Origin of the sequence: Mycolicibacterium parafortuitum (assembly GCF_002086815.1) — a bacterium.
GTDB lineage: Bacteria > Actinomycetota > Actinomycetes > Mycobacteriales > Mycobacteriaceae > Mycobacterium > Mycobacterium parafortuitum.
Genome location: NZ_MVID01000032.1, coordinates 1 through 56,577 on the forward strand (window position 1 = coordinate 1; position 56,577 = coordinate 56,577).

A 56,577-nucleotide genomic window follows, 5' to 3' on the forward strand; every position below is an offset into this window, starting at 1 on the left:
GGTGCGGGGGCCGGGGTGGGGCCGGGCGCCGGCTGCGCGGAAGCCACCGGTGCGAGCACACAGCAGCTCACCAGTGCCGTCGCGGCGAGCGCGGCCGGTTTCGTCAGCCTCATAGGAAGCGAGTCTAATTGCTTTCGAGAGTGGCGACCAAAAAACGGCGACGACGGGGATGACCCCGCCGCCGCCGTCCCGGTGAACAGATCAGCCTGCCATGAACGTGTTGTAGGCCGACTGCAGGTCGGCGGGCAGCACGGTCACATTGCAGTTGCGCTGCGCATCGCCGAGCGGTGCCAGGATGCCGCGCAGTTCGTAGTACTCGTTCGCATTGGCCGTGAAGTAGCCGCGCAGGTTCGCCTCGGCTTCCGGTCGCGGCTGGCTCATCGCGGCGGTCACCGCCTGGTTGGCGCCCGGGTGCGTATCCAGATACTGGCGCGCCGACGCGGTCACCGAACTCACGGTGCCGGTCAGTGCGCTGGCGGTGCAGTCCGCCGGCTGGGCATTGGCGACCGGCCCGGCCACGGTTGCTGCGGCAAGGCCGCCGAACAGACATGCCGCCCCGACACCAGCCAGCGAACGGCGCACGGTGTTACCACTGAAATTCATGTTGGATTGGTCCTTCTCATCGATGACGCGATGTGCGTCGGTTACTGCTTACCCCGCCCGAAATCCAAGGTAGCCGAGATCTGGAGTGCCCAAACGTCATGAGTCGGCGTCAATAAACCGGCCTGTCCAACGTTACAAATCCGGGCCGTGATGTTCGCCTCAATACGGTCGGTGACGTTCGCTGTCGACGAAATAACCCTCGCGGCCCTCTGAACATTCTCAAAATTTGCCGGGAATGCTTAATTGATCGTGATGTAGGTCGTTGCCCAATCGTTATCCGCACCGCCGGATCACGCCGCCAGATAGTTTGGTGGCTGTGAAACTGGACCTGCTGACACCCGGCATCGAGGTCGGGCTCGTCACCACCGACCTGGCCCCGATGGTCGACTTCTACGAAGGCTTCCTCGAACTCGAGCCCCAAGGCGAGATCGAGTTCGACGGCGGATCGCAACGGCGGTACTCGCTCGGCGGCAGCGTGCTCAAACTCGTCACCTACGCGACGCCACCGTCGGCCGCGGCCGCGCCCGGTGGCGGCCGGGCCCAGGCCGGGCTGCGCTACTTCACGATCGGCGTCAACGGGCTGCGCGCGGTCGCCGAACAATTCGAGGCATCGCCGTACGAGATCGTCGAACCGGTCACCGAGTTCGCGCCGGTGCCCGGGATGGGCTGGATGTTCGTCGCCGATCCCGACGGCAACCACATCGAACTGTTCGGGACGCTCTGACGTGAGCTATCCGCACCAGCCCCAGCCCTACCAGCAGGTGCCCACCTGCTACCGCCATCCCGACCGGCAGACCTATGTGCGCTGCACCCGGTGCAACCGGTTCATCTGCGGAGAATGCATGCGCGACGCGGCGGTCGGTCACCAGTGCGTGGACTGCGTCGGCGAGGCCGCGCGAACGGTGCGGTCCGCCACCAATGTGTTCGGCGCGCAGCGTCCGTCATCGATGACCCCGGTCGTCACCTACAGCCTGATCGCCGTCAACCTGCTGGTCTTCGCGCTGCAGATGGCCTCCCCGGACCTGCAGCGGGCCTTCGGGTTGTGGTCGCCCGCGGTGGCCGACGGGCAGCTCTACCGGCTGCTGACCTCGGCGTTCCTGCACTTCGGGCTGACCCACATCGCGTTCAACATGCTGGCGCTGTACTTCGTCGGCCCGCCGCTGGAGATCGCACTGGGCCGGCTGCGCTACATCACGCTGTATGTGGTCAGCGCGCTCGGCGGCTCGGTGCTGGTCTATCTGCTGACCCTCAACGCGCTGACCGCCGGCGCGTCGGGGGCGGTGTTCGGATTGTTCGGGGCGATGTTCGTGGTCGGTAAGCGGCTGAACATGGACGTGCGCTCCGTGATGGTGATCATCGTGTTGAACCTGGTGTTCACGTTCGTCATCCCGTTGGTCACCTCGCAGAACATCAGCTGGCAGGGTCACGTCGGTGGTCTGGTCACCGGCGCGTTGGTGGCCGCCGCGTTCGGGTACGCGCCCCGGCAGCAGCGCAACCTCGTGCAGGCGGGCGCGGTCGGCGCGCTGCTGGTGGTCTTCGCCGTTCTGGTGGTGTGGCGCACCACGGAACTGCGGGGATTGATGGGCCTGGCCTGAGGGGTATGGGGGGCAGATGCTCGGGCTCCCTGGACACATCCGCGCGTGCCTGTTCGACCTCGACGGCGTGCTGACCGATACGGCGAGCGTGCACCGGCGCGCGTGGAAGGCGATGTTCGACGAGTATCTGCGCGCCCGCGGGGGTGACTTCGTTCCGTTCGACGCCGGACCGGACTACGCGAGGTACGTCGACGGCAAGCCCCGCGCCGACGGGATCCGCTCCTTTCTGGGAAGCCGGGACATCGCCGCGGACGAGGACACCGTGACCCGGCTCGGGGAGCGCAAGAACCAGATGTTCCTGGACACGATGCGCACCGACGGTGTCGAGGTGTTCGACGGCTCCCGCCGGTATCTGCAGGCCGCCGCCGAGGCAGGCCTGCGGCGGGCGGTGGTCTCGTCGAGCGCCAACACCCGGGAGGTGCTGGAGCTGACGGGCTTGGACCGCTATATCGAGGTGCGCGTCGACGGCGTCACCCTGCGCGAGGAGAACCTGCCGGGTAAGCCCGCCCCGGACACGTTCCTGCGTGCCGCCGCGCTACTCGACGTCGCACCCGCCGATGCGGCGGTGTTCGAGGACGCGCTGTCCGGCGTGGCGGCGGGGCGGGCGGGCGAGTTCGGCCTCGTGGTCGGCGTGGACCGCACGGGACAGTCAGAAGCGCTACGCGAGAACGGCGCCGATATCGTCGTCACCGACCTGGGGGAGCTGCTCGACTCATGATGATCTCCGACGAGACTTTTCCCGTCGAACCGTGGTGCATCCGTGAGACCGAGCTGAGGCTCGAACAGCTGGCCGAGTCCGAGTCGGTGTTCGCACTGTCCAACGGCCACATCGGGCTGCGCGGCAACCTCGACGAAGGCGAGCCGCACGGCCTGCCAGGTACCTACTTGAACGGTTTCTACGAGATCCGCCCGTTGCCGTACGCGGAGGCGGGTTTCGGCTATCCGGAGGACGGTCAGTCGATCGTCGACGTCACCAACGGCAAACTGATCCGGTTGCTGGTCGACGACGAGCCGTTCGACGTCCGGTACGGCGACCTGCGTTCGCACGAACGGGTTCTCGACATGCGTGCCGGCGTCCTGACCCGGTCGGCGGACTGGACGGCACCGTCGGGTAAACGGGTGAAGGTGACCTCGACGCGGCTGGTGTCGCTGGCGCAGCGCGGGCTGGCCGCGATCGAGTACGTGGTGGAGGCCGTCGACGACGTGCTGCTGACCGTGCAGTCGGAACTGGTGGCCAACGAGGATCAGCCCGAACCCGAGGATGACCCGCGGGTGGCCGCCGCGCTGGACAAACCGCTGGAGGCGGTGCAGCACGAGGTCAGTGAGCGCGGTGCGCTGCTGATCCACCGCACCAGGGCCAGCAAGCTGACGATGGCGGCGGCGATGGATCACGTCATCGAGTCCGACGGACGGGTGGAGGTCAGCGGTGACGCCGGGGACCACTGGGCCCGGACCACTGTGGTGTCGGCGCTGAAACCCGGTGAGCGCCTTCGGCTGATCAAGTTCCTCGCCTACGGCTGGTCGAGCCTGCGCTCCCCGCCGGCGTTGCGCGACCAGGTCGCTGCCCATATCGCCGGAGCGCGGTACACCGGCTGGGACGGGCTGGTGCGCTCGCAGCGCGAGTACCTCGACGACTTCTGGGACTGCGCCGACGTCGAGGTCGACGGCGATGCGGACTGCCAGCAGGCGGTGCGGTTCGGGCTGTTCCACGTGTTGCAGGCCAGTGCCCGTGCCGAGCGGCGGGCCATCGCGGGCAAGGGGCTGACCGGAACCGGTTACGACGGCCACGCGTTCTGGGACACCGAGGGTTTCGTGCTGCCGGTGCTGACTTACACCGCGCCGTGGGCGGCTGCCGACGCGTTGCGCTGGCGCGCCACGATTCTGGACCTTGCCCGCGCGCGGGCCGCCGAGTTGGACCTCGAAGGAGCCAGCTATCCGTGGCGGACCATCCACGGCGAGGAGTGCTCGGCGTACTGGCCGGCCGGGACGGCGGCTTTCCACGTCAACGCCGACATCGCGATGGCGTTCGAGCGCTACCGGGTGGTCACCGGTGACGATTCGCTCGAAAAGGAGTGCGGCCTGGCGGTTCTCGTCGAGACTGCCCGGATGTGGATGTCGCTCGGGCATTTCGACCGGCACGGCCGGTGGCGCATCGACGGGGTCACCGGCCCCGACGAGTACACCGCGATCGTGCGGGACAACGTGTTCACCAACCTGATGGCCGCGGCCAACCTGAACTACGCCGCCGACGCGTGCACCCGAAGGCCGGATGCCGCACGCGATCTGGGTGTGGACTCCGAGGAGACCGCGGCATGGTGCGGTGCCGTCGACGCCGTGCACATCCCGTACGACGAGGAGTTGGGGGTGCACCCGCAGTGTGAGGGATTCACCACCCTGCGGGAGTGGGACTTCACGTCCAACACCGAATATCCGTTGCTGCTCCATGAACCGTATGTGCGGCTGTACCCGACCCAGGTGGTCAAACAGGCCGACCTGGTGCTGGCCATGCATTGGCAGAGCCACGCGTTCACCGCGGAGCAGAAGGCCCGCAACGTCGACTACTACGAACGCCGCACCACCAGGGACTCGTCGCTGTCGGCGTGCACGCAGGCGGTGATGTGCGCCGAGGTCGGGCATCTGGAACTGGCCCACGACTACGCGTACGAAGCGGCGCTGATCGACCTGCGCAACCTCCATCACAACACCGGCGACGGACTGCATCTGGCGTCGCTGGCCGGCGGCTGGATCGCGCTGGTCGCCGGATTCGGCGGACTTCGCGACGACGAGGGCATGCTCTCCCTCGATCCGCAGCTCCCCTCGGGCATCACCCGGCTGCGGTTCCGGTTGCGCTGGCGCGATTTCCGGGTCACGGTCGAGGCAGACCACGAGACCGTGACCTACACACTGCGGGACGGACCGCACGGCGAGTTGACCATCCGGCACGCGGGACAGTCGCTGACGATCACCACGACGGAGGAGACCCGGGTGCCGGTGCGCCCGAAGAAGGCGCTGCTGCCGCCTCCCGAGCAGCCGCCCGGTCGGGAACCGACACTGCGGCAACGACATCTGGACGACGCGCCCTGATTCAGATCTGAATCCGCGACCCGATGATCACGGTCCGGTCCAGCGGCAGCCCGAACGACGCCGCCGCGTCCGCGGTCAGATGTGAGGTCGCGATGAACAGCCGCTTGCGCCACGGCGCCATCGTCGGTGCATCCCCTTGGCGGAGTTCGAGTTTCGACAGGAAATAGGTGGCGTTGGCGAGATCCAGGGGGCCTTCGGTCTGGGCCGGGTCGAGCAGGCTCAGCGTGTGCGGCACGTCGATGCGGTCCATGTAGCCGAACCGCGCCAGCACGTGGATGATCCCGTCGTCGTCGGCGCCGAGGTCGTCGACGGTGATCCGGTCGTAGTCCGGGACACGGGGCACGGGTTCGGTGGTCAGCGAGATGATCACCACGTGTTCGGCGAGCACGTGGTTGTGCTCGACGTTGGTGCGCATCGACAGCGGCGCGGTGTCGTCGCCTCGGTTGAGGAACACCGCGGTGCCGGGCAGCCGCAGCAGCGGGGGCTCGCGGGTGGCCAGGCCGTCGATGAACTCGCGCATCGGGCCCTCGGCGCGGCGCCTGGCCTTGGTCACCAGCACCCGTCCCCGCTGCCAGGTCGTCATCACCGTGAACGCGCAGACGCCGATCAGCAACGGAAGCCACGCGCCGTGAACGAGTTTCGTCAGGTTCGCCGCGAAGAACGTCACGTCGACGATCAGCAGTGCGCCGCCGCCGAGCACGATCAGCCACAGCGGCGCGCGGGCGCGGGTCCGCGCGAGATACAGGAACAGCAGTGTGGTGATGGTCATCGTGCCGGTCACCGCCATGCCGAACGCGTACGCCAGCGCCGAGGAACTGCGGAACGCGAACACCAGGATCAGCACCGCGATCATCAGGAACCCGTTGATCCACGGGACGTAGACCTGCCCGATCGAGGACGCCGAGGTGTGCAGGATGCGCAGCCTGGGCAGATAGCCGAGCTGCGCGGCCTGCGAGGCGACCGAGAACGCCCCGGTGATCACCGCCTGCGACGCGATCACCGTCGCCGCGGTCGCCAGCAGCACCATCGGGATTCGCGACCATTCCGGCATCAGCAGGAAAAACGGTGCGGTGACCGTGCTTTGGTCATCGAGCACCAGGGCGCCCTGGCCGAAGTAGTTCAGGGTGCAGGCGGGCAGCACCAGGCCGAGCCAGCCGACCGTGATCGCCCTGCGGCCGAAGTGACCCATGTCGGCGTACAGCGCCTCCGCGCCGGTCACGGCCAGGACGACCGCCGCCAGCGCGAAGAACGCGATGTGGAAATGCTCGGTGAGGAACACGAACGCGTAGGCCGGCGACAGCGCGTGCAGGATGTCCGGATTGCGGGCGATGCCGCCGATGCCCAGCGCGCCGATCGCGGTGAACCACACGACCATCACCGGCCCGAAGAACCGGCCCACCACGGCGGTGCCGCGGCGCTGCACGGAGAACAACGCCACGATGATCACCGCGGTGATCGGGACGACCAGGTCCTTGAGGTCCGGGTCGACGACGGCCAGCCCCTCCACCGCGGACAGCACCGAGATCGCCGGCGTGATCATGCTGTCGCCGAAGAACAGTGCGGCGCCGAACACCCCGAGCGCGGCCAGGACCATCGTGGTGTGCCGGGTCTTCGGTGCCGAACCGCTGCTGGTCCAGCTTCGCCGGACCAGCGTGATCAGCGCCATGATGCCGCCCTCGCCGTGGTTGTCGGCCCGCATCACCAGCGTCACGTAGGTCAGCGTCACGATCGTCATCACCGACCAGAAGATCAGCGACACCACGCCGTAGACGCTGTGCGAGGACACCGGAACCGGATGCGGGTCGCCGGGGTCGAACACCGTCGCCAGCGTGTAGATCGGGCTGGTGCCGATGTCGCCGAAGACCACGCCGAGCGCACCGACCACGATCGCGGGCCGGATCAGTCGCGCATTGTGGGTATCCGAGGTGGCGTCGATGGGATGATTGTCGCCGATGGGGTTTGCCGTGGAGGAATAACGGTGGAGGACGTTCTCGACCAGCTCTACTCCGCCGCACCGGAGGAGTTCACCGCGCTGCGCGGCACACTCGCGGCCGCGGCCAAGAAGGACGGCGACACCGACGCGGCCCGCCGGATCAGCGGGTGCCGCAAGCCGACGACCGCGGCGTGGGTGGTGAACCGGCTCGCGATCATCGGCAGCGCGCGATCGGAGCTGGCCGAGCTCGGATCGAAGTTGCGCCAGGCGCACTCGTCGATGGACGGTGACGCGATCCGGGCGCTGACCGCCGAGCAGCGCGCCCTCGTCGACAGGCTGACCCGCTCCGCGTTCGCCGACGCCGACCTGCCCGCCCCGTCGGGGGCGCTGCGCGACGACGTGACCGCGACGCTGCAGGCCGCGATCGCCGATCCGGAGGTCGCCGAACGCCTGGGCCGGCTCACGAAGGCCGAACGGTGGTCGGGTTTCGGGGAGTTCGGGTTCAGCGCGGCCGTCGCGCCCGCGCCGCGCAAGGCGGCACCCAAGTCGTCGGCACCCAAAGCATCGGCACCGAAATCGTCGGCACCGAAACCCGACGGCCGCGCGGCGGCACGCGCCGAACTCGCCGCCGCCGAACGCGCCCGCGCGGACGCCGATGCCGCGCTGAGCGAGCTGCAGGCCGACCTCGCCGCCGCGCGGCTGAGGCACGACGACGCCAAGCGCAGGCTCGCCACCGCCGAGCAGGCGTTGAGCACCGCCGAGCAGGCGTTGAGCACAGCCGAGCAGGCCTACGCCGACGGTAAACAGATCAGCCGGGACGCCGCCGACGCGGTCAAGAAGGCCAAGCGCGCCGTAGGCCGCTGACGGCACGATATGTTTCCCCCGGCGTCGTCAGCGATGCCGGGATGTAAGCGAAATGCTCAGCGCCACGCTTATTTTCGGGACTGGAACCGGGAGTGGAACATGGTCGACGTGCGGCCCGACAACGACATCCGCCGGGTGGTGACCGGGGCGTCCATCGGCAACGCGGTGGAGTGGTTCGACTTCGCGATCTACGGGTTCCTCGCGACATTCATCGCCGCGCACTTCTTCCCGGCGGGCAACGACACCGCCGCACTGCTCAATACGTTCGCGATCTTCGCCGCGGCGTTTTTCATGCGCCCGCTCGGCGGCTTCTTCTTCGGTCCGCTCGGGGACCGGATCGGGCGGCAGAAGGTGCTGGCCGTGGTGATCCTGCTGATGTCGGCGGCGACGCTGTGCATCGGCCTGCTGCCCACCTACGAGACGATCGGTGTCGCGGCGCCGCTGCTGTTGCTGGTGCTGCGCTGTCTGCAGGGCTTCTCCGCCGGCGGTGAGTACGGCGGCGGCGCGGTGTACCTCGCCGAGTTCGCCAGCGACGCGCGCCGTGGTCTGACCATCACGTTCATGGCCTGGTCGGGGGTGGTGGGCTTCCTGGCCGGTTCGGTCACTGTCACGCTGCTGCAGGCGTTGCTGCCCGCCGCGGCGATGGACAGCTACGGCTGGCGCATCCCGTTCCTGATCGCCGGGCCGCTCGGGCTGGTCGGCCTGTACATCCGGCTGCGCCTCGGCGACACCCCGCAGTTCGCCGAACTCGCCAAGGCGGACAAGAAGGCCGAATCCCCGCTGCGGGAGGCCGTCACCACATCGTGGCGGCCGATCCTGCAGGTGATCGGCCTGTTCATCGTGTTCAACATCGGCTACTACGTGGTATTCACGTTCCTGCCAACGTATTTCATCAAGACCCTGGAGTTCTCCAAGTCGGAGTCGTTCCTGTCCATCACGCTGGCGTGCCTCGTCGCGCTGATCCTGATCCTGCCGCTGGCCGCGCTGTCGGACCGGGTCGGGCGCCGCCCGCTGCTGATCGGCGGCGCGGTCGCGTTCATCGTGGCCGGCTACCCGCTGTTCCTGCTGATGACCTCCGGATCGCTGGTCGCCGCGATCGCCGGGCACTGCATGCTGGCCGCGATCGAATCGGTGTACATCTCGTGTGCGGTCTCGGCCGGGGTCGAACTGTTCGCGACCCGGGTGCGCTTCAGCGGCTTCTCCGTCGGCTACAACGTGTGCGTCGCACTGTTCGGCGGCACCACCCCGTATGTGGTGACGTGGCTGACAGCCAGCACCGGCAACTCGCTCGCGCCCGCGTTCTACCTGATCACCGCCGCGGTGATCTCACTTGTGACGGTGCTGACGTTGCGCGAATCGGCTCGGCGCCCACTCGCTCAAGTCCAATAGACTCGCGCGGGTGATCGGCCATGGACTCACCGTGCTGCTGGCGATCCTGGCTGCGGTCTTTCTCGCAATCGGCATCGTGGTGCGGCAACGCGCGACCCTGGACGTCCCGGCCGAGGACGGCGTCAGCGCCGTCATGTTCCGGACCCTGATCCGGCGTCCGCTGTGGTGGGCGGGGACCGCGGCGGCGATCGCCGGGTTCGTGTTCCAGGCGCTGGCGCTGGCCAACGGCTCACTTCTGCTGGTGCAGCCCATCCTGGTCTCGGCGCTGCTGTTCGCGCTGCCGCTGAGTGCCCGGCTGGCGCACCGGCGGGTGACGCGAGGCGAATGGGCCTGGGCGGTGCTGCTGACCGTCGCGCTGGCGGTCTTCGTCATCCTCGCCAAGGCCAGCCCCGGGGACTACGAGGCGTCGCTGACCACGTCGGCGGTCGTCGCGGTGGTGTGCACGGCCGCGGTGATGGCGTGCGTGATCGTCGCGGCACGGTTCGCCGGCTGGATCCGGGCGGTGATGCTGGCCGTCGCGGTCGGCGTGCTGTTCGGCGTCGTCGCGGTGCTGACGAAACTGGTCATGCATCTGCTCACCCACGAGGGCGTCGTCGCGGTGCTGACCACGCCGGTGCTGTACCTGCTGGCGCTGCTCGGGGTGGTGGCCATGCTGCTGCAGCAGTCGTCGTTCCACGCCGGATCGCTGCAGACCTCGGTGCCCACCATGCTGGTGCTCGAGCCGGTGATCGCGGTGGTGCTGGGGGCGGTGGTGCTCGGGGAGCACCTCAACGTCGGGCGCTGGGACATGGTCGCGATCGGCGTCGCGACGGTCGCGATGGCGGCGGGCACCGTCGCGCTCGGCCGTGGGGAGGGCGCCTACGAGGAGCAGCTGGAGGCCGAGAACCGCAGGGCTCAAGCCGCGGCGGGCAGGCGGTAACCGCGGTCCCTGGCGATGTCGGCCAGCGCGTCGCGCAGCTGCTTGCGGCCGCGGTGCAGCCGCGACATCACGGTGCCGATCGGGACGTCGGTCAGCGCGGCGATCTCGCGGAACTTCCGCCCCTCGACGTCGGCGTAGTAGACCGCCGTGCGGTACTTCTCCGGCAGCGAGCGCATCGCCGCGGCGATCGCCGGATCGCTGGCGCCCGCCAGTACCACGTCCTCGGTGGAGCCGGTGGCGGTGCTGGTGCGGCTGTGTGCGAGCAGTTGTCCGTCGCTGAACTCGTCGGTGAACTGCAGCGTCGGCCGGTGCAGTTGCCTGCGGTAGGCGCTGATGTGGGTGTTGCGCATGATCCGGTACAGCCAGCCGGCCAGGTTCGTGCCGTCGTGGAAGGTGTCGAACGCGGCGTAGGCCTTCGCGGCGGTCTCCTGCAGGAGATCCTCGGCGTCGGCGTGGTCGCGGGTGAGGCGGTAGGCGTGCCGGTAAAGCTGCGAGATCATCGGGACGACATCGCGTTCGAAGCGGGCGGTGAGCTGCGCGTCATGGTGGCCGGTGGACATGGTTTCGACTCTGCGCTCCGGCCGGCGCCGAGTCAGCCCGGCTGACCCCCAAACCGGTTCCGGAGAACCGGAACCGGCCCTACCGGTTAACCCCCAGACCAGGACGCCCAGTGCCGGATCTCCACGGTCACCACCGGGCCGTCGAGCTCGACGCGCTGATACTGCGGGTACTTGTCGCGCAGCAGTGCGTACCCCGTCGCCATCTCCACCCCGCTGTGGTGGATCGCGGCCACACCGTCGGCCCGCACCCACCACAACCGCGACCAGTCGTCGTCGTAGTGGTCGACGAGCAGGCTCACCGCGGCGTTGGCCTCGATGTTGCGCAGCCGGCGCAGTCGCTGGGTGGACTTCGGCTTCGAGTCGACCGCGGTGTAGAGGATGTCGATGCGGCCCTCGGGCAGTGCGAACACCACCGGAACCACATGCGGCACCGCGTCCGCCCCCGCCGTGGCGAGCATCGCGACCGGGGCGGCCGCGAACACGCCGGTCGCGTTGAACGCCCCGGGATCTGACATGGCACCAGAGTAGGGTTCACCTCGGCTGGATGGATTCATTCACCGCACCGTCGCGGTAACTCGTGGGAAGGTTCGGCATGCCACAACCAATGCCAAAACGGATCTTGTCGAAGGTCTTCGCGGCCTCGTTCGCCGCGCTGCTGACCGCCGGTGCGGTCGCGTGCGCTCCGCCCGAGAAGGACGACTCCGGTGCGGCCGGGTCGGGGACCGACGCGGCACAGGCCACCTCGGCCGAGGACTTCGGCGGCATGGAGGCCCTGGTCGAGGCCGCCAAGGCCGAGGGTGAACTCAATGTCATTGCGCTGCCGCCGGATTGGGCGAACTACGGAGCCATCATCGCGGCGTTCTCCGAGAAGTACGGCATCAAGGTCAACTCGGCCCAGCCCGACGCGTCCAGCCAGGACGAGATCAACGCCGCCAACCAGCAGAAGGGCCGCAGCACCGCACCCGACGTGTTCGATCTCGGCCAGTCCGTCGCGCTGGCCAACACGTCGATGTTCGCGCCCTACAAGGTCGCGACGTTCGACGAGATTCCCGCGGCGTTCAAGGATCCCGACGGCACCTGGGTCAACGACTACGGCGGCTACATGTCGATCGGCTTCGACTCGGCGAAGGTGCCTCCGGTGACGACCGTCGACGACCTCCTCAAGCCCGAGTACCAGGGCAAGGTCGCGCTCAACGGCGACCCGACGCAGGCGGGTGCCGCGTTCTCCGGCGTGTTGATGGTCGCGCTGTCCCAGGGCGGTTCGGCCGACGACATCGCCCCCGGGGTGGAGTTCTTCCGCAAGCTCAAGGACGCGGGCAACTTCCTCCCGGTCGACCCGACCCCGGCGACCATCGAGTCCGGTCAGACCCCGGTGGTCATCGACTGGAACTACACCAATTCGTCGGAGACGAAGAAGCTGCCGTCCTGGACGGTCGTGGTGCCCCCGGACAACGCGGTGGCAGGCTACTACTACCAGGCAATCAACAAAGACGCCCCGCACCCCGCGGCCGCGCGGCTGTGGCAGGAGTTCCTGTACAGCGACGAGGGCCAGAACCTGTACGCCCAGGGCGGTGTCAGGCCGGTGCGGGCCGACACCATGCAGGCCGACGGCGTGCTCGACCCGGCGGTCGCGGCCGCGCTGCCCGTGGTGGAGGGCCCGGTGACGGTGCCGACACCGGAGCAGACCGAGAAGGCCTCGAAGTACCTCGCGGAGAACTGGGCCGCAGCGGTCGGCTGAGTAGTGGCGTCGGTGAATCTGGCACAGCGGCTGCGAGACTCGCTGCCGCTGGTGCCGTTCCTGGCCGTCGTGGCGATCTTCCTGATCGTCCCGACAGTCACCGTGGTGGTCGGCTCGGTGTACGACGACGGCGTCTTCTCGCTGGACCGCATCGCGGCGCTGTTCACAGGAACCGCGCTCAACGCGCTGGCCAACAGCGTGCTGCTGTCCGGGGCCACGGCGCTGCTCGGCGCGTTCTTCGGCGCGGTGATGGCGTGGCTGATCGTCAGCAGTCCGCCGACCTCGATGCTGCGCCGCGCGGTGCTGTCGCTGTGCAGCGTGCTCGCGCAGTTCGGCGGTGTCGCACTGGCATTCGCGTTCCTGGCCACCGTCGGGCTCAACGGCGTGCTGACGCTGTGGGTGCAGCAGGTGTTCGGGTTCAACCTGGCCGGGTCCGGGTGGCTGTACAGCCTGTCGGGCCTGATCCTGGTCTACACGTACTTCCAGATCCCGCTGATGGTGATCGTGTTCATCCCCGCGCTGGAGGGCCTCCGCGAGCAGTGGCGCGAAGCCGCCGTCAGCCTTGGCGCGTCGACGTGGGCGTACTGGCGTGAGGTCGCGATCCCGCTGCTGACGCCGGCGTTCCTCGGCTCGGCACTGTTGTTGTTCGCCAACGCTTTCGCCGCGTACGCGACGGCCGCCGCGCTGGTCAGCCAGGGCAGTCCGATCCTGCCGCTGCTGATCCGCGCGTCACTGGTCAGCGAGGTGGTGCTGGGGCAGGCCGGCTTCGCGTACGCGCTGGCGCTGGAGATGATCGTCGTCGTCGCGGTCGTGATGGTGGCCTACAACCTGCTGGTGCGGCGCAGTGCGCGGTGGCTCTCATGAGGACCGGCTCATGAAAGCCCCATCATGAAAGCGGCGGTGCGGGGCGGACTCTGGGTCATGTTCGGCCTGTTCTTCCTGTTCCCGCTGTATGCGATGGCCGATTTCTCCACCCGCAACCTGGTCGGCGGCGGACGCACATGGGAGGCGTGGGCCCACCTGGTGACCGACGAGGCGCTGTACCGGTCGATCGTGGTGTCGCTGCTGCTCGCGGTGTTCACCGTCGCGGCGATGCTGGTGCTGTTGGTGCCGACCATGATCTGGGTGCGGCTGCGCGCGCCGTGGGCGAAGGGCCTCGTGGAGTTCCTGTGCCTGCTGCCGCTGACGATCCCGGCGCTGGTGATCGTCGTCGGGCTGCGCAACGTCTATCTGTGGGTGGTGTACTTCTTCGGCGAGTCGGCACTGACGCTGACGTTCGTCTACATCGTCGTGGTGCTGCCGTTCGCGTACCGCGCGCTCGACGCGGCACTGTCGTCGATCGATCTCCAGACGCTCACCGAGGCCGCCCGCTCCCTCGGCGCGGGCTGGCTGACCACCATCACCCGGGTGGTGGTCCCCAACATCTGGTCGGGAATCCTGTCGGCCGCGTTCATCTCGATCGCGGTGGTGCTCGGTGAGTTCACCATCGCGTCGCTGTCCGGTTACGAGACGCTTCAGGTGCAGATCGTGCTGATCGGCAAGAGCGACGGCCCGACCTCGGTGGCGGCCTCGCTGGCCACGCTGCTGTTCGGGTTCGCGCTGCTGCTGATCCTGTCCCTGCTCACCCGGGGGCGCCACCGACGAGCGCTTGCGCGAGGAGCAGACGACCGGGCTCCGAAGACCCCAGGAGTGACCGTATGACGCAAGGCGTGGCCGTCGAACTGACCGAGCTGACCCGGGTGTACGGCACCACCAGGGCGCTGGACGGGCTGACGCTGCACATCGACCCGGGCGAGCTGGTCGCGCTGCTCGGGCCGTCCGGGTGCGGTAAGACCACCGCGCTGCGCATCCTGGCCGGGCTCGACGAGGCCACCTCCGGCACGGTGTCAGTGGGCGGTGCCGACGTCAGCCGGGTGCCCGCCAACAAGCGCGATATGGGGATGGTGTTCCAGGCCTACAGCCTGTTCCCGCACCTGACGGTGCTCGACAACGTCGCGTTCGGTCTGAAGATGCGCGGAAAAGGAAAGCGGGACAGGCTGTCCCGGGCCGCCGAGATGCTCGAGCTGGTCGGGTTGGGCGCCCTCGGCGGCCGCTACGCCAAGGAGCTCTCCGGCGGCCAGCAGCAACGGGTGGCGCTGGCCCGCGCGCTGGCGATCCAGCCGCGCGTGCTGTTGCTCGACGAACCGCTGTCCGCGCTCGACGCGAAGGTGCGCACCCAGCTGCGCGAGGAGATCCGCCGGGTGCAACTCGAGGTCGGCATCACCACGCTGTTCGTCACCCACGACCAGGAGGAGGCGCTGGCCGTCGCCGACCGGGTCGGAGTGATGAACCAGGGCAGGCTCGAACAACTCGCCGCACCCGCCGAGCTGTACGCGCACCCGGCGACGCCGTTCGTCGCCGACTTCGTGGGCCTGAACAACAAGGTGCCCGCCACGGTGTCCGGCGGAACCGCGGCGCTGCTGGGTGTCTCGGTGCCCGCGCTGCCGGGCTCGGTGGACGGGGGAGGGGTGGCGATGGTGCGGCCGGAGTCGATCACCGTGACCGCGGATCCCGCCGGGGCGGCGACGGTCAGCGCGGTGTCGTTCCTCGGCGCGATCTCGCGGGTCACCGTCGCGCTGCCCGACAATGCGACGGTCAGCGCCCAGATGGCCAGTTCGGCGGCGCGGGGTCTGACGCCCGGTGACCCGGTGCGGATCGGTCTGGACTCCGACGGCGTGCTGGTCTCGCCGGCCTAGACGTCAGCCCTAGACGTCAGCGACCGGTTCGATGCCCAGGTCCCGGTAGCTGACCAGCGCGCGGAACGGGATGCCGTGCTTGGCGAACCGTGCGGCCGCGATGTCGCCGCGGTCGACCATCGGGATCACCCCGGTGACGACGACCCCGAGCGGCGCGATGCGTTCCAGCGCCAGCTCGGTGGACCCGCCGGTGCTGATCACGTCGTCGACCAGCAGCACCCGGGTGCCCGGCTGCAAGCGGGTGCCTTCGACCCACTGCTCGCGGCCCCGCGTCTTCTGTTCCTTGCGCACCGAGAACCACGCCGCGCCGGTCACCATCGCGACACCGTGCGCGAGCGGGTCGGCGCCCATGGTCAGCCCGCCGACGGCGTCGAACTCGATGCCCTCGGCGGCGGCCAGTTCGGCGACGGCCTCGGAGACGATCCGCAGCCGCTCACCGGTGTCGACGGCGTACTTGCCGTCGATGTAGTCATGGCTGAGCTGGCCGCTGGCCAGTCGGAACGGCTCTTCGCGGCGTTCGTGTCCGCGTGTGCGGATCAGGTCGAAGGCGGCTTGCCAGGTCTGCGAGCGGTCGGACACGGGGGTCATCGTAGGGCACGTCGGGTCAGCTCGACCGCGGCCGAACGCAGCTCGTCGATCGACGCCAGCGGGGCGGCGTAACCGATCCGGGTGTAGGCCACCCCGCGGTCCGTCGTGACGCGCAGATCCAGGCCGTACCGGTCGGCTCCGGTGCACGTCGCCGCGGTGGTGTCGGGGTAGCCGCCGAGGCTGCGTGCCATCGCGGCCAGCGATTCGGCGTGGTCGTCGTTCAGGTGCGCGATCGCGCCCGCGGCCCGGGGCGTCACCGGGTCCGGTTCGGCCGCCGCGTAGGCCTCGCCGCTGGTGGAGTCCATCCGGCCGTAGCCGCCGACCCAGCGCACCCGCGAGACCCGCAGCACCCACAGTGTGAAGTCGCTGTAGTCGATGTAGTACTTCGCCGCCGGGACCGCGGCCAGGTGCGCCTCGCGCGCGGCGTCGCGCTCTGGGCCGGCCGGGGCCTCGACCCGGCCCGCCAGCGTGATCCGGGCGTTGGCCAGCGGATCGGAGTCGGTCGCCGGGGCCACGATCGCGATGCTCGCACGGGGGTCGCCCGCCAGATTGCGGCCGTGTTCGGCCAGGTTGGACACACACAGCACCGGTGCGCCGCCGAGCAGGCCGTACGTCACGAACGAAGCCCAGGGATCGCCGTCGGACGTCAACGTGGCCAGTGTGCCGCTGTTCGTCGACGCCGCGATGGTGCGGGCCTCCTCGGCCGCCGACGGCCGGACGGGGTTGGCGGGTTCGGTCAACGGCGGCGGAATCGTCGGGGCATCACCCGGGTCGCCGTGATCGCGGGTCTGTCCTGCGGTGGCCACGTCGGCACCCTATCCCGGGCCGGCGATTCGCAACGCCCCTCGCCGGGTTGTGCACATATGCGACAATTTGGTCAATTCTCGTCGCGAGACAGATCTCTGGAGTGGGTGCACGATGGCCGGTGCGGAGCTTCGCCGCCTCGCGATGGCCGGTGCGCTCTCCTCGACACTGATCTTCGGGGGCGTCTTCGGCAGCTTCGCCACCGTGGCACCCGCGTGGGCCCAGCCCGGTGACACCGACGGATCGAGCCAGGATTCCGGAACCACGGGCGACACCGGCGGCTCCGAGACCGATTCCGGCGATTCCGGTGACACCGGATCGACGCCGAAGGAGACCAGCGAACCCGACGAACCGGCCGCTCCGTCCGACGACGCCGTGATCGAGGACGTCGACCCGGCCCCGCCCGAGGTCGTCCCGGAACCTGATCCCGAGCCCGAAGAGGTCGTGACCCCGCCGACCACCCGCGGCCGCAGCTCGGCGGTGCCCGAGCCGTCGCCGCCGGCGCGGACGATTCCGAACTCGCAGATCTACAGCCACTCGATCACGCTGCCGTGGATCCGGCTGCCGGACCCCGGGGAGATCCCGCCCGGCACCTGGCCGTCGGTGTCGAACTTCTACACCACCTGGACGATCCCGGTGCCGACACTGGGGGAGTACCTGCGGGCGTTGCGCATCATGCGCGACCCGGCACCCGCGCCGGGGCCGGCGTTCCGAACCCAGGAGGACGGGCCGCCCGTCGCGGATGCGTTCAGCGGCACCACCACCGGCGGCGACGGCGGCGGCGGTCCCGTGGTGACCGAACCTGTCGTGCTGCGGGCGCCGATGGTGACCGTGCCGCGGGCCACCACCGTCGCGGGCCGGCCCACGCACCTTCCGGTCCGTGTCCCCGCCGATCCGGCGGTGGCGCCCGCGTTCGCCCCGCCCGGGATGGCCGGTGTGCGGACCCCGGCGATCCGCGGTTCGGTCGCACCCACGCCCGGCACCACCGCACCGCTTCAGGCCACTCCCGCCGGCGTCGGGCCCGCACCGCGGGCGGGCACGCTCGCGCGCGGCGTGACCAATCCGACCGTCGGCGAGATCGCCGCTGTCGCGCTGCCCGGGGTCGCCGGCCTGCTGTTCCTGACCGTCAGCGGCGGGATGATCGGCTATCGGCAGGCCAACAGCGCCCGGTATGTCCGCACGGCGGGCGCCGAGCGATTCCTGGCCTGATCGCCGATCTGATCGTCACCGGATTGCCGACCCGCCTGCCTGGGTAGGTTCCACTGCATGACGCTGGCCTACGGCGAATGGATCGTTCACCGGCGCTGGTACGCCGGCCGCAGTCGCGAACTGGCCTCGGCCGAACCGGCTGTCGTGACACCGCTCGGTGACGACCTCGAACACGTGCTGCTCGACGTCACCTACACCGACGGGTTCACCGAGCGCTATCAGGTGTTCGTGCAGTGGGAGGACGGCTCGGCGGGGGGCTACGGCTCGTCGGGGGGCTATGGCTCGGCGGGGGGCTATGACGACGCCGCGCTGATCGGTACCGGCACGAACGGGCGCGTCGGCTACGACGCGCTGTTCAACCCCGCGGCGGCCGGCCGGCTGCTGGCGCTGATCGACTCGTCGGCGACCGTCGGCGCGCTGACGTTCAGCAGGGAACCGGGTGCCGCGCTGCCCGTCGGCGCGCCGGCGAGGGTCTCGGGCGCCGAGCAGAGCAATACCAGCGTGATCTTCGGAAAAGACGCGATGCTCAAGGTGTTTCGCCGCGTCACCCCGGGGGTGAACCCCGACATCGAACTCAACCGGGTGCTCGCCAGGGCGGGCAACCCGCACGTCGCGACGCTGCTCGGGTCGTTCGAGACGACGTGGGCCGGGCCGGGGTCGCCGCCGTGTGCGCTCGGCATGGTCGCCGCGTTCGCCGCCAACAGCGCCGAGGGCTGGGACATGGCCACCGCCAGCGCCCGCGATCTGTTCGCCAACGAGGTCGGCGGCGATTTCGCCGACGAGTCCTACCGCCTCGGTGGGGCGGTCGCCTCGGTGCACCGGACCCTGGCCGATGCGCTGGGCACCTCCCTCGGGGAGTTCCCGGTCGACACGGTGCTGCGGCGTCTGGAGTCCGCCGTTGCGGCCGCACCGGATCTGACCCCGTACGCCGCGGCCGTCGAGGAACGGATCCGGCGCCTCTCCGGCCGGCAGATCACCATGCACCGGGTCCACGGCGACCTGCATCTGGGCCAGGTGCTGCGCACCCCCGAGAACTGGTTGCTGATCGACTTCGAGGGCGAACCGGGTCAACCGCTGGAGGAAAGGCGGCGTCCCGATTCGCCGCTGCGCGACGTCGCCGGGGTGCTGCGGTCGTTCGAGTACGCGGCCTACCAGAAGGTCGTCGACGACGGCGGCGACGCCCGGATGGCCGAGCGGGCGCGAGCGTGGGTGGACCGCAGCGCGAGGGCATTCTGCGACGGATACGCGGCGACCGCCGGCACCGACCCGCGGCAGTTCGCAGACGTGCTCGCGGCCTACGAATTGGACAAGGCCGTCTACGAGGCGGCCTACGAGGCGCGCTTCCGGCCGTCCTGGCTGCCGATCCCGATGCGTTCGATCCAGCGCATCCTGGGCTGAGGGTTGCCGGGCGTCACCGCACCAGCCTGCGCAGCAGCGCCGAGGCCACCACGACGCCGAGTACCGCCGCCAGCGCCAGCACGGCGATGTCGAGCAGCCCGTTGGCCGGGGTGCCGATGAGCAGTCCGCGCAGGGCGTTGACCTCGTAGGACAGCGGGTTCACCGCCGAAAGCCAGCGCAGCCACTGCGGCATCACGTCCACCGGGTAGAGCGCGTTGGACGCGAAGAACAGCGGCATCGTGATGGCCTGGCCGATCCCCATCAACCGGTCCCGGTTGCGGACCAGCCCGGCCAGCGCCATCGACAGGCACGCGAAGAACGCCGACCCGAGCACCACCACACCCATCGCGGCCAGGATCCTGAGCGGGTTCCCGGTCAGCTGCACGCCGAGCACGAAGGCCAGCGCCACCACGCCGATCACCTGCACGACCGAACGCACCCCGGCCGCGAACGCCTTGCCGGTCACGATCGCCGACGCCGGCGCGGGGGTGACCATCAGCTTGGCCAGGATCCCGGCGTCACGGTCCCACACGATCTGGATGCCGTAGAAGATCGAGATGAACAACGCGGACTGGGCGATGATGCCCGGCGCCAGAAACGCCAGGTACGGGACGTCGCCGGTGTCGATGACGTCGAGGCGGCTGAACGTCTGTCCGAAGATCAGCAACCACAGCGCGGGCTGGACCATGCGGGTGATCAACTCGGTGCGGTCGTGGCGCAGCTTTTGCAACTCGACGAGCGCGAACGCGGCGATCCGCACCGCGGTGCCGCGGATCCGGCGCCAGCCACGCGGCGCCAGGACCAGCTCGACCCGGGGCCTGGGTTCAACTGACACGGCGCGCCGTCCTGCGGCTCGAGCGGACCGCGCGGAAACTGTCCCTGGCCTCACCGGTCAGCGCGGAGCCGGCGTAGTGCCGGAACACGTCCTCCAGCGTCGCCTCGGTCCCCTCCGGGGCGACCTCGCGTTTCAGTTCCGCCGGGCTGCCCACCGCCTGCAGCCGGCCCCGGTCCATCAGCGCCACCCGGTCGCACAGCACGTCGGCCTCCTCCATGTAGTGGGTGGTCAGCAGCACTGTCATGCCGAACTCGGCCTGCATGCCGCGCACCTGGTTCCACACGCCCTCGCGCGCGATCGGGTCCAGCCCGACCGTCGGCTCGTCGAGCAGCAGCAGCGACGGCTTGTTCACCAGCGCCTGCGCCAACTCCAGCCGCCGCACCATGCCACCCGAGTACGACCCGGCGGGCACGTCGGCGACGTCGAGCAATTGCATCGCGTCCAGCGCGTCGGCGACGCGGTGGCTGCGCACCGCGCGCGGCACGTCGTAGAGCCGGGCGAAAAGCTCGACGTTCTGCCTGCCCGTCAACGCGGACTCGATCGAAAGCTGTTGCGGTACATAGCCGATGTTGTGCCGGATATCCATGGTGCGCTTGCGCGAGTCCATCCCGAAGATCGACACCCGGCCGTGCTGGGCGGGGGTCAGGGTGGTCAGCACCCGCACCACCGTGGTCTTGCCCGCGCCGTTGGGGCCGAGCAGGCCCATGGTCTCGCCGGCGCGCACCTGCAGGGTCAGATCGTCGACGGCGGTGAAATCGCCGTAGCGGTGCGTCAGGTTGCGGCAGTCGATCGCCAGGTCTGTCCCTGCGGTGTCTGTCTCTGCGTTCACGGGGTCTCCTGTTGCAGCATCCTGGTCAGCCGGGTCAGCACGGCCAGGCCGCGTGTCAGGTCGTCGCGGTCGGCGTCGTCGAGGCGGTCGAGGACCGCGGCGAGGGCTTCCCGGCGCGCGGCGCGGGACGCGTCGGCGACCTGCTGTGCGGGTTCGGTCAGCCGTAGCCGGCCCACCCGCCGGTCGGTGGCGTCGACGCTGCGCACCAGGTACCCGTCGCCGACGAGTTTGGACACCAGAGTCGAGGCGGTGTTGGGTGCGAGCGCGAGTTCGTGCGCGGCTTCGCGCACCGAGATGCCGGGGTGGCGGCCGACCAGTCGGAGCAGCTCGACCTGGGACTGGGTCAGACCGGTCCCGTCGAAGCCCGGGCGGGTGGTGCGCCGCATCTGGCGCCGGAACCGCCCGACGGCGCCGAAGAGCTCACCGGCGAGATCGGTGGTGGATTCCATCCCCCCACAGTACCTCTGTTACAGAGGTTTCTTTGAGCTGGCAACCGTGGTCGCCCAGGCAGGTCGCCGCCGCTCTTCGGCTCCTGCACCCGGCCCGCCCGGCCGGTGGCGACCACGGTTGCTGCAGCCGTTTCAAGTTAACACAACGTTACGTCGGCAGGGAGTCGACTCGCCCGCGTAAGCGCGGTGGCGCACAACAGGTTTCAGAGGTCCCCGAGGGTCAGGGGTTCTCGGCCGCCCGGAGCACCAGCACGGCACGCGCGTCCACCGTGACCGACGCTTCGGCGTCGAGCGGCTCCTCGGACTCGACCGCCTCGGGTGCGGCCGTCGAGATCACCGGAACCCACGACGACGCGAACTCCTTCGGCGGCAACGTGAACTCGATGGGCTCGTGATGGGCATTGAAGCACAACAGGAACGAGTCGTCGACGACCCGCTGCCCGCGCGCGTCCATGTCCGGGATCCCCTGTCCGTTCAGGAACACCGTCAGCGACTTCGCGAAGCCGACGCCCCAGTCCTCGCCCGTCATCTCCGCGCCGTCCGGGGTGAACCACGCGATGTCGGGGTTGCCGGACTCGCCACGCCTGCCGACCGGCTTGCCGGTGAAGAACCGGCGGCGACGAAACACCGGGTGCTCGGCGCGCAGCTGCGACACCGTCCTGGCGAACTTCAGCAGGTCGCCGTCGACACTCGCCCAGTCGATCCAGGTGATCTCGTTGTCCTGGCAGTAGCCGTTGTTGTTGCCGCCCTGGGTGCGTCCGAGTTCGTCCCCGTGGCAGATCATGGGGACACCTTGGGACAGAAGCAGAGTGGTCAGGAAGTTGCGCTCCTGCTTGGCGCGCAGTGCGAGGATCTCCTCGTCGTCGGTCGGCCCCTCCACGCCGCAGTTCCACGACCGGTTGTGGCTCTCGCCGTCGTTGTTGTCCTCGCCGTTGGCCTCGTTGTGCTTCTCGTTGTAGGACACCAGATCCCGCAGTGTGAAGCCGTCGTGGGCGATCACGAAGTTGATCGACGCCACCGGCCTGCGCGCGGTGTGCTCGTAGAGATCCGACGAACCGGTCAGGCGGTAGGCGAACTCGTCGAGGCTGGCGCCCTCGCCCCGCCAGAAGTCGCGCACGGTGTCGCGGTACTTGCCGTTCCACTCCGTCCACTGCGGCGGGAAGTTGCCGACCTGGTAGCCGCCGGGGCCGACATCCCACGGCTCGGCGATCAGCTTGACCTGGCTGACGGTCGGATCCTGCTGCACGAGTTCGAAGAACGTCGCGAGCCGGTCGACGTCGTAGAACTCGCGGGCCAGCGTCGAGGCGAGATCGAAGCGGAACCCGTCGACGTGCATCTCGGTGACCCAGTAGCGCAGCGAATCCATGATGAGTTGCAGCGAATGCGGGTGTCCGACGTTGAAGCTGTTACCGGTGCCCGTGTAATCCATGTAGTACCGCTTGTCGTCGTCGACGAGCTGGTAGTACGCCGCGTTGTCGATGCCGCGCATCGACAGGGTCGGCCCCATGTGGTTGCCCTCGGCGGTGTGGTTGTAGACCACGTCGAGGATGACCTCGATGCCCGCCTCGTGCAGCGCCCGCACCATCGCCTTGAACTCCTGCACCTGCCCGCCCGGATTCGGGTTGGAGCTGTACTTGGAGTCCGGTGCGAAGAACCCGATGGTGTTGTAGCCCCAGTAGTTCGACAGGCCCTTGTCGATCAGCGTCGAGTCGTTGGCGAAATGGTGCACCGGCATCAGCTCGATCGCATTGACACCGAGCGAGACCAGGTGGTCGATGATCGCCGGATGCGCCACCGCGGCGTAGGTGCCGCGCATCTGCTCGGGGATGTCCGGGTGGGTCTGGGTCAGGCCCTTGACGTGCGCCTCGTAGATCACGGTGTCGGCGTACTCGTGGCCGGGCGGACGGTCCACCCCCCAGTCGAAGTACGGGTTGACGACCACCGACTTCGGCATGCTGGCCGCCGAGTCGTCGTCGTTGCGGCTGTCCGGGTCGCCGAAGTTGTACGAGAACAGCGACTGGTTCCACTCGAAGCTGCCGTCGATGGCTTTCGAGTACGGATCCAGCAGCAGTTTGTTCGGGTTGCAGCGGTGCCCGTTCTCCGGCTCGTACGGCCCGTACACGCGGTAGCCGTACCGCTGGCCGGGCTCGATGTTCGGGATGAAACCGTGCCAGACGAAGCCGTCGACCTCGGGCAGCTTCACCCGGGTCTCGGTCCCGTCATCGCTGAACAGGCACAACTCGACCTTCTCGGCGACCTCGCTGAACAACGCGAAGTTCGTACCGTAGCCGTCGTAGGTGGCTCCCAACGGGTAGGCCTTACCGGGCCATAGTTCGTACGTGGTGGTGGATGGGGTGACGGTGGTCACTGGGAAGCACCTTCCTGTCGATCTGGGCGCGCCTGCTCAACTGCCCGTTTACGGGGTGGCGCAAACCCTGCCTAGCCGACGACCTCGACGCCCGCCCTGCTCAGCGCGGTCACCGCCTCGGCGGTGGTGGCCGCGGACACACCCGCGGTCAACGCGAGCAGCACCCTGGTGGTGAAGCCGGCGGCGGCCGCATCGGCCGCGGTGGCCTTCACGCAGTAGTCGGTCGCGATACCGACCACGTCGACGGTGTCGACCCCGCGGGCCCGTAGCCAGTCGGCCAGCGTGGTGCCGTCCTCGGCGGTGCCCTCGAACCCGCTGTAGGCCGCCGAGTAGTGCCCCTTGTGGAACACCTCCTCGATCGCCGCGGTATCGAGGTCGGGGTGGAACTGCGCGCCGTCGGTCTCGGCGACGCAGTGCACGGGCCAGGAGTCGACGTAGTCCGGGTGGTCCGAGAAGTGGGAGCCGGGGTCTATGTGAAAGTCCTTGGTGGCCACCACATGTCGATAACCTGCGGGATCGCCGTCACCGCCGTCGCCGGTGAGCAGCGCGCTGATCCCGCGCGCCACGGCGGCACCGCCGGTGACCGCCAGTGAGCCACCTTCGCAGAAGTCGTTCTGCACGTCGACGATGACGAGAGCTCGGTTGGGCGCCGAAGGGGTCACCCCTTCACGGTATCGCCGCCGGGCTCCATCCGCAGGTGGGTGGTCAACAGCAGGTGGTCGAACGCGGAGCGGGGTGGCAGCGTCTCGTCGTACTCCAATTGGGCGTAGTCGCGCACCAACTGTTCGGCGAGCAGACGGAGTTTGACGTTGGTCTCCTGGGAACGCCAGCGCAGCAACTCGAACGCGGTGTCGTCGTCGACCCGGTAGATCAGCATCAGCATGCCTTTGACCTGTTCGATGACGGCGCGGTTCTCGGTGATCTCGGCCAGTGTCGCCGAGATCACCGCCTTGGTCTGCGTATCGCTGGGCGTCATGTCGACGCAGAACCCGCGCGTGCCGATCGTGCGGCCCGCCTCGTCGAGGAGTTTGTCGGCGATGATCACGACCTCGTGGGTCTCACCGCGGGTGTCGACGATCCGGTGCCGCATCGAATAGGCGCGCTCCCCGACGTCGGTGTGCCGGACCTGGTCGATGATCCCGGCCACCTCCACGCGGTCGTCGGGATGGCGGTGGGAGAGCACCAGCTCCGTGGTCGGCGTGACGGTGCCCGGCTCGTAGCCGTGCAGGATCGCGACCTCGTCGGACCATTCCCAGCGTTCGTCGGCGAAGTAGAAACGGAACCATCCGACGCGTTGCGGCGTGCCCCCGGTGAGCGCCTGCTCAGCTGAGTTCCCGCCTGCCATCGTGCCGACCTTAACGTCTTCCACCGCGGCTCTCATCCGCCGAAGAGGAGGTACAGACCGGTGAACGTGTAGCCGACCATGACCAGCATCATCGCCAGCTGCCCGGTCAGCTGGTGCTGCCGGGGCAGCACGGTGAGCGCCCTGTCGTGGGCGGCGATCACCCCGGCGACGTGCCCGAGCAGCACGAATCCGACTTTCAGCGTGGCCAGCAGGGTGGGATGCATGGACAGCACGTAGACGACGTCGGCGTCGAGGCCGAACAGCCGGTAGACGGTTTGCTGGCCGCGCTCGACGAGGTAGGTCAGATAGTGGGCGAAGACATAGCCCAGCACGATCGGGATCAGTGAATGGGCCAGCAGTCCCGGCAGTTCCCGGCGGGTGCGGGCGTCCACCCCTCCGGTGCACCTGGCCGCGAGGCTGAACGTCAGCGCGACGACACCGACGAACAGCAGCAGCCCGGCGGTGCGCAGCGCGGTCGCGGCGAGCGCCGAGTCGGCGACGTCGTCGACGAACCGGCGCATCTGCGGCATCGCGGAGAAGCTGTCGAACGCGGTGGATCCCAGCAGCACCGACAGCACCGCGACCACGCCCGGGCGCACCGGCAGCGTGAGCAGCCGATTGAACGGGTTCCCGAGCGCGACCCGACCGTCGGGATTGCGTCCCAGTGGCGAAAAGCGGGATGCCACAACGCTGTACACCTCGAACGGGTCGGCGTTCGCGTTCCATCGCGGACCGCACCACAGCGTGCCGGCCAGCGTCACCGCGAGGTAGATCAGCAGCCAGGTGCGGATCGCGGACAGCGAACCGGGATCGGGGCTGGCCAGCTCCAGCCAGACGAAGGCGAACAAACCCGCTGCGGCCGGCCAGTATCCGAGTCTCTCGGGGTACCGGCCGCCGAGGGTGCGCCCGCCGAGGAAACGGTGCACCGCCCGAGCGGGGGACAGCACCCGCCACACCGGGCCGATCACCAGCGACAGCGCCACCACGCCGACCCAGATCAGCACGTAGAACACGCCGGGAAGCGGGTTCTCCGCGTTCTGCGGTCCACGGAACGCCGCGACGGCGACCCAGCCGGTGAGCAGCAGTGCCGCGGCGGCCAGAACCCAGCGGGTGGTTGGTGCGTCGACCGCGCGCGTCACCCATCCCGGGAGTGCGCGCCCGGGCCGCTGCGCGTCGAATTTCGGTGTGCGCCAGGCGAACGCGACGAGAGCGAAGGTGAATGTCAGCGTCCACGCGGCGCCGATCAGCGCGTACGTGTACGGGATCGGGAGATCGGTCGAGCCGCCGAGGCCGTGGGCGAGAGTATGGACGGTCACCGTAGTCGGATGTTCACTGCACTTGGATCGTCGCGATTGTGGTGTGTGCCTCGTGCAGTTCGACGTCGACGCGGCCGGGCACGGTCACGCTGAACTCGAACGACTGCTGCGGGCCGACGCCGATCGGGAAGCTGTGCTCCGGGGTGGAGTGCACGTGCAGCTCGTCCGGCACGTCACTGTCCACCCGGACCACGATCGGCTCGTTGAGGCCGGCCCGCAGCTGTTCGTTGGTCGGTGTGACCTTCCCGTCCTTGATCGTGACGTCGATGACGAGCTGCTCGGGCGCCGGCTCTGCTGCGGAGGTGGGCGCCTGCTGTCCGTCCGTTCCGGGGGTGGATTGGCTTGCGCCGTCCCCGGATTCGGTGGATCCGGCGCAGCCGGCCAGTAGCAGGGCCGCCGCCGTGGCGGCGAGGAGTCGTGTCGTCGTCGTGCTCACGATTTCCTGTCTTCGTCGGATCGGCGCCGGTTCTTGGCGGCGATGAACACGATCACCCCCGCGATCACGAACGCGGGTGCGAACGCGGGCACCGCGATCCAGATCGGGTGGTCGGCGAGGACCACGACCTCGGGGGCGGGCGTCATGCCTGCGCCGACGGCTCGAACTCGGCTTCGCTGCCGGAGGGCTCACTGTTGGCCAGACGGCCACCGCCCCAGGCGATCCCGGCGATCATCGCCAGCGAGCACGCCAGCACCACCAGGCAGCCGATCAGCCACAGCGCGGCCGGGATGTCGGGGCTGCGCTCGCGCTGCAGGATGGTGATCTCCGAGACGAACGGCCGGGTGAACTCGGGCTCGGCAGGCACCTCCTCGGCGCCGATACCGGGATCGCCGTGCAGATAGATCGGGACCGCGGTGAGGGTCGACCCGTCGTGGACACGCAGCAAGGTCTTCCAGGTGCCCGACACCGGCATCGGCTGGGTGGAGCGGAAGTGCCCCGGCCCGACCTGCTCCAGATGGTCGATGAACTGGCCGCGGCCGTTGGGCAGGCCGCCCTGCCAGCCCAGTACCGACACCCAGTTCGGGTTGTCGCCGATCACGTCCGGCGGGTTGAGCCAAACGTCGGCGGTGACGTACCGCTCCCCGTTCACCGGCGGTGCCTCGGTCAGCGTGAACGACGCGGTGGCGTTCTGCGGGGTGTCGTAGCGAAGGCCGTTGGCGGCCGCACCGGCGATCGCGACGACCGTCAGCGCCACCAGTCCGATCCCGACCGCCCGGCGGGGCAGCCGCTGACCGGTCAGCACCATGCCGACCAGCGCGCCGCAGCCGCCGGTCAGGACCGCGACCGGCACCGCCATCCCGAGGGCCTCGGGCCAGATGCTGGTCTGCCACGGGTAGGCGTACACCGCGTTGATCCACAGCGATTCCAGGAGCAGGCCCACGGTGCCGATCCCGAGGCCGGAGACCAGGCCGAACAGCACCGGGCGTTTCAGCAGCGGGGTCAGGGCGACGAGTTCGACGACCAGCGCGGCCCCCAGATACAGCGGGAACCAGTTGATCGGGGCGTCGAGCAGCGGCCCGACCAGGACCGCCATGATGCCGCGCAGCCCGATCGCGATGAGCGCCGCGATCAGTGCGGCACCGCGACCCATGAAGATCCGGGCGGCGACCAGCGCCAGCGCAGCGGCCGCGGCGATCAGCATCGGCTGAAAGACCTGGCGGAACTGGGGGACGCCGAAGTCGAACTCGATCTGGTAGACCGACGCGCCGATCAACACCCCCGCGAAGGCCAGGTACTGCACGAACCTCAGGCCGAGGCCGTCGCGCGGCGTCTCGCCGGCGCTGGCCTTGCGGCCCTCGTACTCCAGGTACAGCGCGGCCAGGGTGGAGAAGCCGGCGCCGCCGATCATCATCAGGTGCGTCGGGCCCCACAGCGTGACGTCCTGACCGAAGATACGGTGCCAGATGTCGTCGAGCGGGAAGCCGAGTAGGGCGTACACACCGCAGCCGGCCATCACGATGCCGCCGACCGGGGCGTACCAGTCATCGGTGATCCGGACCGCGGCCGTGCCCGGGCGCTCGTAGGGCAGCACCATCGCGGTGCAGCCCGCGACGAAGATGCCGAACAGGCCGATCAGGATGAAGTAATGCGCCGGATTCGCCAGCGCCCCGTCGTCGCGGCCGTTGCCGATGTGCAGGCTGACATCCCAGATGAAGCCGAACAGCGCGCAGATGATCGACGAGATGAACAGCGCGATCGGCAGCGCAACCCACGGGGGGCGCTTGAACCGGCGCCCGGACCATTCGGCAAGGTTCGCCAGCCAGGTGATCTTGCGGCTGCGGTGCATCCAGCCGATCCACAGCAGCACGACGGCGACGACTGCGCCGACGGCGCTGAGCGTGATGATCTCACCTATCGCAGCGCCGCCGCCCTCGTCGCCCGCCGGCTGCGCCAGCAGCGTCTCCGCTTGCAGAGAGAACTCCATCGTCATCCCCATCCCCCGCGCGTTTCGGTGATCTTACTCGTCGGTAATATTGCCAGAGGTGCCCCAGGTGAAACCAGGGGTACCGGGTTCTTTTGTAACCGCGACGTTCTTTTGTAACCGCGGCCACAACTTCGCAAACTGTCGGCTTGTGCTGCGCATCTCACCGCCCCGGTGGCCGCAGGAACTTCATCGCCATCCGCATGACCGGTGCGGGAACGCGGTCCTTCATCGTCAGCGCGCCCGCTCCGGCCCGGGTGCGTGCCGGGGTGCCGCGGCCGAGGTAGCGGTTGAACGGGCCGCCGGTCGGCTCCAGGTCGACGTGCAGCGGCGGCTTTCCGTCCGCGGCGCCCAGGGCGTTCGAGATCACGATGCGCTGGATCTCGCTGGTGCCCTCGAAGATCGTGTAGAGCTTCGCGTCGCGGTACCACTTCTCGACCGGATGGTCCTTGATGTAGCCGTAGCCGCCCATGGTCTGGATGGCGCGTTCGGTGGTGCGCACCGCCAGCTCGCTCGCGGCGAGCTTCGACATCGACCCCTCACCGCGTTCGAACGGCACGCCGGTCGAGGCCATCCATGACGCCCGCCAGGTCAGCAGCCGGGCGGCATCGAGCCCGGTGGCCAGATCGGCGAGCGGAAACGCGATGCCCTGGTTGTCGATGATCGGTGCGCCGAAGGCTTCCCGGCGGTTGGCGTATTCGGTGACGTATTCCAGCGCCGCCCTGGCGATGCCGAGCGCCTGCGCGGCGACCATCGGCCGGGTCTGTTCGAACGTGCCCAGCGTCGCCGAGCCGGAGTGCCTGCCGCCCTCGACGGCCTCCCGGGCGCGGGCGAGCTTGTAGTCGAGCTTCTCCTGGCCCCCGAGCAGGTGATCACCCGGGATCCGCACCGAATTGAACTTCAGCTCCGCGGTGTGGGACGCGCGGCAGCCCAGCTTGTCGAGCTTGCGCACCATGTCCAGGCCCGGCGTGCCGCCGGGCACCACGAACAGCGCCTGCCCCTTGTGGCCGAGTTCCTGGTCGACGACCGCATTGACCACGTGCACGTTGGCGATGCCGCCGTTGCCGATCCACATCTTGTGGCCGTCGATGATCCAGTCGTCTCCGTCCCGGCGGGCCACCGTCCGCAGATTGCGCACGTCGCTGCCGCCCTCGGGTTCGGAGATGGCCAGCGCGGCGAGTTTGAGGTCGCCCGGTGTGCCGAAACATTCGGGCGCCCACTGCAGCATCTGCTCCGGGGAGGCCGCCTGCCCGATCGCCGACAGCGCCAGCGCCGGCATCACGATGGCCAGGCCGATGCCGGCGCATCCCCAGAACAACTCCTCCATGAACATCGGCAGCGACAGTCCGGTCGGGTCGCCGATCAGATCGCGGTAGAACAGCGGACTGTAGAAGCCCCGGCGGGCGGCCTCCTCCAGGACCGGCCACGGGAACTCCTGGCGCTGGTCGTAGTCGGCGGCCACCGGACGGATGACCTCTTCGGCAAACTCGTGGGTGCGACGGGCCAGGTCGTGCTGGGCGGCAGTGGGTGTGATGTCGAACGTCATGAGAACCCCCGGGGTTGAGTGCACATGTGTTCACTCTTACCCAGTCCGGTTCCGGACTACTCCGCGCGCGCCACCCGATCGGCGACGGCCCGATCCTGCGGATCCCGGGATTGCCGTAGTCCGGCGACCACACCGGCGCGGTTGCGGTCGGGCTGGTTCTGCGACATCTTCGCCTTGCCCTGCACGGAGGTGATGGTCAGCTCCACCCCGACGATGCCGCCCAGCTGGCCTTCGACGTAGGACTCGGGGGCATCGGACACCCGCCACGGGTCGGGGCGGGCGCCCTCGTGGTGGTCGGTGAGCCGTTCCACGACGTCGCGCAACCAGGCCGGGTCATCGTGGGCGCCGAGCAGGCCGTGCACGGTGAGCACCTCGTAGTTCCAGGTCGGCACGACCTTGCCGGTCTCCTGTTTGGTCGCGTACCACGCCGGGGAGATGTAGGCCTGCGCCCCGGCGAAGATCGCGACGGACCGCGCGCCGTCCGCGCGCCAATGCGGGTTCGCCCGCGCGACATGGCCGACCAGCGAGTGGCGGTCCGAGTCGTAGAGCAGCGGCAGCGGGGTCACCAGCATCCCCTCGCCGATGTTCGCGTCGGTGTGTGTGACGAGGTGGGCGAACCCGCCTGCGACGAGTGCGGCGCGGGTCTGCTCGTCGGTCAGCGCGAACTTCGGCGGGATGTACATGGCCCGCCCAGCCTAGGACGGCGCGGGCCGCGGCTGCGGGTCGACGGCGGGCGACGACCACACCGGGGCCGCTCGGAGGCTGGCCAGGGCCAGACTACTGAGGGCCATCAGCACCATGGTCAGGATCAGGAAGTTGGTGTAGCCGCCGAAGTGGTCGGCGGTGGCGCCCGCGGCCAGCGGGCCGAACGCGGTGCCCAGCGACAGCGCGGCCACCAGCCCGCCGAACAGCCCGCCGAAGTTCCGCAGCCCGAAGTAGCGCGACGCGAGGTAGGCGATCACGTCGACCTCGGCGCCGAGGGTCAGGCCGAACAAGGCCGCGGCCACCGTCTGGCTGACCGGGCTGCCGCCGTCGATGAGCAGCGCCGCGCAGCCCAGGATCGGCACCAGGTATGCGCACGCGCCGACGATCCGGCCGGGGAACCGGTCGAGCAGCAGACCTACCCCGAGTCGCCCGGCGATGGAGAAGACGCCGACCAGCGCGGCGGTGCCCGCCGCGGCGAGCGGATCGGCGCCGGCGTCGCGCAGGATCGGGACCAGGTGCACGACGATGCCCAGCGTGGTGAACGCGAACAGGCCGGCCGCGATCAGGAGCTTGTAGAACGTCGGTGAGCGCAGACCCTCACCCAGCGTCAGGCCGGGCAGGTCGGCTTGGGGTTTCGGGGCGTGGGGTTTGGCGACCTCGGGCACCGGCGCTTCGGGTTTCGGGGACTTCTTGTCGTCCTGCGCGCCGCGGAAGAAGAACAGCACCGCGACCAGGACGAGCGCGCCCCACAGCGCGCCGAGGCCAAAGAACGCTCCGCGCCAACCCCATTCACCGATCAGCAAGGTGGCCAACGGTGGGAACACCGCGGCCGCCAGCGATCCACCCGATAGTGTCACCGCGAACGCGAGGCCACGGGAGGACTCGAACCGCGTCGCGACCGCCGACGTCCAGACCGTGGTCTGCACCCAGAACGCCGCGAACGCCAGCAGCGCCCACAGCAGGATCCAGTTCGCCATCGAACCCGTCGCAGTCCCCAGCAGCGCGAAGGTCGCGGCCATCAGGACGACCCCGGTCAGCCCGACCCGGCGCGGGCCCAGCCGGTCCACCGCGAGGCCGATCGGCAGCGCGGCCACGGCGGCGGCCATGCCCACGATCGTCAGCCCGGCCGAGGTTTCGGCCCGGCTCCACCCGAACGTCTCCTGCAACGGCGCCATGAACGCGCCGAGCGAGTACACGTGGATCACGCCCATCGAGTAGCCGAGACCCGCGGCCACCGGGACCGGGCCGTAGCGCCGCCACTCCGTGATCGCCGTACTGTCGGTCTTCGCCACCCGGGCCTCCCATGCTGAGCGAGTGCTCAGGAGTCTATCGGCGCCCCCGCCTCCGCGATGCGGCGTTGGGCTTCCCCGACCGAGATGCGCAACCGCCGGGCTAGCACGTCGGCCCACGGCGCACCCGCCAGCTCGACAGGTGGCGGCGCGGACACCATCTGCGCGAGCAGCCGGCGCTGGGTCACGGCCAGCTGCTTGGTGACCGCGTCGAGCCGGACCAACAGCGCGCGCTGGTCGACGGGTTGCAGGGTCTGGAACGGCAGCGCGGCGAGCGCGCGATGGGCGCGGTCCACGGCGTCGAGGGCCGCGGCGACTTCCTTCTTCGAACTCATGTTCGACAGCGTAGGGATGGGGTCCGACATCGACGGATACGCTGAACTGATGGCCCGAAAGTTCGCCACCGCCGAGACGGTCGCGCTGCCCGATCTGCTCGACTTCGTCCGGCCCCGGCACCGGATGGTGCTGACCACGTTCCGTGCCGATGGAACCCTGCAGAGTTCCCCGGTGACCGGCGGTGTGGACGGGCAGGGCCGCATCGTCGTCGCGACCTATCCGCAGCGGGCGAAGGTGGCCAACATCCGGCGGCATCCGCAGGCCTGCGTGGTCGTGCTGTCCGATGAGTTCGACGGGCCCTATGTCCAGGTCGACGGGCCCGCCGAGATCGTCGACCTGCCCGATGCGGTCGAACCCCTCGTCGAGTACTTCCGGAGCATCGCCGGTGAGCACCCGGACTGGGACGAGTACCGGCAGGCGATGCGCGATCAGAACAAGTGCCTGATCAGGGTCACCCCGCGCCGGTGGGGGCCCGTCGCGACCGGAGGTTTCCCGCCCGCCTGACGCGGTGCCCGGGTGGAGGCCGGGCAGGACGGCACAGCGCGATTGTGGTAGTCAGAGCAAGCAGGCGCATTGCGTCAGCTAGCACGTCAAACTATAGTCTGGACACATGTCCAGGAGGGTTCGGATTTCTTGCTCCACATTATTCGGCCAGGTCATGGCCGCTCTCCAGGATCAGTGAGCTGAATATGCGCATCGCGTTGCTGTCGTATCGGAGCAAGACCCACTGCGGTGGTCAAGGGGTCTACGTCCGGCATCTGAGCCAGGGGCTCGTCGAACTCGGTCACGACGTCGAGGTCTTCTCCGGCCAGCCCTATCCGGAGATCCTCGATCCGCGGGTCCGCCTGACCGAGGTGCCGAGCCTCGATCTCTACCGGGAGCCGGATCCGTTCCGCATTCCCCGGCCCAGCGAGATCAAGACCCGCATCGACCTCGAGGAACTGCTGACCACCTGGACCGCCGGGTTCCCCGAGCCGAAGACGTTCAGCATGCGCGCGGCGCGGCTGCTGGCCGCGCGGCGCGGTGACTTCGACGTGGTGCACGACAACCAGTGCCTGGGTACCGGCCTGCTGACGATCCAGAAGTCGGGTATGCCGGTGGTGGCCACCGTGCACCACCCGATCACCAGGGACCGGGTGCTCGAGGTGGCGGCCGCCGCATGGTGGCGCAAACCGCTGGTGAAGCGTTGGTACGCGTTTGCCGAGATGCAGAAGGACGTCGCCCGGCGGATCCCCGAACTGGTCACCGTGTCGTCGACGTCGGCAGCCGACATCGCCGAGGACTTCGGTGTCGATCCGGCGCAGCTCAACGTCGTCCCGCTCGGGGTGAACACCCAGCTGTTCCAGCCCGCCGAGCACCGGGTGCGCAACCGCATCATCGCGATCGCCAGCGCCGACGTCCCGCTCAAGGGTGTCAGCCATCTGCTGCACGCGGTGGCCCGGCTGCGTGTCGAACGCGACCTCGAGCTGCAGCTGGTCGCGAAGCTGGAGCCCAACGGGCCCACCGAGAAGCTGATCGCCGAACTCGGTATCTCCGACATCGTGCACATCTCCAGCGGACTGTCGGACTCCGAGCTCGCCGAACTGCTCGCCTCGGCCGAAGTCGCTTGTATCCCTTCGCTTTACGAAGGTTTCTCGCTGCCGGCGGTGGAGGCGATGGCCAGCGGGACGCCGATCGTGGCCAGCCGCGCCGGGGCGCTGCCCGAGGTCGTCGGTACCGACGGTCAGTGCGCACGGCTGGTGACGCCCGCCGACGTCACGGAGCTGACCGCGGTGCTCGGAGAATTGCTGGACTCGCCCAGGGAGTTGCGACGGCTGGGCGACAACGGCCGCCGGCGTGCACTGGAAGTCTTCAGTTGGGAATCCGTTGCGGCGCAGACCGTCGCGATATACGAACGAGCCTGTGAAAGGGTCGCGACATGCTGACCGTTGACTTCGACCGTCTCGGCGTGGGCGCCGGAACAAAGGTGATCGACGTCGGGTGCGGCGCCGGCCGGCACACGTTCGAGGCGTTCCGGCGGGGTGCCGACGTCATCGGATTCGACCAGAACGCATCGGATCTCAACGACGTCGACCAGATCCTGCAGGCGATGAAGGAGCAGGGTGAGGCGCCCGCGTCGGCCAAGGCGGAGGTCGTCAAGGGTGACGCACTGGACCTGCCCTACTCCGACGGCACCTTCGACTGTGTGATCGCCTCCGAGATCCTCGAGCACGTGCCCGCCGACGAGCAGGCCATCTCCGAACTCGTACGGGTGCTCAAACCCGGTGGGGTGCTGGCGATCACGGTTCCCCGCTGGCTGCCCGAGCGCATCTGCTGGGCGTTGTCCGACGAGTACCACGCCAACGAGGGTGGGCACGTGCGCATCTATCGCGCCGACGAGCTGCGCGACAAGGTGCTCGCGCACGGGCTGAAGCTGACGCACACCCACCACGCGCACGCGCTGCACTCACCGTTCTGGTGGCTCAAATGTGCTGTGGGCACAGAGAAGAACGACCATCCAGCCGTTTCCGCGTACCACAAGCTGCTGGTCTGGGACATGATGGACCGGCCATGGCTGACGCGCACCGCAGAAGCCGCGCTGAACCCGCTGATCGGCAAGAGCGTCGCCCTCTACTTCAGGAAGCCAGCTACAGCCGATGCCTGACATTCCCGGTGTGCCGGGGGTGTTCACTCCGGCCCAGTGCCGGCAGACAGCCGAATCCATTGCCGCGACGCAGGAGTCGAGCGGCGCCATCCCGTGGTCGGTCGGTGGTCACACCGACCCCTGGGACCACATCGAGAACGCGATGGCACTGACCGCCGCGGGGCTGCTCGAGCCCGCCCGCGCGGCGTTCGAATGGTCGCGCGCCACGCAGCGTCCCGACGGCACCTGGCCGATCCAGTTGCGTGACGGGGTGATCGAGGACGCCAACAGCGACACCAACTTCTGCGCCTACATCGCCACCGGGGTGTGGCACCACGTGCTGGTCACCGGCGACCGCGACTTCGCGGAGACCATGTGGCCGGTGGTGGCCAAGGCCATCGGCTTCGTGCTGGAGTTGCAGCAGAGCACCGGTGAGATCACCTGGGCCCGTGGGAAAGGCGGCGACGCCGACGAGGCGCTGCTGACCGGATGCGCGAGTATCTACCACAGCATCCGGTGCGCGCTGGCGCTGGCCGATTACGTCGGCGACCCGCAGCCCGAATGGGAGGTCGCCGTCGGGCGGCTCGGGCACGCGATCGCCGACCACCCGGGCGCGTTCGTCACCAAGGACCGTTGGTCGATGGAGTGGTACTACCCGATTCTCGGTGGCGCACTGCGTGGTTCGCGGGCGCTGGCACGCATCGACGAACGCTGGGACGACTTCGTGGTACCCGGGCTCGGGATCCGCTGCGTGGATGATCGGCCGTGGGTGACCGGCGCCGAAACCTGCGAACTGGTGATGGCCCTGGACGCGATCGGGGAGCGCGAGCGCGCCCTGGAGCAGTTCTCCGCGATGCACCACCTGCGCGAGGAGGACGGCTCGTACTGGACCGGGCTGGTGTACTCCGACGGCAAGCGGTGGCCGGTGGAGCGCACCACCTGGACGGGTGCCGCGGTGATCCTGGCCGCCGACGCGCTGTCGTCGACCACGCCAGCCAGCGGCATCTTCAGGGGCGAGGATCTACCCAGAGGCCTTGAGGGCGTGTACGACTGCGAATGCGCGGCCAGCGAGCGCTAGCCCGCGTCGGTCAGCGTCCCGGGCATGCCCGCCACCCGCTCGAGCACGCGCATCGAGCCGGTCGCGCGGACCTCGCTGAAATCCCCGGTGCCCAGCGCACGCTGGTAGATCAGGAACGGTGCGCGGCCACCGTCGGCGGGATCCGGGAACACGTCGTGGATCACCAGCGCACCGCCGACCTCGACCCACGGGGCCCAGCCGTCGAAGTCGCGGTTGGCTGCCTCCTCGGTGTGGCCACCGTCGATGAACAAGAACCGCAACGGAGTTCGCCATCCGCGGGCGACCACCGGCGAACGCCCGACGATGGCGACGATGTGCTCGTCGAGCCCGGCGCCGTCGAGGGTGTGGCGCAACGTCGGCAGGGTGTCGAACAGGCCGGTGACGGGATCGACCATCGATGCGTCGTGGTACTCCCAGCCGACCTGATGTTCCTCGGAGCCGTGATGGTGGTCGACGGTGTAGATCAGGCCGCCGGTCTGCTGCGCTGCCGCGCCGAGCATCACCGTCGACTTGCCGCAGTACGTCCCGATTTCGACTCCCACACCGTCACCGAGATAGCGCACGGCGGTGTCGTAGAGGGCGCGACCCTCGTCAGCCGGCATGAAGCCGATGACCTTCTCGGCGTACTCGAACAGGGCTGCGGCGTCCGCCGGCAACGCGGCGTCGGTGGTATCCATCGAGGTCCGAGTGTAGTAGCGTCCGGACATGTGTCCGATCCGGCTCTGGAGTCGACGCGGCGACGCTTGACAGCCCGGCAGGCCGACACGGTGGACCGGCTGGGCCGGGCGGCTCTCGACTTGCTTCGGCGTGAGGGATTCAGCGGGCTGACGGTGCGCCGGGTGGCCGCCGAGGCGGGCGTCGGCGCCGCCACCGCCTATACCTATTTCTCGTCCAAGGAGCACCTCGTCGCCGAGGTGTTCTGGCGGCGACTGATCGGCTCGCCGCGCATCGAGCACACCTCCGACGACCGCGCCGCACGGGTCACCGAGGTGCTCGCCCACATCTCCTCTCTCGTCGCCGACGAACCGGAGTTCGCCGGCGCGGTGACCACCGCGCTGCTCGGCAGGGATCCCGACGTGGAGGAACTCCGGGCGCGCATCGGCGCCGACGTCCGCGGCAGGCTGGCCGAAGCGCTCGGGTCGGCCACCGACCCGGACGTGATCGACGCGCTGGAGATGCTCTACTCGGGGGCGCTGGTGCGCGCCGGTATGGGCCACGCGTCCTACGGGGCGATCGCCGCGAAGCTGGAGAAGTCCGCGCGGCTGCTGCTCGGGTGAGGTGAGCCGGTCAGTGCGGGCCGAGCAATGCGGTCGCCGCGACGACCGCGGGGCCGGCGATGCCGCTCATGTCTCGCCCGTCCTCGACGAAAAGTGCGGTCAGCTCCCGTAGGCCACCCAGCAGGATCAGCGCGATCGGCGGAGTGATCGGGTCCAGGCCGGCACGCCGGAATCCCACGCTGCTGGTCAGCGTCACCAGCATGTCGGTCAGGTCCTGCATCACCTGCCGGTGCAGCGGGCGTGCCACCGCACCGAGCGCGGGGGCCTCCCGGATCCAGCACAGCGTGATCGCCGGCCGGGCGCTGATGTGCTCGACATAGGCGTCGACGGCCTGGCGGATCTGTCGCCGCCAGTCCGACTCGGCGTCGACGGCGGCGTTGATACCCGCGATGAGGTCGACGTTGTTGCGGCGCAGCAGCTCGAGCAGACACTGCTCCTTGCTGGCGAAGTGCTCGTAGAACGTGCGCTTGGAGGTCCGCGCGTGCCGCACGACGTCGGCGACGGTGGTGTCACGGAATCCGCGATCGCCGATCGAGGTCGCCAGGCCGTCGAGCAGGCGGTCGGTGACCGGGCCCGCGTCGGCGAGCGCCACCGGTGTCGGGGTCACACCGAACACCTCCTCAACCCTTGCGGCCTGTTGGTACTACCCGGTACCGTACTCGCCATGACGACGGTACACCGCAGTACCAAGCCCGCCGCCCTCGACCTCCCGGTCCGCCTTCCGCCGGCGCCCCGGATCCCGCGCCTCGCCCAGGCCCTCGGCTTCTCGCTGTCGCGGCAGTGGACCGTCGAACAGATCGCCCGCCGCTACGGCGACGCGTTCACGATGACGCTGCCGGTTTTCGGCCCGACCGTGATGATCACCGAGCCGACGCTGGCCAAACAGGTGTTCATGGCCAACACCGACGACGTCGGCAACATTCAGCCGAACCTGTCCCGGGTGCTGGGGTCGGGATCGGTGTTCGCGCTCGACGGGATGGACCACCGGCGCCGCCGCAAGCTGCTCACCCCGCCGTTCCACGGCAAGAGCATCAAGAACTACGAGACGATCTTCGAAGAGGAGACGCTGCGCGAGGCGGCGAACTGGCCCGACGGGCAGCCGTTCGAGACGCTCGAACCGATGATGCGGATCACCCTGAACGTGATCCTGCGGGCCGTGTTCGGCGCCGACGGTGCGCAACTCGACGAGTTGCGGCGGATCATCCCGCCGTGGGTCACGCTCGGGTCCAGGCTGTCGGTGCTGCCGACGCCGCAACGCACCTACGGACGGTTCAGCCCGTGGGGCAGGCTGGCCACCTACCGCCGCCAGTACGACGAGGTGATCGGTCGGCTCATCGACGCCGTACAGGCCGATCCCGCCTTCGACACCCGCGACGACGTGCTGGCGCTGCTGCTGCGCAGCACCTACGAGGACGGTTCGTCGATGTCGCGTCAGGACATCGGCGACGAACTGCTGACCCTGCTGGCCGCCGGCCACGAGACCACCGCCGCGACGCTCGGCTGGGTGTTCGAGCGCATCAGCCGCCACCCCGACGTGCTGGCGAAGCTGGCGGCCGAGGCCGACACCGACGACAACGACTACCGTCAGGCGGTGATCCTGGAGGTCCAGCGGGCCCGCACCATCATCGACTTCGCGGGCAGGCACGTCTACGCGCCGACCTTCGAACTCGGTGAATGGGTTGTCCCGCAGGGGTATTCGATCGTCGTCGCGATCCGGGAGGTGCATCATCGCAGCCAGGACTTCCCGGATCCGCAGCGCTTCGACCCGCAGCGCTTCGTCGGGCAGCGACCCCCGACGCTGTCGCACATCCCGTTCGGGGGCGGCACCCGGCGCTGCGTCGGGGCGGCGTTCGCCAACGTCGAGATGGACGTCGTACTACGGACGGTGCTGCGGCACTTCACCATCGAGACGACCGCCGCGGCGGGGGAGAAGATGCACTCGCGGGGAGTGGCCTACACCCCGGCCGACGGCGGCCGTGTCGTGATGCGCCGGCGGCGCTAGTTCAGACTTCAGCGGCGAGCCGCGAATCAGACTTCAGCGCGCTTCGGCAGTTTCCAGCCCGGCCGGGGGAAGTGGCAGGTGTAGCCGGTCGGGTAGCGCTCCAGATAGTCCTGGTGCTCGGGCTCGGCCTCCCAGAAGTCCGGCGCGGGGCTCACCTCGGTGACCACCTTGCCGGGCCACAGCCCTGACGCGTCCACATCGGCGATGGTGTCCAGCGCGATCTGGCGCTGCTCGTCGTCGACGTAGAAGATCTCCGACCGGTAGCTGGTGCCGATGTCGTTGCCCTGCCGGTTCTTCGTCGTCGGGTCGTGGATCTGGAAGAAGAACTCCAGCAGCGCGCGGTAGTCGGTCTGCGCCGGGTCGTAGACGATCTCGATCGCCTCGGCGTGGCCGGGGTGATTGCGGTAGGTGGGGTGGTCGTTCTGCCCGCCGGTGTAGCCGACCCGGGTGGACACCACTCCGGGCTGCTTGCGGATCAGATCCTGCATGCCCCAGAAGCATCCGCCCGCCAGAACTGCTCGCTCGTAGTCGCTCACGCCTGCTCCTTCTCGGTGGCTGTATCCCTGCTCCCCATAGTGCCTGTGTACAACCGCGGGCGAAACGTTCGTGTTCCGGGCGGCGATTACGGAAATGTGATGCGAGTGTCCACCGCAGCCGTCGTTGTGACCGCTGCCCTTGCCGTGACCGGTGCCGCTGCCGCCTGGGTCGCGCCGAACGCGGTCGCGGAGACCGCCGTACTGGCCGAGCAACCCGGCGACGGGCGCGCGGTGTTCCTCAACGACCCCGCGATCGTCGACCCCCAGCCGTTGCGTGCCGAGTCGTACCACCGCGTCCCCGGCGACCGGGCCGTCGCCGTGCACTTCACCACCGGCACCCCGCAGTGCTTCGGCGTGCACGCCACCGCCACCGAGACCGCCGACGCGGTCACCGTCGAGTTGCAGGGCGGGACGCTGCCCGGCGCGGTCGACAAGGCCTGCATCATGCTCGCGGTGTTCGGCTCGATCGAGGTTCCGCTGCAGGAGCCGCTCGGCGACCGCCAGGTGCTCACCGTGTTCTGACGCTCGACAAGCCCGGGTAGAACGTGTTCTAGTTCTGGGTGTGACGAGCAGCACCTTCAGCCGCGAGGAACTCGCCGAGGCGTTCGGTCGGTTCGAGGCCACGGTCGACCGGGCCGCCCAGACCCGGGATTGGGATCCGTGGGTTGACCAGTACAGCGACGACATCCTCTACATCGAGCACGCCGCGGGGACGATGCGCGGGCGCGAACAGGTGCGGCCATGGATCTGGAAGACGATGGAGAGCTTCCCGGGCAGCTACATGACGTCGTTCCCGTCGCTGTGGCATGTGATCGACGAGAGCACCGGCCGCATCATCTGCGAGCTCGACAACCCGATGCGCGACCCCGGTGACGGCACCATCATCAGCGCCACCAACCTCTCGATCCTCACCTACGCCGGGGACGGGAAGTGGAAGCGGCAGGAGGACGTCTACAACCCGCTGCGATTCGTGTCCGCGACGGTGAAGTGGTGCCGCAAGGCCGAGGAACTCGGCACCTTGCCCGACGAGGCCGCCGAGTGGATGGCCAAGTACGGCGGCCGCAAGTGACCGCTCTGGTGATCGGTGCCAACGGCTACCTCGGCAGCCATGTCACCCGCCAACTCGTCGCCGCCGGTCAGGACGTGCGCGTGATGGTCCGCGACGGCGCCAACACCGTCGGTATCGACGACCTCGCGGTCACCCGGTTCGTCGGCGACATCTGGAACTCCGCGGTGTTGCGCGAGGCGATGACGGGCTGCGACGTCGTCTACTACTGCGTCGTCGACACCCGCGGCTGGCTGCGCGACCCGGCGCCGCTGTTTCGCACCAACGTCGACGGCACCCGCAACGTGCTGGACGTCGCGGTCGAACCCGAGATCGCGGCAGGGCTACGCAAGTTCGTGTTCACCAGCAGCTATGTGACCGTGGGCCGCAAGCGGGGACGGGTCGCCACCGAGGCCGACGTGATCGCCGACCCGGCGACGTTGACCCCGTACGTGCGATCCCGGGTACAGGCCGAGAACCTGGTGATGGAGTACGCGCGTGAGCGCGGCCTGCCCGCCGTCGCGATGTGCGTGTCCACCACCTACGGCGCCGGCGACTGGGGCCGCACGCCGCACGGCGCGATCATCGCCGGCGCGGCGTTCGGCAAGCTGCCGTTCGTGATGTCCGGTATCGAACTGGAAGCCGTCGGGATCGACGACGCCGCCGCGGCGCTGCTGTTGGCCGCCGACAAGGGACGGGCCGGGGAGCGGTACCTGATCTCGGAGAAGATGATCTCCAACGGCGAGGTGGTCCGGATCGCGGCCGAGGCCGCCGGGGTACCCGCGCCGTCCAGGTCGGTCCCGCTGGCGTTGTCCTACGCGATGGCGGCGCTCGGCAGCGTCAAGGCGAAGCTGACCGGGACCGATGAGCGTATGTCGCTGGGCTCGCTGCGGCTGATGCGCGCCGAGGCCCCGGTCGACTGCTCGAAGGCGCGGCGTGAACTCGGATGGCAACCACGGCCCGTCGAGGAATCGATCCGCGAGGCCGCGAGGTTCTGGGTGGGTCTGCGCGACGCGAAACGGCGACGCTCCGCCTAGCCGTCACGACACCTGGCCGTCGCGGTCAGCCTGCACCTGGGCACCGACGACCCGGCCCGGCTGCGACAATCTGTCGGTGCTCCCCAACGCGCCGGTCAACGGCCACGTGTCCCACTGGTTCGACGGGCTGCCGATCAGCCGCGCGCCGCTGCCGGGCAGCCGCGACGCGGACGTGTGCATCGTCGGCGCCGGCTACACCGGGTTGTGGACCGCGTACTACCTCAAACGCGCCGACCCGTCGCTGCGCATCGTCGTGTTGGAGGCGCGGTTCGCCGGCTACGGCGCGTCGGGCCGCAACGGCGGCTGGTTGTCGGGACTGGTCCCCGCCGAGCGCGACCGGATGGCCCGCAGGCACGGCCGTGACGGGGTGGTCGCGTGGCAGCGCGCCCTCAACGACGCCGTCGACGAGGTGATCGCGGTCGCGGCCGAGGAAGGCATCGACGCGGGCATCGTCAAGGGCGGCACCCTGGAGATCGCCCGCAACCCCGCCCAGGCCCGCCGGCTGGCCGCCGCCGCCGAGGAGGAACGCCGCTGGGGCGTCGACGGCATCACAGAACTCACCGGAGACGAAGCGGCGCAACGGATCAACCTCGACGGTGTGGTCGCGGGTTTCCACAACCCGCACTGCGCCCGGATCCAGCCGGCCCAGCTGGCCCGCGGGCTCGCGGACGCGGTCGAGCGCCTCGGTGTGGTGATCTACGAGCGGACCCCGGTCACCGAGATCGCCGCGGGCGGTGCCACCACCCCGTGGGGTGTCGTCAGCGCGCCGGTCGTGCTGCGCGCCACCGAGGGATTCACCACCCGGCTGCCCGGGCTGAAACGCCGCTGGCTGCCGATGAACAGCTCGATGATCGCGACCGAGCCTGTGCCCGAACATCTTTGGGACAGCATCGGATGGCACGGCAGGGAAACCCTTGGCGACACCGCGCACGGCTTCTTCTACGCCCAGCGCACCGTCGACGACCGGATCGCGATCGGTGGGCGCAGTGTGCCGTACCGGTTCGGGTCCCGGCTGGACCGGGACGGCCGGGTGCCCGACGCGACGATCAAGAGGCTCGGTGCGACCTTGTATTCGATCCTGCCGCAGGTCGCGTCGGTTCCGATCGCCCACGCATGGTGCGGGGTGCTCGCGGTGCCGCGCGACTGGGCCGCGACCGTCGACTTCGACCGGGCCAGCGGGCTCGGCTGGGCCGGCGGCTACGTCGGCCACGGCGTCACCGCGACCAACCTCGCCGGCCGCACGCTGACCGACCTGGTGCTCGGACGCGACACCGAGTCGACCCGGCTGCCGTGGGTCGGGCACGAATCCAGGGACTGGGAGCCCGAACCGCTGCGCTGGATCGGCGTGCGCGGGCTGTACCTGGCGTACAAGGCCGCCGACTGGCACGAGGCCCGTGGGACGAAGCGCACGTCGCCGTTCGCCGTCGCCGCCGACCGGATCGCGGGGCGTTGAATGGAGTCATGACCGAACACCCCGCCCACGAATCCCGTGAGCCACGCGAGCCCTCGGCGTCGCATCCCATCACCGTCGTGCCGACCGGCAGGCACGTGGTGGTCCGCGTCAACGGCGAGACCGTCGCCGAGACCGACTCGGCGCTGACCCTGCAGGAAGCCAGCTATCCTGCCGTGCAATACATCCCGCTCTCGGACGTGGTGGCGGGCCGGCTCACCTCCAGCGACACCACGTCGTACTGCCCGTACAAGGGCGACGCCGGCTACTTCCACGTCACCGCAGGTGGGAGCACCGTCGAGGACGCGGTCTGGACCTACCGTGACCCGTATCCGGCCGTCGCGGAGATCGCCGGGTACGTCGCGTTCTATCCGGACAAGGCCGACGTCACCGTCGACGCCTAACCTGGCGTGATGCCCCGTACGGCCAGCGTCGTGTTCCCCGGGCCGGCCAATCCGGGCTGGACGCTGTCCCCGCTGCGCCGTGGCCGGGCCGACCCGTGCTACCACGACGCCGCCGACGGCTCGATCTGGCGGACCAGCCTGATGCGCAGCGGACCGGTCACCGCGCGGATCAGCCGCAGCGCGCCCGGCGTCGTCGACTGCGAAGCGTGGGGACCGGGAGCCGCCGAGTTCATCGACACCCTGCCCGCGTTGCTCGGCGCCGACGACGACGCCGGTTTCGCGCCCGACGAACCGACGGTCGCGCGGGCGGCGGCGAAGGCGCCGCACCTGCGGCTGGGACGCACCGGGCGGGTGTTGGAGGCGCTGATCCCGGCGATCCTGGAGCAGCGCGTCGTCGGCAAGGACGCCCGCCGCGCCTGGCGCCAGCTGGTCACCGAGTACGGCGCCCCGGCGCCCGGCCCCGCGCCCGCCCACCTGCGGACTCCGCCCACCCCCGAGGCGTGGCGACGGATCCCGTCGTGGAAATTCCACCTCGCGAACGTCGACCCCGGCCGGGCCCGCACGGTGGTCGGCTGCGCCCAGCGTGCCGATGCGCTGGAACGGCTGGTCACCCGCACACCCGAGGCCGCGCGCACCGCGATGATGTCGCTGCCGGGCGTCGGGATCTGGACGGCCGCCGAGACCGCGCAGCGGGCGTTCGGCGACGCCGACGCACTCTCGGTCGGCGATTACCACCTGGCCAAGATGGTCGGGTGGACCCTGCTCGGGCATCCGATCGACGACGCCGAGATGGTGGAGCTTTTGGAACCGCTGCGACCGCACCGCCACCGCGCGGTGCGTCTGCTGGAGGTCAGCGGCATGATGCTGCACCCCCGCTTCGGGCCGCGGCTGTCGATCCCGCGGCTCGCCGATCTGTGACCTCGACGTCACCGGTGGTTATCTGCCCACAGCCCCGGGTACCCGGGCCGGGACAGTCGATCGTGCGAAGGAGCAATCTATGACTGCGTTCACCGTTCCCGGCCTCACCGACAAGCAGGGAGCCGAAGTCGCCGAGCTGCTGCAGAAAGCGCTCAGCAGGTACAACGACCTGCATCTGACGCTCAAGCATGTCCACTGGAATGTGGTGGGCCCCAACTTCATCGGCGTCCACGAGATGATCGACCCGCAGGTCGAGCTCGTCCGCGGATACGCCGACGAAGCAGCCGAACGGATCGCCGCGCTGGGCGCCGCACCGTTGGGTACCCCCGGCGCGATCATCAAAGACCGCACCTGGGACGACTACTCGGTCAACCGCGACACCGTGCAGGCCCATCTGGCCGCCCTCGACCTCGTGTACACCGGCGTGATCGAGGACACCAGGAAGTCCATCGAGCGCATCGGTGAGCTCGACCCGGTGTCGGAGGACATGCTGATCGGGCACGCCGCGGAGCTGGAGAAGTTCCAGTGGTTCGTGCGGGCGCACCTGGAGAACTCCGGTGGCCAGCTGGCCAACGCGGGCGCCGACACCGAGAAGGGCGCGGCCGCGAAGGCCAAGAAGAGCTGAGCCGCCAAGGCGACTGAGACTGCCGTCGGGGAGTGAACCGGCCCTAACCGGGTGGCCGGGGAACTCCCCGGCGGTATCTCTGTGCGGGGTCAGCGGTACGCGGTCAGCCGCGCGATCAGCGCCACCCGGCCGTCGCGGCCCACCGCCTCCGCTTCGGCCACACCGCTGCTGCGGCCGAGGTGGGAATGCCTGGCCCGGTAGTGGGCCTCCCCGCCGCCGTGGAACGGCCGCAGGAAGTTCACCCGCAGCGATGCCGTGCGGTACGCGGGCCCCGACGGGTCCCGGTTCACCGCCGCCGAGCCCACCAGTTCCAGCCCCATCGACGACACGCCGCCGTGTACCGCCCCGACACTGTTGTTCAGCACGGGATCGTCGCCCTGCACCAACACCGTTGCGGCGCCGCCGGTTTCGCCCACGCTGACCGTCATCAGATCGCGCAGCTCGGGCCCGGGCAGTGAACCGCCGGGCTCGGTCGGCCAGGACGCCAGCGTCGCCGGCACGGTGATGTAGAACGACCGGACCGTCGCCGTCGCGACGGTGTGGTCGCCGATGGCGAGTTCGCAGGTGCCCAGCGCGGCGACGCCCTGGCCGCCCAGCGGGCGCGCCACCCCGACCACCGTCGCGTCACCGGCGGCGGCGATGACGTCGGCGGCGTCCGGGGCGACCTCCAGCGACAGTTCGCTGGAGACGGTCCACTGGTCGGGTCCGCGCCGGGCGTGGTTGATCAGGCCGCCGATGTGGTCGACCAGCATCGCCATCGGTGCGATGGTCGGCGCGCCGGTGACGGGATTGCGCAGCCCTCCGACGGGGATGGACGCGACACAGCGGTCCGCGCCTTCCTCGAACGTCTCGATCCCGAATCGGCCCAGCGGCGTGTTCAGCGGGTACGGCATCCCTGCAGCCTGCCGCCATCTTGGCGCCGTGATACCCCGCTGGGGTATCTCAGACGGCAAACTCGTCGCAGCGCAACGGCTTTGGCGACGCGGGGCGTTTGCCAGACCTGCGCCGTCATGGGAAAGGGGCCCTTCAGCGTTCTCTAAGAATCCGGCAAGTCTTTGCGCAAATCGCCCAGCCTCAGTCGCTGCAGCGCAAACCCTACGTTGGGGATGGTCAGCAAACTTTGCCCCGGCGGCGTCCCAGGTCCCGGCATTCCGCCGGCATCGCCGGGCCCGATTTCTTGAAAGCGAAAACGGCGGCGCGGCAACGTTATTCACTTGTGATGTGGACGCCGGCGAATTTTCGCCGCCGCCGACCCGGCGAACTTAGTTAGGTCGGGCTAAGTTGGCATGTCAGGGGCCTTTTGTCATATCGTTTTCAACACTCGTGGCGCGTGGGAAAAGGGCCGTCGTTCAGTGCTGCACGAAGGTGCCTCCTCCGCCAGACCGGCTAACACTCTCGGCCTCTGTTGCCCTCCGTAACTTTGCAGCCGAGAAGTGTGCACTCAGAGGTAGGTGGGAATGGCGCCCAGTCGTCAAGGCCTTTATGACCCCGCGTTCGAGCACGACTCCTGTGGTGTGGCGATGGTCGCCGACATGCACGGACGTCGCAGCCGCGACATCGTGGAGAAGGCGATCACGGCGCTGCTGAACCTCGAGCACCGCGGCGCCCAGGGCGCCGAACCCAACACCGGCGACGGTGCGGGAATCCTGCTGCAGGTGCCCGACGAGTTCTTCCGCGAGGTCTGCGACTTCGAACTGCCCGAGGCGGGTAGCTACGCCACCGGCATCGCGTTCCTGCCGCAGTCCTCCAAGGACGCGGCGACCGCGTGCGAATCGGTCGAGAAGATCGCCGAGGCCGAGGGCCTGCAGGTGCTGGGCTGGCGCGACGTGCCGACCGACGATTCGTCGCTGGGTGCGCTGGCCCGCGACGCGATGCCGACGTTCCGGCAGATCTTCCTCGGCGGCGCCTCCGGCATGGACCTGGAGCGGCGCGCCTACGTCGTGCGCAAGCGTGCCGAGCACGAACTCGGCACCAAGGGCCCGGGTCAGGACGGCCCCGGCCGCGAGACCGTGTACTTCCCGAGCCTGTCCGGACAGACCTTCGTCTACAAGGGCATGCTGACCACCCCGCAGCTCAAGGCGTTCTACCTGGACCTGCAGGACGAGCGGATGACCAGCGCGCTGGGCATCGTGCACTCGCGGTTCTCGACCAACACGTTCCCGTCCTGGCCGCTCGCCCACCCGTTCCGCCGCGTCGCCCACAACGGCGAGATCAACACCGTCACCGGCAACGAGAACTGGATGCGGGCCCGTGAGGCGCTGATCAAGACCGACATATTCGGCACCAAGGCCGACCTCGACAAGATCACCCCGATCTGCACCCCCGGCGCATCGGACACCGCGCGCTTCGACGAGGTGCTCGAACTGCTCCACCTCGGCGGCCGCAGCCTGCCGCACGCGGTGCTGATGATGATCCCCGAGGCGTGGGAACGCCACGAAAAAATGGACGGGCGTCGGCGAGCATTTTATGAGTTCCACGACTCCCTGATGGAGCCGTGGGACGGCCCCGCCGCGGTGTGCTTCACCGACGGCACCGTGATCGGCGCCGTGCTCGACCGCAACGGCCTGCGCCCCTCCCGGATCTGGGTCACCGCCGACGGCCTGGTCGTGATGGCCTCGGAGGCCGGCGTGCTCGACCTCGACCAGTCCACCGTCGTCAAGAAGATGCGCCTGCAGCCCGGCCGCATGTTCCTCGTCGACACCGCCCAGGGCCGCATCGTCGACGACGAGGAGATCAAGGCCCAGCTCGCCGCCGAGCACCCCTACCAGGAGTGGCTCGACGCGGGCCTGTTCCAGCTCGACGAGCTGCCCCAGGGCGACTACGTCCGGATGCCCCACCACCGTGTGGTGCTGCGCCAGCAGATCTTCGGCTACACCTACGAGGAGCTCAACCTGCTGGTGGCGCCGATGGCGCGCACCGGCGCCGAAGCCCTCGGCTCGATGGGTACCGACACCCCCATCGCGGTGCTCTCCGCGCGCCCCCGGATGCTCTACGACTACTTCCAGCAGCTGTTCGCGCAGGTCACCAACCCGCCCCTGGACGCCATCCGGGAAGAGGTCGTGACCAGCCTGCAGGGCGCCATGGGCCCCGAGGGCGACCTGCTCAACCCCGGGCCGGAATCGTGTCGCCAGATCGTGCTGCCCCAGCCGATCCTGCGCAACGCCGAGCTGTCGAAACTGATCTGCGTCGACCCCGACCACGAGATCCGCGGCCACAAGCACGGGATGCGCGCCGCGGTGATCCGCTGCCTGTACCCGGTCAACCGGGGCGGCCAGGGGCTCAAGGAGGCGCTCGACAACGTCCGCGCCAAGGTGTCGTCGGCGATCCGCGAGGGCGCCCGCATCATCGTGCTCTCCGACCGCGAATCCGACGAGCAGCTGGCGCCGATCCCGTCGCTGCTGAGCGTGTCCGCCGTCCACCACCACCTGGTGCGCGAACGCACCCGCACCCAGGTCGGGCTGATCGTCGAGGCCGGTGACGCCCGCGAGGTGCACCACATGGCCGCGCTGTGCGGCTTCGGTGCCGCCGCGATCAACCCGTACATGGCGTTCGAGTCGATCGAGGACATGGTCGACCGGGGTGTCATCAGCGGCATCAGCAGCGACCAGGCCAAGGCCAACTACGTCAAGGCCGCGGGCAAGGGTGTGCTGAAGGTGATGTCGAAGATGGGCATCTCCACGCTCGCGTCCTACACCGGCGCCCAGCTGTTCCAGGCCATCGGCATCAACCAGCAGGTGCTCGACGACTACTTCACCGGACTGACCTGCCCGGTCGGCGGCATCGACCTCGACGACATCGCCGCCGACATCGCCGCCCGGCACGCGCTGGCCTACCTGGACCGCCCCGACGAGTGGGCACACCGCGAGCTTGAGGTCGGCGGTGAGTACCAGTGGCGCCGCGAGGGTGAGTACCACCTGTTCAACCCGGACACGGTGTTCAAGCTGCAGCACTCGACGCGCACGGGGCAGTACTCGGTCTTCAAGGAGTACACCAAGCTCGTCGACGACCAGAGCGAGCGGATGGCCTCGCTGCGCGGTCTGCTGAAGTTCCGTGACGGGGTGCGCCAGCCGGTGCCGATCGAGGAGGTCGAACCGGCCAGCGAGATCGTCAAACGCTTCTCCACCGGTGCGATGAGCTACGGCTCCATCTCCGCCGAGGCTCACGAGACGCTCGCGATCGCGATGAATCGGCTCGGCGGACGGTCGAACTCGGGTGAGGGCGGCGAGAACGTCAACCGCTTCGACCACGACGAGAACGGCGACTGGCGTCGCAGCGCGATCAAGCAGGTGGCCTCGGGACGGTTCGGTGTCACGAGCCACTACCTGACCAACTGCACCGACATCCAGATCAAGATGGCCCAGGGCGCCAAACCCGGTGAGGGCGGCCAGCTTCCGGGGCACAAGGTCTACCCGTGGGTGGCCGAGGTGCGCCACTCCACGCCGGGTGTGGGCCTGATCTCCCCGCCGCCGCACCACGACATCTACTCGATCGAGGATCTCGCGCAGCTGATCCACGACCTGAAGAACGCCAACCCGCAGGCCCGCGTGCACGTGAAGCTGGTGTCGGAGAACGGCGTCGGCACGGTGGCGGCCGGCGTGTCCAAAGCGCACGCCGACGTGGTGCTGATCTCCGGGCACGACGGTGGCACCGGTGCGACCCCGCTGACGTCGATGAAGCACGCGGGCGCGCCGTGGGAACTCGGTCTGGCCGAGACCCAGCAGACGCTGCTGCTCAACGGTCTGCGTGACCGCATCGTCGTGCAGGTCGACGGGCAGCTCAAGACCGGCCGCGACGTGGTGGTCGCCGCGCTGCTCGGCGCCGAGGAGTTCGGCTTCGCGACCGCCCCGCTGGTGGTGTCGGGCTGCATCATGATGCGGGTGTGTCATCTCGACACCTGCCCGGTCGGTGTCGCCACGCAGAACCCGCTGCTGCGTCAGCGTTTCAACGGCAAGCCGGAGTTCGTCGAGAACTTCTTCCTCTTCATCGCCGAGGAAGTCCGGGAACTGATGGCGCAGTTGGGCTTCCGGACCGTCAACGAGATGGTCGGCCAGGTCGGCGCGCTGGACACCACCCAGGCTGCCGCGCACTGGAAGGCGCACAAGCTCGACCTGACTCCGGTGCTGCACGAGCCCGACTCGGCGTTCATGAACCAGGATCTGTACTGCAGCTCCGGTCAGGACCACGGTCTGGACAAGGCGCTCGACCAGCAGCTCATCACGCAGAGCCGGGAAGCGATCGACCACGGTACCCCGGTGCGCTTCTCGACGACGATCGCCAACGTCAACCGCACCGTCGGCACGATGCTCGGCCACGAGGTCACCAAAGCCTATGGGGGCCAGGGGCTTCCGGACGGAACCATCGACATCACGTTCGAGGGTTCGGCCGGCAACAGCTTCGGCGCGTTCGTCCCCAAGGGCGTCACGCTGCGGGTCTACGGCGACGCGAACGACTACGTCGGCAAGGGCCTGTCGGGTGGCCGCGTCGTGGTGCGTCCGTCGGACAACGCACCCGCGGACTATGTCGCCGAGGACAACATCATCGCCGGAAACGTGGTGCTGTTCGGCGCCACCAGCGGCGAGATGTTCCTGCGCGGCCAGGTGGGTGAGCGGTTCGCGGTGCGCAACTCCGGTGCCCACGCGGTGGTCGAGGGTGTCGGCGACCACGGCTGCGAGTACATGACCGGTGGCCGCGTGGTGATCCTGGGCCCGACCGGCCGCAACTTCGCCGCGGGTATGTCCGGTGGCATCGGCTATGTGTACGACCCGCACGACACGCTCGCCGGAAACCTCAACGCCGAGATGGTTGAGCTCGAGAGCCTCGGAGATAGCGACTCAGAAGACGCCGTGTTCGTCCACGGCATGATCCAGGCGCACGTTGATGCCACCGATTCCGCGGTGGGGCAACGGATCCTGGCCGATTGGAACGGTGAACTGGTGCACTTCAAGAAGGTGATGCCGCGCGACTACAAGCGCGTCCTGGAGGCGATCGCCGAAGCGGAACGGGCCGGCGCCGACGAGAACGGTGTCGCCGAGGCGATCATGGCGGCCGCAAATGGCTGATCCGCGCGGCTTCATGAAGGTCACCCACCGCGAGACGCCCAAGCGGCGCCCCGTCGATCTGCGGCTCAAGGACTGGCACGAGGTGTACGAGGACTTCTCCCTCGACACGCTCAAGGCCCAGGCCGGCCGCTGCATGGACTGCGGTATCCCGTTCTGCCACAACGGTTGCCCGCTGGGTAACCTGATCCCGGAGTGGAACGACCTGGTCCGCACCGACCGCTGGCGCGACGCGATCGAGCGGTTGCACGCGACCAACAACTTCCCGGAGTTCACCGGCCGGCTGTGTCCGGCGCCGTGCGAGGGCTCGTGCGTGCTCGGCATCAACCAGGATCCGGTGACCATCAAGCAGGTCGAGGTCGAGATTATCGACAAGGCCTTCGACGAGGGCTGGGTGGTCCCGCTCCCGCCGACCAAGCTGACCGGCAAGACCGTCGCGGTCGTCGGCTCGGGACCCGCGGGGTTGGCTGCGGCACAGCAGCTCACCCGGGCCGGGCACAAGGTCACGGTGTTCGAGCGTGACGACCGCATCGGCGGTCTGCTGCGCTACGGCATCCCCGAGTTCAAGATGGAGAAGCGCCACATCGACCGTCGCCTCGACCAGATGCGGGCCGAGGGAACGGAATTCCGCACCGGCGTGAACGTCGGGGTGGACATCACCGCGGCGCAGCTGCGTTCGGAGTTCGACGCGGTGGTGCTCGCCGGCGGCGCGACCGCGCGCCGGGATCTGCCGATCCCCGGCCGTGAGCTCGAAGGCATCTACCAGGCGATGGAGTACCTGCCGTGGGCCAACCGCGTGCAGCTCGGCGATCCCGTCATCGACGAGGACGGCCAGCCGCCGATCACGGCCAAGGGCAAAAAGGTCATCATCATCGGCGGCGGGGACACCGGCGCCGACTGCCTGGGCACCGCGAACCGTCAGGGTGCGGCCAGCGTGCACCAGTTCGAGATCATGCCTCGGCCGCCCGAGACGCGTGCGGACTCGACGCCGTGGCCGACCTACCCGCTGATGTTCCGCGTCACGTCTGCCCACGAAGAGGGTGGCGAGCGCGTGTACTCGGTGAACACCGAGCAGTTCCTCGGAGAGGACGGCAAGGTCACCAAGCTGCGCGGCCACGAGGTCGAGATGAAGGCGGGCAAGTTCGAGAAGATCGACGGCACCGACTTCGAGATGGACGCCGACCTGGTGCTCCTGGCGATGGGCTTCACGGGTCCGGAGCGCGAGGGGCTGCTGACCGATCTCGGGGTGGAGTTCAGCGAGCGCGGCAACGTCTCGCGGGATTCCGTGTTCGCGACGACGGTGCCCGGTGTCTACGTTGCCGGTGATATGGGTCGCGGACAGTCGCTGATCGTGTGGGCGATCGCGGAGGGCCGTGCGGCGGCGTCAGCGGTGGACAAGTACCTGATGGGGAGCACGGCGCTGCCGGCGCCGATCAAGCCGACGGCCGTGCCGCAGCGGTAGGGGCTTGCGCGAAGAGCCGATAGGTCCAGCGGTAGGTCCAGCGGTAGGCCTCGTCTCGACCCCATCCGTCACACCAGTCACTCCAAAAACATCCGATCATTGATCGGCGTGCCTGCGGAAGTTTGCCGGTGGCCGGGCGTCTAATGACTTGGTGAGAGGGCTGGGGTAATGTGGCTCCCCGGTTCAGCTATTACGCACCGCAGGAGTAATCGCCATGAGTCGCAGCCCGATTACCCGGACAAGGGTGGGTCGAATTGCCTGGACATTGCTACGCCACCCGGTCAAGAGCCGTGAGTATCCCGCCAAAGCCGAACGCCTGATCACCGCGGACGAACTGCTCCGCTTCGGCGTCTAGCGAACTCGTCCCGGCTGTTTCGACGCCTGGCCGGCGGCGGAATGGGTGGTTTGCCGAACCGTTATCGTTTCGTGATCAGCCGCGGGCGTCGCCGTCCAGCAGCCCGGAGGACCCGATCTTTTCGGCCAGCGGTTCCAGGACCGAGGGATCGTAGGGCGGTGGCAGATAGATGATCGCGAGGTCCAGACCCTCCTCACCGAGTGCGGCCGCTTCGGCGATCACCTTGTCGATGTCGTGGTCCTGGTCGAGGCGCACATGGGCTGACAGCGTGATCTCTTTCGGGTCCCGGCCGATGTCGGCGCAGTGCCCGGCGAGCACGTCGCGCTTGCGGGCGAACTCCTCCGGGGTGCCGCCGACGAAGTTCCAGTGGTCGGCGTACTGGGCGGTGATCCGCAGCGTGCGCTTCTCGCCGCTGCCGCCGATACAGATCGGCGGATGGGGCTGCTGCGGGCCTTTCGGCTCGTTGCGGGCGTCCTTGAGTTGGTAGAACTTGCCGTCGAACGTCGTCGTCTCCTGGGACAGCAGCCCCCGCAGCACCTGGCAGGCCTCCTCGAAGCGGTCGAAGCGCTCCTTGATGCTGCCCAGTTCGATGCCGTAGGCGCCTGATTCCTCCTCGTTCCAGCCGGCGCCGATGCCGAGCTCGAGACGGCCGTTGGACACGATGTCCAGCGCCGACGCCATGTTGGCCAGCACCGCGGGGTGCCGGTAGTGGATGCCGGTGACGAGCACTCCGACGCGCAGTCGCGTGGTCGCCTGGGCCAGCGCGGTCAGCGTGGTCCATCCCTCCAGGCACGGACCGGTGGAGTCGGAGAAGATCGGGTAGAAGTGGTCGAAGGTCCAGCCCGATTCGAAGACGTCGATGTCGTCGGCGGTCTTCCAGATCTCGAGCATGTCGGGCCAGGTGGTGTTCTGCGGTGATGTCTTGAACGCGAATCTCACCCTGTCAAGGGTAGGCCGATGAGTTGTGAGCTTCCTGGTGGTCGGTATGGGCATGATCGATATGACGGCATCCTGTGCGGCGGTCTCCCGGTTGTTGGGCCAGGTGAACGATGACCAACTCGGTGCGGCGACCCCGTGTGCGGAGATGAACCTGGGCGCCCTCGTCGCCCACATCGGCGGGCTGGCACTCGCTTTCGAAGCGGCGGCGCGCAAGGACTTCGGTCCGCTGACCGACACCCCTCCCGAGATCGTCGACGCCCCGGAGCCTGACTGGCGCCAGACCTATCCCGCGCGTCTTGCCGCGCTGGCCGCGGCGTGGCGTGAGCCCGGGGCGTGGCAGGGGATGTCGCGCGCCGGGAGCGTGGACTTCCCGGCCGACGTCGGCGGCATGATCGCGCTGACCGAGGTCGTCGTGCACGGCTGGGACCTTGCGGTGTCGGCGGGTCTGGATTACGACGCGCCGGGGGAGGAGACGTTGGCGGCCGTGCACGGCCACGTCGCAACCTTCACCGCGGAACCGATTGAGGGGTTGTTCGGCCCAGCCGTGCCGGTACCCGAGCACGCACCTCTGCTCGACCGGGTGGTCGGGCTGACCGGGCGCGATCCCGGCCGACCTATCGGATAGGCGCCACCAGCGACATCAGTTCGGTCCCATCGTCGGACAGCTGGACCAGCGTGCGCCCGACGCGCCGGATTCGTCACAGGTGGCACTGCCCGCCGACCTGCTTGCCCGTCAGGTAGTCCGTGTTCTCGTAGTTGGCCGCGGCAGTGGTGAGTTTCGCCGACAGCTCGGTCGATTTCTGGAACAGTCTGGTGCCCAATTCGTTTCGGGCGTCATCGGCTGACGACATCGCCGCACTCGTCGCGGCGCACACCAGCCCGTGGGTGTGCAGGATCGATGCCGCGGCAGGGGCTGCGGCCCGGTTCGCGCCGGTGAGTTGGTCTGCGGCGTGCCGATGTTGTTTGGCGAGATGGCCGAGGTGGCAGGTCAGCACGTTGAGGTTGCGTTCGGGGTTGGTCATCGGGGCCTCTTCCGGTGGGGTGTGTTCGGGCTGCCGCGCAGCGGTGCCCGCCCGGTCCCGGTGCCGCTGGTTTCGGCGGGGCGGGCGCGCACGGCTGGGGAGGGTGCCGGCGGGACGCCGGGTGTGCGCGCCGGGACGCCGGGTGTGCGCGGCGGAACGGCACGCGAACGAGCTTGCGGTGCATCGGCTTTGGTGTATGGCGTGGCTGCCGGGCCCCAGGGGAAGTCGATGTCGGGCACCTCGTACGTGTCCGGGTTCGCGACGCGAGTCGGACGATCGTCGAGATCATCCCTTTGCCGGATCAGCGTGCCACACGGTCCGCGTGTCTCGTCGTCCACATCGGCCGTATCTTCGTGGTGGATGGCCTTGAGGGCTGTGCGGTAGTCCTGTTCGACCTGCCGGATCAGCCAGGCGCTGTGCAACGAGGTCGCGGCCAGATCCCGCATCGACGACGCCGTCATGTCGAGCGCCACTGCGGCAGCCGTCATGTCGAGTGCCGCTTTCGCCGCCGCCAGCGGCGGGACGAAGTTCATCCATGCGGTGGTCAGGCCGAAGTCGTAGAGATACTGGGACGCCTCGTCGAGTGTCTGCCGCGTCTGGATCACCTGAGCGGCCTGCCGGCTCAGGATGCGGGCGATCGTCGAATCCGTCACCTGCGTCGCAGATATGCGTCTGCGGTGCACATTGTTGACGTTCCTGTAGGCCGCGGCCGCGCTGCCGTCCCATTGATCGTCGGCGGGGTCCGCGGCGGCGACCGTTTTCAGTGCGTCGTCGAGGTGGCCGGCCGACTCGCGAAATCCGGAGCCGACTTCGGGATCGCCGGACCCGGTCAGCGCCTTCTCGCCCTCGATGACCAGCTGGGTGACGGCCAGGATTTTCGAATCGGCGAGC

At 69.0% G+C, this 56,577-nt stretch carries 56 protein-coding genes (1 of these 56 only partly in view); 29 read left to right on the forward strand and 27 right to left on the reverse strand.

Annotation, left to right across the window (positions count from 1 at the left end; all coding sequences use genetic code 11):
* Window positions 1-201: 201 nt before the first annotated feature.
* Window positions 202-603 carry a heme-binding protein gene (locus tag BST38_RS25050; RefSeq protein WP_083146203.1) on the reverse strand — a complete coding sequence of 134 codons (402 nt, stop codon included), beginning with the start codon at window positions 601-603 and terminating at the stop codon, window positions 202-204.
* A gap of 310 nt (window positions 604-913) precedes the next feature.
* Here BST38_RS25050 and BST38_RS25055 point away from each other — a divergent pair, with 310 nt between their 5' ends.
* Genes BST38_RS25055 through BST38_RS25070 form a run of 4 tightly spaced genes read left to right on the forward strand, consistent with a single transcriptional unit; the run spans window position 914 to window position 5,282 of the window.
* On the forward strand, window positions 914-1,327 hold the full coding sequence (locus tag BST38_RS25055) for a VOC family protein (RefSeq protein ID WP_083146263.1): 414 nt from the start codon (window positions 914-916) through the stop codon (window positions 1,325-1,327).
* Between the two features lies 1 nt (window position 1,328).
* Entirely contained in the window at window positions 1,329-2,198 is an 870-nt protein-coding gene (locus BST38_RS25060; RefSeq protein ID WP_083146204.1) for a rhomboid family intramembrane serine protease, read from the forward strand.
* 16 nt (window positions 2,199-2,214) lie between these two features.
* Window positions 2,215-2,916, forward strand: a complete 702-nt coding sequence (locus BST38_RS25065) for a beta-phosphoglucomutase family hydrolase (protein WP_083146205.1) — start codon at window positions 2,215-2,217, stop codon at window positions 2,914-2,916.
* Window positions 2,916-5,282 (forward strand): glycoside hydrolase family 65 protein, encoded by a 2,367-nt coding sequence (locus BST38_RS25070; protein ID WP_083146265.1) that lies wholly within the window; start codon window positions 2,916-2,918, stop codon window positions 5,280-5,282. Before BST38_RS25065 ends, BST38_RS25070 begins: the two co-directional genes overlap by 1 nt.
* A 1-nt stretch (window position 5,283) precedes the next feature.
* Here the strand turns inward: BST38_RS25070 and BST38_RS25075 are convergent, their stop codons facing one another.
* Window positions 5,284-7,167, reverse strand: a complete 1,884-nt coding sequence (locus BST38_RS25075; protein WP_207569367.1) for a potassium transporter Kup — start codon at window positions 7,165-7,167, stop codon at window positions 5,284-5,286.
* Between the two features lie 54 nt (window positions 7,168-7,221).
* On the opposite strand from BST38_RS25075, the gene BST38_RS25080 reads away from it, so the two are divergent.
* From BST38_RS25080 to BST38_RS25090, 3 genes are all read left to right on the forward strand, one after another.
* Window positions 7,222-8,079 (forward strand): hypothetical protein, encoded by an 858-nt coding sequence (locus tag BST38_RS25080; protein ID WP_083146266.1) that lies wholly within the window; start codon window positions 7,222-7,224, stop codon window positions 8,077-8,079.
* 99 nt (window positions 8,080-8,178) lie between these two features.
* On the forward strand, window positions 8,179-9,468 hold the full coding sequence (locus BST38_RS25085; RefSeq protein WP_083146206.1) for an MFS transporter: 1,290 nt from the start codon (window positions 8,179-8,181) through the stop codon (window positions 9,466-9,468).
* 10 nt (window positions 9,469-9,478) lie between these two features.
* On the forward strand, window positions 9,479-10,387 hold the full coding sequence (locus BST38_RS25090; RefSeq protein WP_181791967.1) for a DMT family transporter: 909 nt from the start codon (window positions 9,479-9,481) through the stop codon (window positions 10,385-10,387).
* Here BST38_RS25090 and BST38_RS25095 read toward each other — a convergent pair.
* Window positions 10,363-10,947, reverse strand: coding sequence for a sigma-70 family RNA polymerase sigma factor (locus BST38_RS25095; protein ID WP_083146207.1), 585 nt, complete (start codon window positions 10,945-10,947; stop codon window positions 10,363-10,365). The two genes, BST38_RS25090 and BST38_RS25095, sit on opposite strands and share 25 nt — an antisense overlap.
* Before the next feature lie 86 nt (window positions 10,948-11,033).
* Window positions 11,034-11,462: a TIGR03668 family PPOX class F420-dependent oxidoreductase gene (locus BST38_RS25100; RefSeq protein ID WP_083146208.1), complete on the reverse strand. Its 429-nt coding sequence runs from the start codon at window positions 11,460-11,462 to the stop codon at window positions 11,034-11,036.
* Between the two features lie 89 nt (window positions 11,463-11,551).
* On the opposite strand from BST38_RS25100, the gene BST38_RS25105 reads away from it, so the two are divergent.
* Genes BST38_RS25105 through BST38_RS25120 form a run of 4 tightly spaced genes read left to right on the forward strand, consistent with a single transcriptional unit; the run spans window position 11,552 to window position 15,420 of the window.
* The gene (locus tag BST38_RS25105) at window positions 11,552-12,685 is read left to right on the forward strand and encodes an ABC transporter substrate-binding protein (protein ID WP_083146209.1); all 1,134 of its coding nucleotides are present in this window, start codon (window positions 11,552-11,554) and stop codon (window positions 12,683-12,685) included.
* Window positions 12,686-12,697: 12 nt separating this feature from the next.
* Window positions 12,698-13,549 carry an ABC transporter permease gene (locus BST38_RS25110; RefSeq protein WP_083146268.1) on the forward strand — a complete coding sequence of 284 codons (852 nt, stop codon included), beginning with the start codon at window positions 12,698-12,700 and terminating at the stop codon, window positions 13,547-13,549.
* 24 nt (window positions 13,550-13,573) lie between these two features.
* Complete coding sequence (locus BST38_RS25115) at window positions 13,574-14,386, forward strand: ABC transporter permease (RefSeq protein ID WP_083146210.1); 813 nt, start codon at window positions 13,574-13,576, stop codon at window positions 14,384-14,386.
* Window positions 14,383-15,420, forward strand: a complete 1,038-nt coding sequence (locus tag BST38_RS25120; RefSeq protein WP_083146211.1) for an ABC transporter ATP-binding protein — start codon at window positions 14,383-14,385, stop codon at window positions 15,418-15,420. Before BST38_RS25115 ends, BST38_RS25120 begins: the two co-directional genes overlap by 4 nt.
* A 9-nt stretch (window positions 15,421-15,429) precedes the next feature.
* On the opposite strand, the gene BST38_RS25125 is transcribed toward BST38_RS25120, so the two are convergent.
* Window positions 15,430-16,008 carry an orotate phosphoribosyltransferase gene (locus tag BST38_RS25125; protein ID WP_083146212.1) on the reverse strand — a complete coding sequence of 193 codons (579 nt, stop codon included), beginning with the start codon at window positions 16,006-16,008 and terminating at the stop codon, window positions 15,430-15,432.
* Window positions 16,005-16,814, reverse strand: a complete 810-nt coding sequence (locus tag BST38_RS25130) for a HugZ family pyridoxamine 5'-phosphate oxidase (RefSeq protein ID WP_083146213.1) — start codon at window positions 16,812-16,814, stop codon at window positions 16,005-16,007. The genes BST38_RS25125 and BST38_RS25130 overlap by 4 nt, the downstream gene beginning before the upstream one ends.
* A 112-nt stretch (window positions 16,815-16,926) precedes the next feature.
* On the opposite strand from BST38_RS25130, the gene BST38_RS29575 reads away from it, so the two are divergent.
* Window positions 16,927-18,021, forward strand: coding sequence for a hypothetical protein (locus BST38_RS29575; protein WP_083146214.1), 1,095 nt, complete (start codon window positions 16,927-16,929; stop codon window positions 18,019-18,021).
* A 57-nt stretch (window positions 18,022-18,078) separates the two neighbouring features.
* The gene (locus BST38_RS25140) at window positions 18,079-19,419 is read left to right on the forward strand and encodes a maltokinase N-terminal cap-like domain-containing protein (protein ID WP_083146215.1); all 1,341 of its coding nucleotides are present in this window, start codon (window positions 18,079-18,081) and stop codon (window positions 19,417-19,419) included.
* A gap of 13 nt (window positions 19,420-19,432) precedes the next feature.
* On the opposite strand, the gene BST38_RS25145 is transcribed toward BST38_RS25140, so the two are convergent.
* From BST38_RS25145 to BST38_RS25205, 14 genes are all read right to left on the reverse strand, one after another.
* Window positions 19,433-20,224, reverse strand: a complete 792-nt coding sequence (locus BST38_RS25145; RefSeq protein ID WP_420872559.1) for an ABC transporter permease — start codon at window positions 20,222-20,224, stop codon at window positions 19,433-19,435.
* 19 nt (window positions 20,225-20,243) lie between these two features.
* Window positions 20,244-21,083 carry an ATP-binding cassette domain-containing protein gene (locus BST38_RS25150; protein ID WP_083146217.1) on the reverse strand — a complete coding sequence of 280 codons (840 nt, stop codon included), beginning with the start codon at window positions 21,081-21,083 and terminating at the stop codon, window positions 20,244-20,246.
* The gene (locus tag BST38_RS25155) at window positions 21,080-21,532 is read right to left on the reverse strand and encodes a MarR family winged helix-turn-helix transcriptional regulator (protein ID WP_083146218.1); all 453 of its coding nucleotides are present in this window, start codon (window positions 21,530-21,532) and stop codon (window positions 21,080-21,082) included. The genes BST38_RS25150 and BST38_RS25155 overlap by 4 nt, the downstream gene beginning before the upstream one ends.
* A gap of 220 nt (window positions 21,533-21,752) precedes the next feature.
* Window positions 21,753-23,900: a glycogen debranching protein GlgX gene (glgX, locus tag BST38_RS25160; protein WP_083146219.1), complete on the reverse strand. Its 2,148-nt coding sequence runs from the start codon at window positions 23,898-23,900 to the stop codon at window positions 21,753-21,755.
* Window positions 23,901-23,971: 71 nt separating this feature from the next.
* The gene (locus tag BST38_RS25165; RefSeq protein ID WP_083146220.1) at window positions 23,972-24,562 is read right to left on the reverse strand and encodes an isochorismatase family protein; all 591 of its coding nucleotides are present in this window, start codon (window positions 24,560-24,562) and stop codon (window positions 23,972-23,974) included.
* Complete coding sequence (locus BST38_RS25170) at window positions 24,559-25,245, reverse strand: PAS and ANTAR domain-containing protein (RefSeq protein ID WP_083146269.1); 687 nt, start codon at window positions 25,243-25,245, stop codon at window positions 24,559-24,561. The genes BST38_RS25165 and BST38_RS25170 overlap by 4 nt, the downstream gene beginning before the upstream one ends.
* A gap of 32 nt (window positions 25,246-25,277) precedes the next feature.
* Window positions 25,278-26,561 carry a hypothetical protein gene (locus tag BST38_RS25175; RefSeq protein WP_083146221.1) on the reverse strand — a complete coding sequence of 428 codons (1,284 nt, stop codon included), beginning with the start codon at window positions 26,559-26,561 and terminating at the stop codon, window positions 25,278-25,280.
* A 13-nt stretch (window positions 26,562-26,574) separates the two neighbouring features.
* A complete protein-coding gene (locus BST38_RS25180; protein ID WP_083146271.1) occupies window positions 26,575-27,000 on the reverse strand; it encodes a hypothetical protein in 426 nt (141 codons plus the stop codon).
* The gene (locus BST38_RS29480; RefSeq protein WP_165761657.1) at window positions 26,994-27,143 is read right to left on the reverse strand and encodes a hypothetical protein; all 150 of its coding nucleotides are present in this window, start codon (window positions 27,141-27,143) and stop codon (window positions 26,994-26,996) included. Before BST38_RS29480 ends, BST38_RS25180 begins: the two co-directional genes overlap by 7 nt.
* The gene (locus BST38_RS25185) at window positions 27,140-28,984 is read right to left on the reverse strand and encodes a hypothetical protein (protein ID WP_083146270.1); all 1,845 of its coding nucleotides are present in this window, start codon (window positions 28,982-28,984) and stop codon (window positions 27,140-27,142) included. Before BST38_RS25185 ends, BST38_RS29480 begins: the two co-directional genes overlap by 4 nt.
* Window positions 28,985-29,144: 160 nt before the next feature.
* Complete coding sequence (locus BST38_RS25190) at window positions 29,145-30,527, reverse strand: acyl-CoA dehydrogenase family protein (RefSeq protein WP_083146222.1); 1,383 nt, start codon at window positions 30,525-30,527, stop codon at window positions 29,145-29,147.
* A 56-nt stretch (window positions 30,528-30,583) separates the two neighbouring features.
* Complete coding sequence (locus BST38_RS25195) at window positions 30,584-31,210, reverse strand: FMN-binding negative transcriptional regulator (protein ID WP_083146223.1); 627 nt, start codon at window positions 31,208-31,210, stop codon at window positions 30,584-30,586.
* Between the two features lie 12 nt (window positions 31,211-31,222).
* Entirely contained in the window at window positions 31,223-32,524 is a 1,302-nt protein-coding gene (locus tag BST38_RS25200) for an MFS transporter (RefSeq protein WP_083146224.1), read from the reverse strand.
* Window positions 32,525-32,550: 26 nt separating this feature from the next.
* A complete protein-coding gene (locus tag BST38_RS25205) occupies window positions 32,551-32,856 on the reverse strand; it encodes a DUF222 domain-containing protein (protein WP_083146225.1) in 306 nt (101 codons plus the stop codon).
* A gap of 49 nt (window positions 32,857-32,905) precedes the next feature.
* Here BST38_RS25205 and BST38_RS25210 point away from each other — a divergent pair, with 49 nt between their 5' ends.
* The 4 genes from BST38_RS25210 to mmpH all read left to right on the forward strand — a co-directional run bounded on the left by BST38_RS25210 (window position 32,906) and on the right by mmpH (window position 36,558).
* Window positions 32,906-33,361, forward strand: coding sequence for a PPOX class F420-dependent oxidoreductase (locus BST38_RS25210; protein ID WP_083146272.1), 456 nt, complete (start codon window positions 32,906-32,908; stop codon window positions 33,359-33,361).
* A 185-nt stretch (window positions 33,362-33,546) separates the two neighbouring features.
* Window positions 33,547-34,782 (forward strand): MMP alpha-(1->4)-mannosyltransferase, encoded by a 1,236-nt coding sequence (manT, locus tag BST38_RS25215; RefSeq protein WP_083146226.1) that lies wholly within the window; start codon window positions 33,547-33,549, stop codon window positions 34,780-34,782.
* The gene (locus BST38_RS25220; protein WP_083146227.1) at window positions 34,776-35,501 is read left to right on the forward strand and encodes a class I SAM-dependent methyltransferase; all 726 of its coding nucleotides are present in this window, start codon (window positions 34,776-34,778) and stop codon (window positions 35,499-35,501) included. Before manT ends, BST38_RS25220 begins: the two co-directional genes overlap by 7 nt.
* Complete coding sequence (gene mmpH / locus BST38_RS25225) at window positions 35,494-36,558, forward strand: MMP endo-(1,4)-3-O-methyl-alpha-D-mannosidase (protein ID WP_083146228.1); 1,065 nt, start codon at window positions 35,494-35,496, stop codon at window positions 36,556-36,558. The genes BST38_RS25220 and mmpH overlap by 8 nt, the downstream gene beginning before the upstream one ends.
* Here mmpH and BST38_RS25230 read toward each other — a convergent pair.
* On the reverse strand, window positions 36,555-37,235 hold the full coding sequence (locus tag BST38_RS25230) for a class I SAM-dependent methyltransferase (RefSeq protein WP_083146273.1): 681 nt from the start codon (window positions 37,233-37,235) through the stop codon (window positions 36,555-36,557). The genes mmpH and BST38_RS25230 overlap by 4 nt on opposite strands.
* Before the next feature lie 30 nt (window positions 37,236-37,265).
* On the opposite strand from BST38_RS25230, the gene BST38_RS25235 reads away from it, so the two are divergent.
* Window positions 37,266-37,835: a TetR/AcrR family transcriptional regulator gene (locus tag BST38_RS25235; protein WP_083146229.1), complete on the forward strand. Its 570-nt coding sequence runs from the start codon at window positions 37,266-37,268 to the stop codon at window positions 37,833-37,835.
* A gap of 10 nt (window positions 37,836-37,845) precedes the next feature.
* Here BST38_RS25235 and BST38_RS25240 read toward each other — a convergent pair whose 3' ends face one another.
* Window positions 37,846-38,442, reverse strand: a complete 597-nt coding sequence (locus BST38_RS25240; RefSeq protein ID WP_181791966.1) for a TetR/AcrR family transcriptional regulator — start codon at window positions 38,440-38,442, stop codon at window positions 37,846-37,848.
* A gap of 57 nt (window positions 38,443-38,499) precedes the next feature.
* On the opposite strand from BST38_RS25240, the gene BST38_RS25245 reads away from it, so the two are divergent.
* The gene (locus tag BST38_RS25245) at window positions 38,500-39,837 is read left to right on the forward strand and encodes a cytochrome P450 (RefSeq protein ID WP_083146231.1); all 1,338 of its coding nucleotides are present in this window, start codon (window positions 38,500-38,502) and stop codon (window positions 39,835-39,837) included.
* 26 nt (window positions 39,838-39,863) lie between these two features.
* Here BST38_RS25245 and msrA read toward each other — a convergent pair whose 3' ends face one another.
* Window positions 39,864-40,373: a peptide-methionine (S)-S-oxide reductase MsrA gene (gene msrA, locus BST38_RS25250; RefSeq protein ID WP_083146232.1), complete on the reverse strand. Its 510-nt coding sequence runs from the start codon at window positions 40,371-40,373 to the stop codon at window positions 39,864-39,866.
* A 99-nt stretch (window positions 40,374-40,472) separates the two neighbouring features.
* Here msrA and BST38_RS25255 point away from each other — a divergent pair, with 99 nt between their 5' ends.
* From BST38_RS25255 to BST38_RS25285, 7 genes are all read left to right on the forward strand, one after another.
* Window positions 40,473-40,895, forward strand: coding sequence for a hypothetical protein (locus BST38_RS25255; RefSeq protein ID WP_336385748.1), 423 nt, complete (start codon window positions 40,473-40,475; stop codon window positions 40,893-40,895).
* A 40-nt stretch (window positions 40,896-40,935) separates the two neighbouring features.
* Window positions 40,936-41,442: a nuclear transport factor 2 family protein gene (locus BST38_RS25260; RefSeq protein WP_083146234.1), complete on the forward strand. Its 507-nt coding sequence runs from the start codon at window positions 40,936-40,938 to the stop codon at window positions 41,440-41,442.
* Window positions 41,439-42,455: an NAD-dependent epimerase/dehydratase family protein gene (locus tag BST38_RS25265; RefSeq protein ID WP_083146235.1), complete on the forward strand. Its 1,017-nt coding sequence runs from the start codon at window positions 41,439-41,441 to the stop codon at window positions 42,453-42,455. Before BST38_RS25260 ends, BST38_RS25265 begins: the two co-directional genes overlap by 4 nt.
* A gap of 76 nt (window positions 42,456-42,531) precedes the next feature.
* Window positions 42,532-43,908 carry an NAD(P)/FAD-dependent oxidoreductase gene (locus BST38_RS25270; RefSeq protein ID WP_083146236.1) on the forward strand — a complete coding sequence of 459 codons (1,377 nt, stop codon included), beginning with the start codon at window positions 42,532-42,534 and terminating at the stop codon, window positions 43,906-43,908.
* Between the two features lie 8 nt (window positions 43,909-43,916).
* On the forward strand, window positions 43,917-44,309 hold the full coding sequence (locus BST38_RS25275) for a DUF427 domain-containing protein (protein ID WP_083146237.1): 393 nt from the start codon (window positions 43,917-43,919) through the stop codon (window positions 44,307-44,309).
* A gap of 9 nt (window positions 44,310-44,318) precedes the next feature.
* The gene (locus BST38_RS25280; RefSeq protein WP_083146238.1) at window positions 44,319-45,227 is read left to right on the forward strand and encodes a DNA-3-methyladenine glycosylase family protein; all 909 of its coding nucleotides are present in this window, start codon (window positions 44,319-44,321) and stop codon (window positions 45,225-45,227) included.
* Window positions 45,228-45,306: 79 nt separating this feature from the next.
* Window positions 45,307-45,852, forward strand: coding sequence for a Dps family protein (locus tag BST38_RS25285; protein WP_083146239.1), 546 nt, complete (start codon window positions 45,307-45,309; stop codon window positions 45,850-45,852).
* A gap of 89 nt (window positions 45,853-45,941) precedes the next feature.
* Here BST38_RS25285 and BST38_RS25290 read toward each other — a convergent pair whose 3' ends face one another.
* Entirely contained in the window at window positions 45,942-46,745 is an 804-nt protein-coding gene (locus BST38_RS25290; RefSeq protein WP_083146240.1) for a PaaI family thioesterase, read from the reverse strand.
* Between the two features lie 564 nt (window positions 46,746-47,309).
* Between BST38_RS25290 and gltB the strand changes: the two genes are divergently transcribed.
* Together gltB and BST38_RS25300 are read left to right on the forward strand one after the other, a co-directional pair.
* Window positions 47,310-51,911: a glutamate synthase large subunit gene (gene gltB / locus BST38_RS25295; RefSeq protein ID WP_083146241.1), complete on the forward strand. Its 4,602-nt coding sequence runs from the start codon at window positions 47,310-47,312 to the stop codon at window positions 51,909-51,911.
* Window positions 51,904-53,370 carry a glutamate synthase subunit beta gene (locus tag BST38_RS25300; RefSeq protein WP_083146242.1) on the forward strand — a complete coding sequence of 489 codons (1,467 nt, stop codon included), beginning with the start codon at window positions 51,904-51,906 and terminating at the stop codon, window positions 53,368-53,370. Before gltB ends, BST38_RS25300 begins: the two co-directional genes overlap by 8 nt.
* A gap of 430 nt (window positions 53,371-53,800) precedes the next feature.
* On the opposite strand, the gene BST38_RS25305 is transcribed toward BST38_RS25300, so the two are convergent.
* Window positions 53,801-54,664 (reverse strand): LLM class F420-dependent oxidoreductase, encoded by an 864-nt coding sequence (locus tag BST38_RS25305; RefSeq protein ID WP_083146243.1) that lies wholly within the window; start codon window positions 54,662-54,664, stop codon window positions 53,801-53,803.
* Window positions 54,665-54,716: 52 nt separating this feature from the next.
* Between BST38_RS25305 and BST38_RS25310 the strand changes: the two genes are divergently transcribed.
* Window positions 54,717-55,289 carry a TIGR03086 family metal-binding protein gene (locus tag BST38_RS25310; RefSeq protein WP_083146274.1) on the forward strand — a complete coding sequence of 191 codons (573 nt, stop codon included), beginning with the start codon at window positions 54,717-54,719 and terminating at the stop codon, window positions 55,287-55,289.
* Between the two features lie 73 nt (window positions 55,290-55,362).
* On the opposite strand, the gene BST38_RS25315 is transcribed toward BST38_RS25310, so the two are convergent.
* Together BST38_RS25315 and BST38_RS25320 are read right to left on the reverse strand one after the other, a co-directional pair.
* Window positions 55,363-55,686, reverse strand: coding sequence for an ESX-1 secretion-associated protein (locus BST38_RS25315; RefSeq protein WP_083146244.1), 324 nt, complete (start codon window positions 55,684-55,686; stop codon window positions 55,363-55,365).
* A protein-coding gene (locus tag BST38_RS25320; protein WP_133057264.1) for an EspA/EspE family type VII secretion system effector crosses the window boundary here: on the reverse strand, window positions 55,683-56,577 show its 3' portion. It continues 221 nt past the right edge of the window; the window shows 895 of its 1,116 coding nt (coding positions 222-1,116); the start codon falls outside the window, past its right edge; it ends in the stop codon at window positions 55,683-55,685. Before BST38_RS25320 ends, BST38_RS25315 begins: the two co-directional genes overlap by 4 nt.

Coding starts and splice junctions, on each gene's coding strand:
- BST38_RS25050 (WP_083146203.1), bottom strand. CDS start 603: ATGAATTTCAGTGGTAACACCGTGCGCCGTTCGCTGGCTGGTGTCGGG.
- BST38_RS25065 (WP_083146205.1), top strand. CDS start 2,215: ATGCTCGGGCTCCCTGGACACATCCGCGCGTGCCTGTTCGACCTCGAC.
- BST38_RS25070 (WP_083146265.1), top strand. CDS start 2,916: ATGATCTCCGACGAGACTTTTCCCGTCGAACCGTGGTGCATCCGTGAG.
- BST38_RS25080 (WP_083146266.1), top strand. CDS start 7,222: ATGATTGTCGCCGATGGGGTTTGCCGTGGAGGAATAACGGTGGAGGAC.
- BST38_RS25085 (WP_083146206.1), top strand. CDS start 8,179: ATGGTCGACGTGCGGCCCGACAACGACATCCGCCGGGTGGTGACCGGG.
- BST38_RS25095 (WP_083146207.1), bottom strand. CDS start 10,947: ATGTCCACCGGCCACCATGACGCGCAGCTCACCGCCCGCTTCGAACGC.
- BST38_RS25100 (WP_083146208.1), bottom strand. CDS start 11,462: ATGTCAGATCCCGGGGCGTTCAACGCGACCGGCGTGTTCGCGGCCGCC.
- BST38_RS25105 (WP_083146209.1), top strand. CDS start 11,552: ATGCCAAAACGGATCTTGTCGAAGGTCTTCGCGGCCTCGTTCGCCGCG.
- BST38_RS25115 (WP_083146210.1), top strand. CDS start 13,574: ATGAAAGCGGCGGTGCGGGGCGGACTCTGGGTCATGTTCGGCCTGTTC.
- BST38_RS25120 (WP_083146211.1), top strand. CDS start 14,383: ATGACGCAAGGCGTGGCCGTCGAACTGACCGAGCTGACCCGGGTGTAC.
- BST38_RS25125 (WP_083146212.1), bottom strand. CDS start 16,008: ATGACCCCCGTGTCCGACCGCTCGCAGACCTGGCAAGCCGCCTTCGAC.
- BST38_RS29575 (WP_083146214.1), top strand. CDS start 16,927: ATGGCCGGTGCGGAGCTTCGCCGCCTCGCGATGGCCGGTGCGCTCTCC.
- BST38_RS25140 (WP_083146215.1), top strand. CDS start 18,079: ATGACGCTGGCCTACGGCGAATGGATCGTTCACCGGCGCTGGTACGCC.
- BST38_RS25155 (WP_083146218.1), bottom strand. CDS start 21,532: ATGGAATCCACCACCGATCTCGCCGGTGAGCTCTTCGGCGCCGTCGGG.
- BST38_RS25170 (WP_083146269.1), bottom strand. CDS start 25,245: ATGGCAGGCGGGAACTCAGCTGAGCAGGCGCTCACCGGGGGCACGCCG.
- BST38_RS29480 (WP_165761657.1), bottom strand. CDS start 27,143: ATGACGCCCGCCCCCGAGGTCGTGGTCCTCGCCGACCACCCGATCTGG.
- BST38_RS25185 (WP_083146270.1), bottom strand. CDS start 28,984: ATGGAGTTCTCTCTGCAAGCGGAGACGCTGCTGGCGCAGCCGGCGGGC.
- BST38_RS25190 (WP_083146222.1), bottom strand. CDS start 30,527: ATGACGTTCGACATCACACCCACTGCCGCCCAGCACGACCTGGCCCGT.
- BST38_RS25195 (WP_083146223.1), bottom strand. CDS start 31,210: ATGTACATCCCGCCGAAGTTCGCGCTGACCGACGAGCAGACCCGCGCC.
- BST38_RS25205 (WP_083146225.1), bottom strand. CDS start 32,856: ATGAGTTCGAAGAAGGAAGTCGCCGCGGCCCTCGACGCCGTGGACCGC.
- BST38_RS25210 (WP_083146272.1), top strand. CDS start 32,906: ATGGCCCGAAAGTTCGCCACCGCCGAGACGGTCGCGCTGCCCGATCTG.
- manT (WP_083146226.1), top strand. CDS start 33,547: ATGCGCATCGCGTTGCTGTCGTATCGGAGCAAGACCCACTGCGGTGGT.
- BST38_RS25220 (WP_083146227.1), top strand. CDS start 34,776: ATGCTGACCGTTGACTTCGACCGTCTCGGCGTGGGCGCCGGAACAAAG.
- mmpH (WP_083146228.1), top strand. CDS start 35,494: ATGCCTGACATTCCCGGTGTGCCGGGGGTGTTCACTCCGGCCCAGTGC.
- BST38_RS25230 (WP_083146273.1), bottom strand. CDS start 37,235: ATGGATACCACCGACGCCGCGTTGCCGGCGGACGCCGCAGCCCTGTTC.
- BST38_RS25245 (WP_083146231.1), top strand. CDS start 38,500: ATGACGACGGTACACCGCAGTACCAAGCCCGCCGCCCTCGACCTCCCG.
- BST38_RS25255 (WP_336385748.1), top strand. CDS start 40,473: ATGCGAGTGTCCACCGCAGCCGTCGTTGTGACCGCTGCCCTTGCCGTG.
- BST38_RS25275 (WP_083146237.1), top strand. CDS start 43,917: ATGACCGAACACCCCGCCCACGAATCCCGTGAGCCACGCGAGCCCTCG.
- BST38_RS25280 (WP_083146238.1), top strand. CDS start 44,319: ATGCCCCGTACGGCCAGCGTCGTGTTCCCCGGGCCGGCCAATCCGGGC.
- BST38_RS25285 (WP_083146239.1), top strand. CDS start 45,307: ATGACTGCGTTCACCGTTCCCGGCCTCACCGACAAGCAGGGAGCCGAA.
- BST38_RS25290 (WP_083146240.1), bottom strand. CDS start 46,745: ATGCCGTACCCGCTGAACACGCCGCTGGGCCGATTCGGGATCGAGACG.
- gltB (WP_083146241.1), top strand. CDS start 47,310: ATGGCGCCCAGTCGTCAAGGCCTTTATGACCCCGCGTTCGAGCACGAC.
- BST38_RS25300 (WP_083146242.1), top strand. CDS start 51,904: ATGGCTGATCCGCGCGGCTTCATGAAGGTCACCCACCGCGAGACGCCC.
- BST38_RS25310 (WP_083146274.1), top strand. CDS start 54,717: ATGATCGATATGACGGCATCCTGTGCGGCGGTCTCCCGGTTGTTGGGC.
- BST38_RS25315 (WP_083146244.1), bottom strand. CDS start 55,686: ATGACCAACCCCGAACGCAACCTCAACGTGCTGACCTGCCACCTCGGC.